Consider the following 57,671-nt stretch of genomic DNA (forward strand, 5'->3'; position numbering starts at 1 on the left):
GTTGGGGACGTTCTTAAACGACTAGTCATTCAAGAACGTCCCCAACGACTACGACAACTGTTGACATCATATACTATGTGTCATATAGTAGGTGTTACACAGTATACTACGAAAGGAGGTGTGCGGATGGAGGCACAGATGAAGCGCGGCTTCCTCGAGGCCTGCGTACTCGCGGCCGTCTCGGGCGAGGAATCCTACGGCTATCAGATCGTAAAGGACGTGCCCGCGAGCATGGGGCTCACGGAGTCCACGCTCCATCCGTTGCTCAAGCGCCTGGAGAAGGCGGGGTGCATCACGGCGCGCTCCGCCGAGCACAACGGGCGGCTGCGAAGGTACTACCGCATCACGGACACCGGGCATGAGCGTATCGCCGAGTTCCTCGCCGAATGGCCATCCGTGCAGGAGATCTACCGTTACGTGAAGGGAGCGCACCATGACGCGCGATGAGTTCTTGAACCGGCTGGGCGAGCTTCTGGCCTGCCTGCCGGCAGATCAGGTAAAGGAAACGCAGGAGTTCTACGCGGAGGTCATCGCCGACCGTATGGAGGACGGCATGACGGAGGCCGAGGCTGTGGCCGCCATGGGCACGCTCGGTGAGGTCGCCGAGGCAACGCTCGACGAACTGCCCGCCGTGCCGCGCGCAATTGCGAGGACCAAGCGCAAGAGCACGGCGCTTCTATGGGCGCTCGCCATCGTGGGCTCTCCGGTATGGATTCCGCTGCTGCTCGCGTTCGTCGCCGTTGCCGCTACGGTCTACATCTGCATTTGGGTTCTTGCGCTCTGCGTGTGGATCGTGGCCGCGGCATTCGGGGGCGCGGGCGTGGTGGGGCTCCTGTTCGCCGTGGACGGCATCATTATCGTGCATGTTCCGTACGTTTTAACCTCGATGGGAATGGGATTCGCTTCCATCGGTGTGGCGCTTCTCGCGGGAGCCGGCGCCTGGACGGCGTCCAAGCAAATCGCGCGCCTCTCTGCCCTTTGGGCGAAGAAAGCCGTTTCGCCCTTCTGGAAAGATCGAGGCAATAAGAGCCGCAGGGTCGCTGAAGCGGCGCCGCTCACGGCATAGGAAGGAGTGCAAACATGTCCAGCGTAAAAAAGATTTACCTTGCCGTAGCGGGTGGGCTTGTTGCCACGGGGCTCGTCCTGGCTGCTATCGGATTTGTAGCCTCTGGCTTTAACCTCGCTGTGTTCAACACACAGATCGACCTGCGCGATGACACCATCATTCTGAGTGGTGTTGAAATAGACGACCCGACAGGACTTCCACTCATCGAGCAGCTTGCCGAGGTTGGCGAGATCCATATTGGATCTGCAACGACCGGTTCGTCTTCTCCTCGCACATGATCGAGCTCGTAGCAGCCATCCCCCTTCGGGCGCACCACGACGGGCGTGAGCACGCCGCGCTCGGAGCCTTTTTGCGAGACCTTCCGTCACGCTCTTCCTGCGTGGTGAACCGGTCATCGACCGACGGGAAGCTGATGGAAATTTCTCGACTTCGGGCCAATCCCGAAAGGCTGAGGAGATGTCGAGCATGACCTCATGACGGGGATGGCCCGGCGGCAATGCCGGGCCGCCCTCGGCAGCCGAGACTCCCCGCCCCGGCCCCGGGCAAGGGGCCGTCCCTTGCATCTCCATCCCGGTTGCGAAAGAGCCGAGAAGTGGCCGCGCCTACGAGGGGATCTCCCTCGGGATGAACCGCGACGCGACCAGGCCGGCGACGGCCGCCACGCACACCGCGCCGAACACCCCAGCCGTACCCGCGGCGGTCGCGGCGGGGGCAAGCATGCCGCACGCCGCAGTCGAGACGGTGCCGCCGAAGCCCCTGAAGAACATGGCCATGGAGGTGGCGCGCCCGGCGTCCGCCGGATCGGCGCCCGTCTGGGCGGCAAGGTTGGACACGGGCATGCCGATGCCGACGCCGAGACCCAGCACCGCCGCGACGGCGGTGCAGGAGGCGACCGCTAGCATCGGGGACATCGCAGAGAACGTCACCGACGCCGCAAGGACGACGGCGGATGACGCCGCCGCGATGGCGCGGAGCCGCCCGGTCGCGCGGAACGCCGCGCCGGATGTATTGCTGCCGACCATGAGGGCAAGCGTCATGGGAATGAGCACCGCGCCGGACGAGGCAGCGGCCATGCCCAGCCCCTCCTGGAGGAGCCTAGGCAGGTAGGAGACGCCCGCCATGAGGGCGAATTGGACGCAGAAGCCGGAGACGAACCCCGCTACGACCTGCCCGCGGCGAAACAGCCCCATGGGGACGGTCGGGGCGGCCTTGCCCCTCTCCACGCGGGAAAGGAGCGCGGCGCAGGCAACGGACAGCACGACGAGGGCGACGAACTGCGGCGAGGCCATGGGAAAGACGCTGCCCGCCAAGCTGAAGGCGAGGACGAGGCTCAGAACGCACAGCGAGGCGGCGACGCTCCCCGAGACGTCGAAGCCAACTACAGGGGCCCCGGGAGCCCTGCCGGGCAGGCAGCGCCCCGACAGGAACAGGGCGACGATCGAGATGGGGAGGTTGACGACGAAGATGACGTGCCAGGATAACCCCTGGGCGACGGCCCCGCCGATGACGGGCCCTACGACGCTCGCAATCCCGTACATGGCCGAAGCCGCCCCGAGGTACGGTCCCCTGTCCCTCGGGGCGAGCATCATCGCCGCGGCAATGAACACACCCGCCTCGAGAACGCCGCCGCCCACGCCCTGAAGCAGGCGGAACGCCGCCAGCGCCTCTATCGTCGGTGCGAGGGCGCACAGGACGGACGATGCGGCGAAGAGCGCGAGCCCCGCCACGTACACCCTCCAGAGGCCGAACGAGAACGCCAGCCCTCCGCACAGGAGGGTGGATACGGTGCTCGCCACGAGGTAGGCGGTAATCGGCCAGGCATAGTGGGCCTCCCCTCCGAGCGCCGCGGCGACGGTGGGCATGGCAGTGGCCACCACGGTCGAGTCGAGCGCCGCGACGAACAAGGCGAGCATGAGGCCCGCCACGGTCGACTTACCGACCGCCCCCGTCGCGGGGATGGACATCGGTTTTTCCTGCATGTTTCTTCCTCTCTACTCAGCGCCCGCCCGCGCGGGCACCGCGGGGCATCCCCCGCGTCAGACAAAAGGAAGGACGGGTCACCCCCTGGGCCTCCTCGCCACGGGCATCCAGATCTCGCTGCGATACCCTCTCGACGCGAAGTCGCCATGCGGGTACACCTCGAGGCTGACGTCGCCGGCGAGCTCGTAGCCCGAGGACGGGAGCCACTCGGAGAAGATTCTGCGGTAGTGCTCGGCGGTCGCGACGTCGCACGGCCCGGTGCAGCCGAACACGGCCCACGTGCCGGCGGGGACGTAAATCTCGTCCGCCCAGCCGGGGGCCTCCCCCGAGGACGCCACCGCTATCCGGTAGCTCGACTCCCCGCCCTCGGACACGTTGACCCCGAGAACCCCCTCGGGTCCCGAGCCATCGGCGAGGGCGAGCAGGGCCTCGATGCTCCCGGAGCGCGAGGCGCCACCCCAGAACCTCCCGAGCTCCTCTCTCCCCTCCTCCCCCATCTGGGCGAGGAGGCCCGCCTCGGACGGCCCGCACGGAAGCGACACCCCGACGAGGCGCATCCCGCCCCATGGGACGATCCTCCACGGCAGGGGCTCGGCGCCCGTGACGGTGAGGGAGAACGAAAGCCTCGGAAAGACCGAGAGCGGGGCGCCCGGGCGCTTCGCCTCGCTGGGCGAGATCCCGAGGGCGTCCCTGAACGCTCGGTTGAACGCGGTCGGGGAGCAGTAGCCGTACCGGACCGCGACGTCGACGACCCGCTCCCCGCGGGACAGGTCGAGCGCGGCGCGGGAGATGCGGCGCCGGCGCACGTACTCCCCGAGACCGATGCCGGCGATATAGGAGAACATCCTCCGGAACTGTCCCTCGGTGCAGGCGGCGAGCCGCGCCGCATGGGCGAGGTCGAGGTCCCCCTCGAGGTTCGCCTCTATGTAGTCCATCGCGTCGTTGAGGCCCTCTATCCAGCCCATCGGGTCACCATCCTTCCGAGAAGAGAGCATGGGGCAACAAGGCAGCGCAGTCCTCGCGTCCAAGGGGCGAATAATGAGAGTTTTTGATGACTGGCTCGTCGCCGACGGCCCGTCTCGATGATAGACCGTCGGCACGAGGATCCGACCCGCGAATGCCCGTTTTGCATTGTCAGGAACCTCGCTCAGGAGCACGCCATGAAGGAGGATGCCCGCCGCGCCGTGATGCGCGCGGCACACCAACGACGCGACAGCCGCGATCGAAAGCTGAGGAGGGACGTTAGCCACTGGGTTAGCAAGTAGCCCATTCCGTGCGCACAGCGCCAGGAACAGCGGCCCGCCCATCGATCATCTTGGACCATGGTACAGTCGCAGTAAGAGGACGGACAGCGGGCGTGCGCCAGGGCGAACAAATTGGCATGAAAAGAAGACGGCATAGACCTTCTGGTCATGCCGTCTTCTTTGAATGACTAGTTGTCGCTCTGGTGCCCGCGCAGCGTCGGCCGATTCGCCGTTCGGTAGAACGGCGGAACCGCCTAACCGCCCAGATAGGCTTTGCGCACGTTGTCGTCGTGCAGGAGCTCCTGGCCGGTGCCGGTCATGGTGATCTTGCCGGTCTCGAGCACGTAGCCGCGCGTGGCGATGGAAAGCGCCATCTGCGCGTTCTGCTCGACCAGAAGCACCGTGGTGCCGGCCTTGTGCAGGTCCTCGACAATCTGGAAGATCTGCTCGATCAGAATCGGCGCCAGGCCCATGGAGGGCTCGTCGAGCATAAGCAGCTTGGGGTTGCTCATAAGTGCGCGGCCCATAACGAGCATCTGCTGCTCGCCGCCCGAAAGGGTGCCGGCGACCTGACGGCGGCGCTCCTTAAGGCGCGGGAACTGCTCGTAGACGCGCTCAAGGCCCGGAGCAACCGTGGACTTGGGCTGCGTGTAGGCGCCCATCTCCAGGTTCTCCTCGACCGTCATCTGCAAAAAGGCGCGACGGCCCTCGGGGACCTGAGCCAAGCCCTTACCCACCAGCTTGTCGGCAGGCGTATGGGTAATGTCCTCGCCCATAAACTTGATGGAGCCGGTCTTGGAACGCAGCAGGCCCGAGACGGTCTTGAGCGTCGTGGACTTGCCGGCGCCGTTTGCGCCGATCAGGGCCACGATCTCGCCCTCGTTGACGTTAAAGGAGATGTCCTTGATGGCGTGGATAGCGCCGTACCAGACGTTGATGTTGTAGACGGAAAGCATCGGCTCTGCCATTTAGTTCTCCCCCTTATCCTGCTTGCCCAGATATGCCTCGATAACAGCGTCGTTGTTCTGGATTTCCTCCGCCGTACCCTTGGCGATAACCTTGCCAAAGTTAAGCACGCAGATGCCCTCGCAAATGTTCATAACGAGCGACATATCATGCTCGATAAGCATGATGGCAATGCCAAAGGTGTCGCGAATCTTGACGATGTTCTCCATGAGCTCCGCGGTCTCGGACGGGTTCATGCCGGCAGCAGGCTCGTCGAGCAGCAGTAGCTTGGGGTTGGTGGCAAGCGCGCGGACGATCTCCAGACGACGCTGAGCGCCGTAAGGCAGCGATCCGGCCTGCTCGTTTGCCAGATGCTCCATATCAAAGATGGACAGCAGCTCCATGGCGCGCTCGTGAGCAGCCTTCTCGTGCTTCCAATACGTCGGCAGGCGCAGCACGCCCTCAAAGCCGGAGTAACGCTCCTGGTTATGCAGGCCGACCTTGACGTTATCCTCCACCGTCATGGTGTTGAATAGGCGAATGTTCTGGAAGGTACGGGCAATACCCATGCGGTTGACCTGGTAGACCGACTTGCCCGAGGTGTCCTCGCCGTCGAGCAGGATGGTGCCATGCGTGGGCTGGTACACCTTGGTGAGCAGGTTGAAGACCGTGGTCTTGCCGGCGCCGTTGGGACCGATCAGACCGGCGATCTCGGTCTTGCCGATAGTCAGGCTAAAGTCGTCGACTGCCTTAAGGCCACCGAACTCAATGCCCAGGTGGATGCACTCGAGTGCAGGGCGCTCGCCCAGGTCACGATCGGGAACGATGGCGCCAGAAGGATACGGGACCATCTTGCCCTTCTTGAACTCAAATTTACTGGGCATCGGCTGCCACCTCCTTCTTGGAAGCAAAGCGGTCCTTGACGCGACCGAAGAACGCCTTGAGCTGCGGGTTGTTGGTAAAAATCATGACCAGGATCAGCACGATGGCATAGATGAGCATGCGGTAGTCCGAGAACTGACGGAGCAGCTCGGGAAGCACCGTAAGCAGCGCCGCCGCGATGACGGAGCCGCGCATATTGCCCAGGCCGCCCAGGACCACGAACACCAGGATGAGAATGGACGTGTTGAAGTCGAACTTGGTGGCGGAGAGCTGCGAGAAGTTACCGCCGAAGAGGGCTCCGGCAGCACCGGCGAGGGCAGCGGAAACCACGAAGGCGATCATGCGGTACTCGGTGACGGAGATGCCTACGGACTCGGCTGCAATCTTGTTATCGCGCACGGCCATAATGGCACGGCCGGTACGGCTGCGAACCAGGTTGAGCACGATCACGAGTGCGACCATGACCAGGATGGCACCGGCGAGGAAGGTCGAGTACGTCGACACGCCCGAGGCGCCCTGGGCTCCCTTAATGATGGCGGTGCCGTCCTCGAGCAGGTGCAGGTCGTCGATCGTAGAGTTGCCCGTGATGTTAAAGATCACGTGCAGGCCGCGGGAGTCGACGCCCACAATGAGGCAGGTGACGATCTCCTTGATGATCTCGCCAAAAGCCAGGGTCACGATAGCCAGGTAATCGCCGCTCAGGCGAAGGACCGGGATGCCGATCAAGAAGCCCAGGATAGCGGCAGCGATGGCGCCGACCACGATGCTGATGATAAGGCGCACCGGATCGGAGGGAACGGCGCTCTCGAGGGCGACCGCGGTGACGATGCCCGTGTAGGCGCCGACACTCATAAAGCCCGCATGGCCCAGCGACAAATCGCCCGCGATGCCGACGACAAGGTTGAGGGAAATGGCCATGACGATGTAGGCCGTGATGGGAACCAGCTGACCGGCGATCATGCGCGGAATCATGTGGTTGGACTGCATAAAGAACACGATGGCGAAGGCCACGATGCACATGGCGTACGTGACAAAGTCGTGACGCGTCTGCTTGTCTTTAAGAAACTTCATAACGCTCACCTACACCTTCTCGGGGACGTACTTGCCCAAGAGGCCGGCAGGCTTGACGAGCAGGACGATGATCAAAACACCAAAGACGATGGAGTTGGCAAGGCTCGTGGAAATGTAAGCCTGCGCCATCGCCTCGATGATGCCGATGAGAATGCCACCGACAAAGGCACCGGGGATGGAGCCGATGCCGCCGAAAACGGCAGCGTCGAAGGCCTTGATGCCAGGCATGGCGCCCGTGGTGGGCTGCAGGACCGGCGAGTAGGAGCACAGCAGCACGCCGGCGATGGCGGCAAGGGCGGAGCCGATGGCAAACGTCATCGAGATGGTGCGGTTGACGTTGATGCCCATGAGCTGAGCGGCGGCTTTGTCCTCGGACACGGCGCGCATGGCTTTGCCCATCTTGGTCTTACCTGTAAAGAACATCAGGCCGGCCATGATAACCAGGCAGGCGACGATGGTGACGAGCGAGACGGCGCTTACGTTGAACTTGGCCAAGAACTCCGGTACCTGGAAGGTGACGAGCGAAGTGAAGTTCTTGGGCGTGGCGCCCCACAGAAGCTGCGCGGCGTTCTGCAGGAAGTAAGACACGCCGATGGCCGTGATCAGAACGGCCAGAGGGCCTGCTTGGCGCAGCGGCTTATAGGCCAGACCCTCGATGAGAACACCGAGAACCGTGCAGACCACACAAGAGAGAACTACAGATGCCCAGCCCGGGAGGCCGAGATACGACGTGGCACAGAACGAGACATAGGCACCGACCATGATGACGTCGCCGTGAGCGAAGTTGAGCATCTTGGCGATACCGTAGACCATGGTGTAGCCCAACGCGATGATGGCGTAGACGCTGCCCATGGACAGGCCGTTGACCAGGTATTGGATAAAGACCGTCATGTTCCACATCCCCCTTTCGAATAGGTTTCCAGTTGATGTATGAAACAGGGACGTTACATCGTCCCTAGATACCAAGCAAGCAGGGAAGGCCAAAACCTCCCCTGCTTGGGATCAAAACCGCTCTATGTAAGGCGGCCTATTAGGCCTGTACGTACTTGCCGTCGGTAATGACGTACGCCGTCGGGTCCTTCTGGACCTGGCCCTTGTCGTTCCAGGAGAGCTTGCCAGTCAGACCGTCAACAGTAATGTTGCGCATAGCCTCGGGAAGCTTCTCGGCAACCTCGGTGGGGTCGGCGTCGACACCCAGGCCGGCCTCCTTGAGGGCCTCGACCACCGCATGCACGCCGTCGTAGGCGTCGGCGGCAAACTGGTCGGGGGTATCGCCGTACTTATCTTTGTAAGCGTTGACGAAGTCGGCGTTCTTCTCGTCGTCGGCGGAGAACGGGGTCATGAGCAGCAGACCCTCGGCAAGAGAGGTGTCGAAGCCCTCAACGCCCAGGATGCCGTCCATGCCGTCGCAGCCCATCATCTTGACGTCGTAGCCCATGTCCTTGGCGTTCTTGAGCAGGACGGACGCCGGCGTGTAGTAGATCGGCGCAAAGATCATGGTGGCGCCTGCCTGCTTGGCCTTGGTCAGCTGGTTGGTAAAGCTCGTGGCGGAGTCGTCCTTAAAGGTCTCCTCGTCGACAATCTCGAGCTTGGACTTAGCGGCCTGGGCCTTAAAGGAATCTGCGATGCCCGAAGAATAGGCGTCGCCGGAGTTATAGAACAGCACGAACTTCTCGTCCGCATACTTCTGCGCCAGGAACTTGGCAGCGTTGACACCCTGGTTGGGGTCGGTAAAGCAAACCTGGAAGACGCAATCCTTGCCCTTGGTAACGTCCTCGGAAGACGCGGACGGGGTGATCATGAACGTCTCGGGGTCGTTACCGCACTCTGCGGCAACGGCGACCGACGCACCCGTGGTGGTCGGACCGACGAGGGCCTGCATGCCCCAGTCGAGCAGGGTGTTGAAGGCGTTGACGGCCTTCTCGCCATCGGCCTGGTCGTCCTCGGCCTTGCTGACAAGCGGCAGCTCCTTAGTCGAGAAATCCTTGCAGCCAAGCTCGACAGCCTGTGTAACGGACTTGCCGTAGGACGCGTTGGCGCCGGTCAGCGGGCCGATGGTGCCGATCTTAAACGAAGCGTCGCCCGACGCGGAACCGCTGTCGCCGCCGTTGGAGGAGCAGCCAGCTAGAATGGACATCGCCCCCAGACCTGCTGCGCTCGCGATAACGCTCCTGCGATTCATAACAGGGTTCAATGACTTACCGGTGAGGCTCGACATGCGGCTCTCCTCTCAAATCTCGTCGGGTTTCGGTTACCCGACAGGCCATCCTTCGCCGTGTTCGGCGTTCGCAAAATAGTAGACGCTTTAGTTGAGAAAAGTGGCGATTATTTCAACTTTTCTTTTGTTTTGTCCATTTATCCATATTTGTGCGTATTTCTATCAGTTTATGCAGTTTAGTCACTTTATTGTGTGAAAGTAATGTTTCTGTTCTGTTACAAGCGTCCTCGCCCTGAATAAAACGGCCCCACCGGTCTCGTTATATGCACTTAGGCGGCGATGTACTTGCCGTCCTGAATCACATAGGCCGTAGTGGGCTTTTCGACCTGGCCCTTGTCATTCCACGCCGACGAGCGCCTGCATGCCCCAGTCGCACAGGGCAAACCTTATGGTACAAACGTTGACAGTTTGTTACGGAGTTTCGTTTGTAGCGAGCATGTTTCCAATGTTTCCGCAGCGTTTCGGGGGTGCCGTTTTGTGCGGCTCCTGTTGCCTGGCGAGCACGCGCCCTCGGTTCACGCTAGAATGCACTCAACCTTTAAGCGGTTAATCCATCCATAAGATGCACGAAGGAGCTATCTATGAGCGAACCCCTGCGCACCGTGAACGTCGGCCTCATCGGTCTGGGAACCGTCGGCGGTGGCGTGGCCCGTCTGATCAAGAGCCACCACGATGAGTACCTGGCAGCCTACGGCATCGACCTTAAGCTGACCCGCGCCTGCGCGCTTGCTTGGGAGCAGGCCGAGGCAGCCGGTATTGAGCGTGAGGCCTTTACGAGCGACTGGCACGACGTCGTCACCGACCCCGCCGTCGACATCGTCGTCGAGCTGATCGGCGGCGAGCATCCCGCAACCGAGATCTTTACCACCGCCTTCGAGAACGGCAAGCACGTCGTCTCTGCCAACAAGGCCCTGCTGGGCCGTCATGTCGAGACGCTCGCCGAGAAGGCGCGCGCATGCGGCGTGCAGATTAAGTGCGAGGCCAGCTGCGGCGGCGGCATCCCCATCGTGAGCACGCTCGAGCACGACTTGGTGGGCAACAAGGTCCTGACCATCGCCGGCATTCTCAACGGCACCACCAACTACATCCTGTCGCGCATGGACGCCGAGGGCGCCGATTACGCCGACGTGCTCGCCGACGCCCAGGCCAAGGGCTACGCCGAGGCCGACCCGTCCGCCGACGTCGACGGCTTCGACGCCGCCAGCAAGACGGCCATCCTCGCCTCCATCGGCTTTGGCACCCGCGTGACCACCGATGATGTGTACCAGCAGGGTATCCGTACCATCGGCGCCGAGGACATCGCCCAGGCCCGCGAGCTCGGCTACACCATTAAGCTGCTCGGCATCGCCCGCAACACCGACGCCGGCGTCGACGTTCGCGTGCACCCCACGCTGATCCCCGCCGACCACATGCTTGCCAAGGTCAACGGCGCCATGAACGCTGTCTACGTGGTAGGCGACGCCGTGGGCGAGACCATGTTCTACGGTGCCGGCGCAGGCTCCTTCCCCACCGCGAGCGCCGTCGTTGGCGATATCTTGTCGCTCTCCGAGCAGATCAGCCGCGGCGTGGCTCCGCTGCCCGAGATTGAGCCCTATGGTCACAACCTCGCCTTTAAGCCCATGGACGAGCTCCAAACTAAGTACTATGTGCGCCTGAAGGTCGCCGACCGCGTGGGCGCCCTGTCCGAAACGGTCGACATCTTTGCCAAGCACAACATCTCGATCTCGCTCATCAACCAGGTCGAGGACGGCAAGTCGGGCGTCAGCGATACCTGCTCGGTCATCTTCCTGACGCACTGCGCGCTCGAGAAGGACGTCCAGGCTGCCGCCGCCGAGCTTGCCAGCGTCGACTGCGTGGCCGAAGTCGCCAACGTCCTGCGCATCGAGGACGTCGAGGCCTGGACCGAAGGCGTCATGGCGAACTAGCCCGATTCTCGGCAAATCAAATAACGCATGAGGGGCTCCTATCCGATTGGATGGGAGCCCCTTTTTGCTACATCCTTTGAGCGAACTGGTCGACTAACGTTTGAACAACTTGACCGTTCGTCAACAACCGTGGATACCGTTTGCCGATATGCGACGGCAGCTGTATTTTGCCGCCGCTATGCTGTGCGGTGTATGTCCGCCCGCGATGAGAGGAAGCACCATGTTGCTCGAGGGCAAGAAAGCGATCATCACCGGAGGCACGCGCGGTATCGGCTATGCGATCGCCTGCCGTTTTATCGAGGAAGGCGCTGCCGTCACCGTCTTTGGCTCGCGCCAGGAGACTGCCGACGCGGCCGTTGAGAAGCTGACAGCCGCCTATCCCGACGCCAAGGTCTGGGGCCGTTCCTGCGACCTCACCTCACTCGAGGCCGTGACCGAGGCCTTTACGCAGGCCGCAGCCGACATGGGCGGTCTCGATACGGTCGTCAACAATGCCGGAATCTCCCAGCGCTCGCCCCTTTTGGACTACACGGCCGAGGAGTTCGCCAAAGTCATGGACCTCAACGTTGTCGCTGTCTTTAACGGTCACCAGGCGGCCGCCAAGATTATGACCGAGGCCGGCCACGGCGGCACCATCACCACCACGAGCTCGATGGTCGCCAAGTACGGCCAGCCCTCCGGCGTCGGTTACCCCACGTCCAAGTTTGCCGTCAACGGCATGGTCCAGTCGCTCTCGCGCGAGCTCGCCCCCGTGGGCATCCGCGTCAACGCCGTTGCCCCCGGCGTGACCAAGACCGATATGGTCGCCAACCTGCCCGAAGATGTTATTAAGCCCATCATCGCCACTATTCCGCTCGGCCGCATGGGCGAGCCCGAGGATGTCGCCAACGCCTTCGTTTTCCTAGCGAGCGACATGTCATCCTATGTCACGGGCGCCGTGCTCCCCGTCGACGGAGCCGCCCGCTCCTAAAGGTCGCAAGCCACGACTTCGAACCTCAACGAGGCCCAACGCAAAAGGCGCGCTGCCTGCATCAACCGCAGGCAGCGCGCCTTCTTCTGTTTTACCGGAAATCGTATCCCAGTATTCTGGCTCAGAACGGGACGCGGTTTCCCCCAGGACCTCCTTGCGGAAACTGTGTCCCGTTTTAGATGCCGATTCTGGGATGCAGTTTCCCCCAGAGCCCCTTGCGGAAACCGCATCCCACTCTGAGTGTCCATTCCGGGACACAGTTTCCCAACGGCCCCTGTTTCGGAAACCACATCCCGTTTCGCGCTTTCAGACCGGGATGCGCTTTCCCGCAGAACGTCGATGCGGAAAATGCATCCCACCCTGAGCGTTCATCCTGGGACGCAGTTTCCCAACGAAGATTGGCGCGAAGAAGGCGCGCTGCTATCGACTACTTACCGTCGTCGTCCTGGGCTTCATCGCGCGCGTAGAGCTCCAGCATGCGGCGGCGGTATTCGTGCACGGCGAGCTTGGCGCGCTCCAGGCGGCGGCGCTCACGCGGAGTCAGCTTGGACGGGTCGATCTCGTCGCCATAGGTCTTCTCGGCCAGCAAATGAGCGGCGTCCACGATACGGGCATCGATGTGCCCGCTTGCCGCCTCGGTCGAGAGGCGGTCGGCAATGGAATCAAGGGTAGGTATGCCGTCGAGCGAACGCCCATGTCCATGCGAGGTCAGCAGCTCGTGCTCGCGTGCGAGCAGGCTCGCCAAATCGTGATGGGCGCGCAAGATGTCGAGCGCATCGGATGGATGCTCGGCAACCTCTGCCACGGCAGCGACCGGTGCGGCGTCGACCACGCGGTAGAAGAGCTGCGCGAGCAGCGGCATCAAGAACACCGTGATGGCACCGGCGGCAACCATGACCGACGCAATATCTTGCGACAGCGCGCCCGCGTTGACGGCAACGCTCGTCACGGCAACGATGATCGGAAGCGCCGTGGTGCAGTACAGGGCCACGGTAATGCGGCCATACGCCGACACATCGCGCGTCGCAGGACAAATGCCCATAGAGACGAGGATGGGCACGGCACGAATAATCAGCAACGCCACGATAAAGCCCGCGAGCAAGCCCGGGCGCGACGCCACGGCCGTCAGGTCGATCTTTGCGCCCGATACGGTAAAGAACACCGGAATCAAAAAGCCGTAGGCCAGGCCGTCGAGCTTGGTCTCGAGCGTATGGTTGCCCTCGGGGATGATATAGCGCAGGACAAAGCCGGCGGCAAAAGAACCCAACACGATGTCGAGGTCAAAGATGGCCGAGAACGCCACGAGCGTGACCAGGATGAGCACCGTCAGACGCACGAAGGTCTGCGACGTGGTATCGGCGCGTTCCTCGACAAACGAAAAGAAGCGGCTGCCGACGCGCCTGGAACGACTTGGGACCACGGCCAGCAGCACGCAGACCACAGCAAACAGGCCAAGAATCACGAGCGTCTGGATGCCGGTGCGGGCAGACAGCAGCACCGACATGGCGAGCACGGGACCGAGCTCGCCCCAAGTGCCATACGCGAGAATCGAGTCGCCAACGCGCGTGCCGGTGAGCGAGCGCTCGCGCATGATGGGCACAAGCGTGCCGAGCGCCGTCGAAGTGAGGGCGAGCGTCACGGCAATACCGTCGAAATGGCTGACCGAGAACCACGGCGTAAAGCGCACGGCAAGCCAGGCGATGCCAAACGTAACGGCCCACGTCGCCAAGCCGTAGCGCCCCTCCACACCCGTAATGTTCTTAGGGTCGATCTCAAAGCCGGCAAGCAGGAACAAAAAGGCCAGACCCAGCTCGGACACCAGCGAGACCTCGGCATCCACATGGATAAGACCGAGCATATGCGGGCCCAGCACCGCGCCGAGCACGAGCAAAAAGACCGTCTCGGGAACGGGCTTTCCGGGAATCGCCGAAGCGATGAAGGGGCTTGCAAAGGCCACGAGTGCGATGATGGCGAGCGAAACAAATGCCATGTGATGCCTTTCTCTTGTTTGCGCTTCACTGTAGCACCCTCGCCGTCCTCAACGCGCCACGAGCTGTCGTATCATAGTGAGGTTTACAAACATGTGGCTCAAGGCGACCGCGGGGCAGGCCCCGCAAACCGACCGCTGCCGCATACCGTACCGTACGCCCAACCGATCAGGAAGGCAGGAACCAATGGTCTCTCGTATCTACGTGGAGAAGAAACCCGGGTTCGACGTCGAGGCTCAGCAGCTCAAGGGTGAGCTGACCGAAATTCTCGGCATCAAGGGCATCGAGGCCCTGAGGATCATCAACCGCTACGACGTCGAGGGCATCGACGAGGAGCTTTTCCGCTCCTGCGTGCCGACCGTCTTTAGCGAGCCCCAGGTCGATGTGACCTACGACGAGCTCCCCGCAAGCGATGGCGCCGTCTTTGCCGTCGAATTCCTGCCTGGCCAGTTTGACCAGCGCGCCGACTCCGCCAGCGAGTGCGTGCAGCTCATCAGCCAGGGCGAGCGCCCCGCCGTGCGCTCCGCCAAGGTCTATATGATCTCGGGCGCTCTGGACGAAGCCGCCATCGAGGCCATCAAGCACTACGTGGTGAACCCCGTCGAGGCGCGCATCGCCTCGCTCGACCTGCCCGAGACGCTGTACATGGAGACCCCCGAACCCCAGCCCGTCGAGGTGCTCGACGGCTTCCGCGAGCTCGACGAGGCCGGCCTTGCCGCCTTTATCGCCGATCGCGGCCTTGCCATGGACGAAGCGGATATCGCCTTCTGCCAGCAGTACTTCCGCGATGAGGACCGCGACCCCACCATCACCGAGATCCGCGTGATCGACACCTATTGGTCCGATCACTGCCGCCACACCACCTTCGGCACCGTCCTGGACGACGTGACGATCGACGACGCCGTGGTGCAGCAGGCCTTCGACCGCTACATGGAGATGCGCCACGAGCTCGGTCGCGACGCCAAGCCCGTCTGCCTCATGGACATGGGCACCATCGGCGCCAAGTACCTCAAGAAGACCGGCGTCATGACCGATGTCGACGAGTCCGAGGAGATCAACGCCTGCACCGTCAAGGTGAAGGTCGATGTCGACGGCGAGGACCAGGACTGGCTGTTCCTGTTTAAGAACGAGACCCACAACCACCCGACCGAGATCGAGCCCTTCGGCGGTGCCGCCACCTGCGTGGGCGGCGCCATCCGCGACCCGCTCTCGGGCCGCAGCTACGTGTACCAGGCCATGCGTGTCACCGGCGCCGGCGACCCCACCGTCCCCGTGTCCGAGACGCTCGAGGGCAAGCTGCCGCAGCGCAAGCTCGTAACCACCGCCGCCGCCGGCTACTCCAGCTACGGCAACCAGATCGGCCTTGCCACCGGCCAGGTCAACGAGCTCTATCACCCCGGTTACGTGGCCAAGCGCATGGAAGTTGGCGCCGTCGTGGGCGCCACCCCGGCAAACCACGTTCGTCGCGAGTGCCCCGCCCCCACCGACAAGATCATCCTGCTGGGCGGCCGCACCGGCCGCGATGGCATCGGTGGCGCCACCGGCTCCTCCAAGACCCAGAACACCGAGTCCATCGAGACCTCGGGTGCCGAGGTCCAGAAGGGCAACGCCCCGGTCGAGCGCAAGCTGCAGCGTCTGTTCCGCCGCGGCGACGCCTGCCGTCTGATCAAGCGCTGCAACGACTTTGGCGCCGGCGGCGTCTCGGTCGCCGTGGGTGAGCTTGCCGACGGCCTGTATGTCGACCTGGACACCGTGACCAAGAAGTACGACGGCCTGGACGGCACCGAGCTCGCCATCTCCGAGTCCCAGGAGCGTATGGCCTGCGCCGTCGCCGACGGTGACGTCGAGGAGTTCATGGGCTACGCCGCCGAGGAGAACCTGGAGGCGACCGTTATCGCCGAGGTTACCGCTGAGCCGCGCATGCGCATGGCCTGGAACGGCGTCGCTATCGTCGACCTGTCCCGCGAGTTCCTCAACTCCAACGGCGCACCCAAGCACCAGGTCGCCCACGTGTGCGCCCGTAGCGTGTGGCAGCCCAGCTGGGCCGGCACCACGCTCGCCGAGCGCATGACCTCGCTCGTCACCGACCTCAACGTCGCTTCCAACAAGGGCCTTTCCGAGCGCTTCGACTCCACCATCGGCGCCGCGACCGTGCTCATGCCCTTTGGCGGCAAGACGCAGCTCACCCCCAGCTCGGCCATGGTCGCCAAGTTCCCCGTGGACGGCGAGACCACCACGGCGAGTGCCATGGCATGGGGCTTCAACCCCTATCTGATAGAGGCCGACCAGTTTGCGGGCGCCTACCTGTCCGTGGTCGAGTCCATCGCCAAGCTCGTGGCTGCCGGCTTTGAGCACAAGCGCGCCTATCTCTCCTTCCAGGAGTACTTCGAGCGTCTGCGCACCGAGGCCGAGCGCTGGGGCAAGCCCACGGCAGCCGTCTTGGGCGCCCTTATGGCCCAAGTCGACCTGGGTGCCGGCGCCATCGGCGGCAAGGACTCCATGAGCGGTTCGTTTGAGGACGAGACCGGCGAGCTCAACGTTCCGCCGACCCTGATCAGCTTCGCCGTCGCCGTGGGCAAGGCCGCCCGCGCCGTCTCGCCCGAGTTCAAGGGCCTCACGCACCGAGTCGTCCGCATCGCCCCCGCCACCTATGGCGAGGACTACCGTCCCGACGCCCAGCAGCTGCTCGCCGCGTTTGACGCCGTCGAGGCGCTCACTGCTACCGGCGACGCCCTGGCCGTCTCCACGCCCGGCTACGGCTGCGGCGCCGAGAGCCTCTTTAAGATGTGCGTCGGTAACCAGATCGGTATCGAGCTTGCCGAGGATGTAGACGTAGAGAGCCTCTTCACCCCGCTCTACGGCAGCTTTATCGTCGAGCTCGCCGAGGACGCCGAGCTGCCCGAGGTCGCCGACGGCGTTGTCGTCGAGCCCCTGGGCACCACCGTCGAGGGCTATGTCATCGATACCGGCTCCGAGGTCATCGAGCTCTCCGAGCTCCAGGAGGCCTGGGAGAGCGGCATCGAGGGCGTCTTTGCCTACCGCAGCGCCGGCGAGACTGCCAAGGTCGAGACCATCGACTTCCGTGCCAAGGATATCCACGTGTACAGCGGCGCCAAGATCGCCCGCCCGCGCGTGGTAATCCCCGTGTTCCCCGGCAACAACTGCGAGTACGATAGCGCCCGCGCTTTCCGCGCCGCCGGCGCCGAGGCCGACACCTTCGTGATCAACAACCTCACGCCCGAGGCCGTCGCCGAAAGCACCCACGAGCTTGCCCGCCGCATCCGTGCAAGCCAGATCGTCATGATCCCCGGCGGCTTCTCGGGCGGCGACGAGCCCGATGGCTCCGCCAAGTTCATCACGGCGTTCTTCCGCGCTCCCGAGGTCACCGAGGCAGTCCGCGACCTGCTCAAGGCCCGCGACGGCCTGATGCTGGGCATCTGCAACGGCTTCCAGGCCCTGATCAAGCTCGGTCTGGTGCCCTACGGCGACATCGTCGACGCCACGCCCGATGCGCCCACGCTGACGTTCAACACCATCGGTCGCCATCAGAGCCGTCTGGTGCGCACCCGTATCTCGTCCAACCTGTCCCCGTGGCTATCGCAGTGCAGCCTGGACGACCCCTACACCGTCGCCATCAGCCACGGCGAGGGCCGCTTTGTCGCCAACGACGAGGTGCTCGCCCAGCTCATCGCCAACGGCCAGGTCACCACGCAGTACGTGGGCGAGGACGGCAAGCCCAGCATAGATCTTTCCGTCAACCCCAACGGCTCCGCACTCGCCATCGAGGGCATCACGAGCCCCGACGGCCGCGTCCTGGGCAAGATGGGCCATGCCGAGCGTCGTGGCGACAACCTGTACCGCAACGTGCCCGAGCATGTCCCCGGCGATAAGTTCATGCCGATCTTTGAGAGCGGCGTGGCCTACTTCGCTTAATGCGTCCCATCGGGTACAATCCCCTCGGGTAACAACACCCGCCACCGGCACACCCGGTGGCGGGTTCTTTTTTGCTTCGCGCATACAGGAAGGACATCATGGAAAGCCGCAAGCCGTATCTCGCCACCCTACCCGGACTCATCCTGGGCTGCCTCGTCTGCTGTGCGCTCTGGGGGTCGGCTTTCCCCTGCATCAAGATCGGTTACGGGCTCTTTGGCATCCCCGCGCACGATAGCGCCTCACAGCTGCTCTTTGCGGGCTTGCGCTTCACGCTTGCCGGCGCCCTGGTTATCGTTGGGATGAGTGCGGCCCAACGCCGTCCCCTCATTCCGCAGGCTCGTGACATCAAGCCCATCTTTGTCTTGTCACTCTTCCAGACTATCGGGCAGTACTTCTTTTTCTACCTAGGACTCTCGCGCGCCAGCGCCATGTCGAGTTCCATCATCGAGGCCAGCGCCAACTTCCTCGCAATTCTCTTTGCCGCCTTGGCATTTCACACCGAGAGGCTCAATACGCCCAAGGTGCTTGGCTGTGTGCTGGGCTTTGCAGGCGTCGCGCTCGTCAACCTTTCGGGCGCGGATGGCACCTTTGGCTTTACGCTCGACGGCGAGGGATTTATCTTGGCTTCCACTGTTGCGGGCGCCCTGTCGACCTGCCTCATTGGCATCTTCTCGCGCGAGCATGACGGCGTCTTGCTCGCCGGCTGGCAGTTTTTAGTCGGTGGCGTGGTCCTTACCGCAATCGGGTTTTTGATGGGCGGCACGTTTTTCCCCACCGAAATCGCCCCCGCCATCGCGCTCATCATTTATATGGCGCTCATTTCCGCCGTCGCGTACTCGCTGTGGTCCCGCCTGCTCGCCGTCAACCCCGTCAGCCGCGTTTCGGTCTTTGGCTTTATGAACCCGGTCTTTGGCGTGCTGTTGAGCGCACTGCTGCTCGGCGAGGGCGCTGGCACGAGCCCCGTTACCGTACTTGTTGCCCTGCTGTTGGTCTGCGGCGGCATCATCATCGTCAACAAACCCAAAAAAGCCTAGCGAACCGCCCTTATTTAGTAGAGGAGATTCGCATGCTTTAGCTTAATGGAGTACATCGGTGAGCTGAGGGCCGCAACGCACGCCAGCGTTCGCCCTTTTTTTCTAGCGTATCTGGACGCCGGCTTTCTTCTTCTCGCGCTTTACGCGGTAGAGCTCCGCGTCGGCAGCGCGAAGTAAGTCTTGCCAGGTATCGACACCGTCACCAACCCGTGCGTAGCCGATGGACATCCGCAACAGATACGGGACCTCGGCGCGCGCGAGCTCGTCGCTGATTGCCGCGCACAGACACATGATGTCCTGCTCCGCCGTCGCCTTTTGAAGCACCACAAACTCATCGCCGCCATAACGTGCGATAAAGCCACCAGACGCCGAGCAGACCTCTTTGAGCGTAGCAGATATGACCTGGAGGGCATGATCGCCCTCAACATGTCCATACCGGTCGTTAATCTGCTTAAAGCCGTCAGCGTCCATCATAAGCAGATATACATCTTCGGCCTGATCCACATTTGAAAAGAGCGACAGCATATAGGTCTCAAAACGGTTGCGATTGTTGAGGCCAGTCAACGGGTCGGTCGAGATCAGCTGCTCCTGGTAGATGATGTAGAGCAGCAGGATGCTCAGCGTTATACCGACACAAAGGCCCGGTACCGAAAACAAAACCTGGAAGGTACCGCCCACCAGAGCGGGAACCGCAAAAAAGGCGAGGGTGCGATAAATGGCCTTCTTTTGCAGACTTTCGACTTTTCGAGTCTGAATAAAGGCATGCAAAGACGTATATATGATGTAGCAGTAGCTAACGATAGGCTGAATCATATAAAGCGCTCCGCGACGATATACGCCCTGTGCATCGATATAGAACATAGTGTGCGTCCAGTAGCTGGTAAATGCCAGCACGACCACCAATACGGTTGGCAACGTCACGAGCGCCACCCTATAGCGCGCGGTCAAAAGGCGTGAGCCCTGCACTGTCTCGGAATAGAAAAACCAAATGAGGCACGCGATGGCGAACAGCGAAAACGAGACCGCGTTGGAAATCCAGTTGGCCGTGATGCCTACAGGAGTGCTCACGCCGTCCGAGAGCGTCCAGATCATATCGAAGAAAATGTAGGCTGCAGACGTGTAGCCCAGCATGCTAAACAGAAGCTGCTGGGTGCTCGAGAACAAGGAGCGGCGGCTTCGTGCGGCAAGCCCGATAAGAACAATCATGCATAGCAGGAATATCTCAATCTTGAGTGCCTTAACCACTAGACGCCATCCCTTCAATATTCAAGTGGTCAGAATCGCCCGATTCTGGTCTGGGCAACAAACACCCCCTACCCGCAGGGGTAAGGGGAATCATAGCAGAGCGCCCGAACGTCACTGCAAAACAGTCATCGTTCGGGCGCTCAAACGGCGCGAATTGCACTCCGGCATCATTGATTGGTAGCGATTGCTATTCGCCATCGATGTCGGTCGCGACGGCCTCCTCGATGGCCTCGACACCGGCAGGCGACAGGTCCTCCTTGCCCTGGCAGAACTTCTTGTCGACCCAGCCGGTCAGAATCGGAGCCATGATTGCCGTGATGATAACGGCAGTGGCGATCTGGGCGTACGCGGTGGGCGCAAGCTCGGCGTAGCGCGGCGCGACCTCGGCGAGAGCAACCGGCGTGGTCATAGCCGTGCCGGCGATGGTGGAACAAGCCACGGCAGCCTTGCCGTTACCACCGCACAGGCGCTCGAACGCAAAGGTGATGGGACCGACGACAAACAGCGTGACAAGGCCCAGCAAGATGCCGGAAATACCGCCGGTGATAAAGCTCGACAGGCTCATGGACGCGCCAAGCTGAAATCCGATGACGGCAATCGCAGGGTTGGAACCGGGAACCAGCAGGTTCTTGATAAACGGGAACAGGTTGCCCAGAACCATGCCGATAACGAGCGGCAAAATGGAGCCGATGATAGTACCGACAGGGATGTTGGCAAGACCCGAAACACCAAGGATGATCATCGTGACGGCGGGGCCGGCCGTAAAGAACAGGATACCGACGGCGCCCTGCTCGGACTCATCGCCGAACTCGCCCATGATGCCCGTATAGAGCGCCATGTTGCAAAACGTAATGCCGCCGATGATAGACACGGAGCTCAGACCCAGGAAGTTGTCGTTAAAGAAATATGCCACGCCTAGGCCGAGAGCCGCTGCGACGACCAGCTTGGGAATCAGCACGACGATACCGGTCTTGATGGCGCCCGGCGTGGACTTAAAGCTGATGCCGGCGCCCACGAACAGCAGGATCGCGGCGACGATGGTATTGGAGCCACCGCGGCAGGCAGCCGTAAAGAAGCCGCCGATCTCAAAAACCTGCGGGCAGAAGGTGTTGAGCAAAAGACCGACGATCATCGGATAGATCATGATGTCGCCCGGGATGCGCGGAACCTTGAATTTCTTTTGCTCGTTGGCAGTCGCTTCCTGTGCCATGAAACCCCCATTTCCGCTGACGCGGAACAAAAGCCCACGTCATGCTTTGCTACAGTAAAGTTTGACCATGGTACCAGAAGAAATAGACCAGCTCGGTGAAAAATTCGACAAGTTGGGATGGAACGAGATTCGGCGCCCGCGACGCCACCCCTATATAAGGCTCAAGACGATATAGAGTACGATGCCCGAGACGCAGCACCACAGCATCGATTTTGTCTTGACCGCCACGACCACGACGCCGGCGGCCGCAATCCAGGGAACCAAGGCAGGCCAGAGTCCCGCGTCGAACGCGCCGGGGCTCACCAAGTCGTTGGCGACCAGCGCGGCAAAGGCAGCGGGCGGGATATAGCCCAGGGCCTCGGTAATACGGGGCGACAGGGTCCGCCCGCGCAAGGCGAACGCCGGCGCGATGCGAAAGAACGCGATAGCAGCCCACGACGACAGCCACAGAACCAAGAACTCGTTAACGGGCATCGCGGGCACCTCTTCCGTCAAATACAGCATCGCACGCCAACGCAATGGCAATGCCGGCCACGACGCTTGCCGGCACGGCAATATTCGTGAGGCCCAAGAACTTGCATATGGCGACAGACACCGCAGCCATAACAGCAGCCACGACATTGCCGCGCGACAGCCGCTGCGAAAAGAGCAGGCAGATAAAGAGTGAGGTGCAGACAAAGGCTGCAATGGCGGTGGGAACATCGACAACGGCGCCGACGATGGCGCCCGTCGTACACGAAACGCCCCATGTTGCGATAAGGATCACGTTGAGCACGAAGGACTCACGCGGGCCCCAATCCTCCCCTTCAACCAACTTGGCAAGCGAGATGCCGTATGCCTCCTCGGTAAGTGTCGCGGCAACAGCCAGCGTCTGACACTTCGAGGCACCCGTCAGATGCGGCGCGATCGATGCCGAGTAAAGCGCAAAACGCGAGGAGACGGCGGCGACGCTCGCGACGATCGATGCTGCAGGCACACCCGCCAGCCACAGGTTGCAGATCATAAACTGCCCGCTGCCCGTCACAAACGTGCTGCTCAGAGCAAAGACCATCCAGGGCTCCATTCCCGTCTGCCCCATGATCATTCCGCACGGCGCGCCTATTGCAACATAGGTAAGCATCACCGGCCAGACGGTTCTAACGATTTTGAGCACCATACGCTTCTCACCCTGACAAGGTCTCCGAGCCGCATGTAGCGATACGGCAGAATCATCATCCGACAGCAACCGAGTTCACCTACAATTGCCACCGGATCGAAAGACACAACTTTTTAGGAAGTCATTATGACAGCTATCGATCGAGACCGGGCGCGCGCGGCCTTCAAAAGCTACACCGATGCCTACGACGCCACCAACCCACGCATCGCGCTCAAAATCGAGCATACGTACCACGTGGCCGAGGCATGCGATGCCGTAGCGCGCGAGCAGGGCTGGTCGTCAGAAGATATTGACCTGGCATGGCTTTGCGGCCTGCTACACGATATGGGCCGCTTTGAGCAGCTGCGACGCTGGGACACCTTTAAGGACGCCGAGAGCATGAGCCATGCGGCGCTGGGCATCGAGGTCCTCTTTGGCGAGAATCCCGCCGATGCACCCGCCACGACAAACATCCGTGACTTTATCGAAACCGGTGCGCATGACGAGCTCATCCGAGCGAGCATCGCCTATCACAGCGACTTTCGCCTGCCGGCACAACTCGACGAGCGTACACGGTGCTTCTGCGATATCGTGCGCGATGGTGACAAGATCGACATTATGCGCACCATCGCCGACAGCACCGTCGACACCATCCTCAAAGTGGATGAGGACGCGTTTCTAGCAAGTCGCTTTTCGGTACCGACGCTTGCCGCCTTTGACGAGCATCGGTGCGTCGCGCGCGACGAGCGCAACGAGCCGGCGGACTACCTGGTGGGGCTCATCTGCTTTATGTTTGAGCTCGTCTATCCAGCAAGCCGCGCGCTGGCGCGCGAACAGGGCGATATCTACCGCCTGCTCGACGCACCCTTTGGCATTATGCGCCCCTTTACCAATCCCACCACGCAAGCGACCTGGGAGTGCCTAAAGGACGAGATGCGCGACTGGCTGGCGCGCGCCTAGCGCTCAAGCTGGGCCAGCAGCTCCTCGACGACCTCGGCGGCGTCCCCAACAACCTTGTACTGGGCAGCACCAAAAATGGGGGCATCCGGGTCCTCGTTGATGGCGATAATGCACTCTGCCCCACCGATGCCGGCAAGATGCTGGATGGCGCCCGAAACACCGATACTCACGAGAAGCTTGGGCGAAACCGATACGCCGGTCTGGCCAATCTGATGGCGATACTCCAACCAGCCGGCCTCCACGACAGGTCGCGTGCAACCAAGCTCGGCTCCCAGAGCCTCGGCGAGCCTTCGCATCAGGGGCAGATTCTTCTTGGAGCCAATGCCGCGGCCCACCACGACCAAGCGCTCGGCATCGGCGATCGAGGCCTGCTGCCCCCACTCCTCGGCGGGAATCGAGATCTCGACACGAGCCTTAGCATCATCCGCAAGCGATATCTGGGTAATCGTGCCGGAGCGGCCGTAGTCAAAGTCGGGCGCCTTAAAGATGCCGGGACGAACTGTTGCCATCTGGGGACGATGATTGGGGCAGACGATGGTGGCCATCAGGTTGCCGCCAAACGCCGGACGCGTCTGTTGCAGCAGTCCCGTCTCCGTATCCATCGAAAGTACGGTGCAGTCAGCCGTAAGGCCCGTCTGCAAGCGCACAGCAACGCCGGGTGCCAGTTCGCGGCCAAAAGCGGTCGCACCGTATAGGATGGCCTCGGGTTTGCGTTCGGCTACCAAATCGCAGATCAAGCGGGCGTAGACCTCCGCATCGTTTTGGCGCAGGCGCTCGTCGCGACAGGCCAGGACTTCGTCGGCGCCCGCGCAAACCAGATGCTCCAGGTCGCCGAGAGAACCCTCGGGACCCATACCGATCAGTGCCACCAGACGGCAGTCGCGAGCATCGGCAAGCTCGCGGCCCTTGCCCATAAGCTCATAGGCAACGGGAGTCACCGTATTGTGCTCGTCGGTCTGCGCGAATACCCAAATGTCTCGATATGCATCAAGGTCCACCGCACCAGCGGCCTCGTCACGCTCGATCGAGATAGCGTTGACAGGGCAGGCGTCGACGCACCCACCGCATAGGATGCAGCCGTCGGTTACGCGGGCGCATCGGCTGGGTCGCTCGCCTTCCACTACGATGCCGCCCGAGGCACAGGCGCGAACGCAGCGACCGCAGCCGATACAGGCTTCGCTATCGATAATCAGTCCGCTCATCTATGCCATCCCCTCGATAATCTTGGCAAGCTTTGCCGCCTGCTCGGACGCCGTCCCCTCAACGGCCTCGCACGTTTGGTCACGGTCGGGCACAAACGAGCGCACGACCTGTGTCGGCGACCCGGCAAGACCGCAACGCGCGGGGTCGGCGTTCACGTCGGCGGCACTGACCACGCGCACGTCCGCCTCCTCCGCCGCGCGAATACCGGCAATACTCGGCATACGCAACTGGCCAATCTCCTTGGTAGTCGTCATCGCGCACGGCATCTCAAGATAGACCGTCTCCTCGCCGGCATCGCAACCGTGAACGAGCGAAAGCGCACCGCACGTCGTAAAATCTGCGCTCTGCACGCAGCTCACATCGGTCACGCAGGGAATCTCAAAGGCGCCGGCAAGCTCGGGGCCAATCTGGGCCGTATCGCCATCCACCGCCATCTTGCCGCAGATGAGCAGGTCGAAGTCCTCGTCGAGCGCTTCGATGCCGCACTTGAGGGCATAGGTGGTTGCCAGGGTATCGGCGCCCGCAAAGGCTCGGTCGGTCAGCAGCAGCGCGTCGTCGGCGCCTCGAGCGATGCAGTCGCGCAGCAGCGATTCGGTCGCGGGGATGCCCATCGACACCACCGTCACGCGCACGTCCATGCCAAAGCCGATAAAGTCGTCCTTCAGCGCCAGCGCGCATTCCAAAGCGCTCGCATCAAAGGGATTAATGACCGCCTGCTTGCCATCGCGCACGATGGTATTGGTCTTGGGGTCCATCTTGACCTCGGTGCTGCCCGGCACGGCCTTGACGCACACCACCATATGGAAATCGCTCATCTTCACGCGCCCCCTTTCTGGACGAGCTCATCCAAGAGCTTCTCCGAAAACAGGTTACCGCGACCCAGCTGCCCGGCAGGATCGAGCTGGAGCTTGAGCCGCGCCGACTCGACCATGGCCTCGTGACCGTACATCGTCTCCAAGAAGCCCGCCTTGATCTTGCCGACGCCGTGTTCTGCGGAGACGGCACCGCCCATGGCCGTGACCTCGGAAGCCCACTGGGCAAAGAGTTCTCCGCCGCGGCGATAATCCTGTGCATCGCGCGGCAGAATGTTCACATGCAGATGGTTGTTACCGATATGCCCCCAGGCGGCAGATTCAAGCCCACTTTCCGCCAGCGTGCGGCGATAGAGGGCGATAACATCGGCCAAGTGCGCGTTGGGCACCGACATGTCCGAACCCAGTTTGGTGATGGTGGGATCCATGCGGCGGCGCTCGTCGATGAGCATGTTGACGCTCTCGGGCACCGCATGGCGGAAGAATCGCTGACACTCGCGATCGACCTCGGTGCGCGCGACCCATGTCGCATCGTCACTGCCGCCCGCAAGCTCCAGTACCCACCCCAAGTGATACAGCTCCTCAGTCGCCTGGGCTTCGTCGTCGCAGTCGAGCTCCACGTAGACACAGACCTTGGCGTCTTTGTCGAGCGCAGGCAGCGAGGCAAACGCCGTCGACTGCTCGCGCTGGCGACGTAGAATATCCAGGGCGCCAGCATCGAAGTACTCGATGGCAGCCGCATGGGACAGGACGGGACGCACAGAATCGGTGAAGGACACGGCCTTGTCTTCGCTGTCGAAGAAGCAGCTCACGCCCCAAACGACCGCGGGTGCCACCTGCAGGGCAATCTCGAGTTCGGTGATGACGCCGATTGTGCCACACGCACCGATAAACAGATCGATGGCATCCATATCGTCAGCAACGAAATAGCCCGAAGCATTTTTTGTCTTGGGCATGGTATATCCGGGAAGATCGAGCTCGAGCGTACGGCCCGCTGCCGTCACGAGCGACAGGTGGCGGCCCTGGGCAAAAGCCTCGCCGCGCTGAAGCTCAAGCAAATCGCCATCAGCCAGCGCGACGTGGAGTCCCGTGATATGTGGGCGCATGGGGCCGTAGGCGTAGCTGCGGGCGCCGGAGGCGTTACATGCCGCCATGCCGCCCAGACAGGCAGACGTCTCGGTGGGATCGGTGGGAAAGAACTGCTCGGGGGCCTCTTGGAATTCCTCGTAGACCTCAAGCGATGCATGGTCCCAACCAGCAGTCGGCAGCACCTTCTTACTCAGCTGCTTGCGCAGCTCCGAGAGCACAACGCCCGGCTCCACGCGCAGCAGAAATTGGCCTTGTTCATCGCGGCGAAGGCCCAAGTAGCGATTCATACGGGAAGTATTGAGGATATGCCCGCCGTGGGGCACGGCACCGGCGGCAAGGCCGGTTCGGGCGCCCTGAACCGTTACCGGGACACGCTCGGCATGGAGCTTTTCCAAAATGGCACGGACCTCGTCTTCCGTTGTCGGAAACGAGATGCTCGAGGCCTCGCCCGATGCGCGAGATTCATCGCGGCCATACTCTTCGAACTCGTCGGTGAAGGGTTTGATGGTTGCAGACACGCGAACTCCCCCTTTAGCTAACTACAGTGTTTGCAGGGAGATGTTACCGCATCGTTTCGTCGACGTGTTCGAGACCGTCTCCATAATTGGCGATTTTTACGTTCGTGCAATTCGGCGAGCGGCTTGATTTCCTCGGCAGACGATGCTTTTGACACATATGGCCCCGCCGTCGCCGACCGCGCGATTGTCGCTCGAAAAAAGTTGGAGTATTTTTTGCCGCCTTTTACCTGCGGAGACGCCAATCCGTCAAGCATTTGGTCAGAAATTGGTCAAGTAGCGGCTGATACCGTCGGCATCGACAGCCAAAACCGATAGAAGTTTTGGCCCAGAAGCAGGGAGGTTCCCATGGCATATTACTGGCCCCAGTACGGCATCGCCATCGAAGTCGACGACGATCCCCATCTCCTGCCTTTCGACGAAGAGGCATTCCCCGATACGACGGTCTACCACGTTACCACCGATGTGATCTGCGACCCCGAGTCGTTCTCGGCGCTCGCCCACCACATCGCGCATATCCACGACATCGAGCTCCCTCCCGACTTCGACGAGCTCGTCTACTCGCGCCGTCTGATGCTTCACATGCTCTTTGGAGCGGACCCGTCCACCTTTGCGCGCATCTATACCGCCAAGGATGCCGCATGAGCGCGAAGAAGCCACCCCACTTTGCAGGCCTGGGTCGTCGCAAGAAGCTCATCGTTGCCTGCTTGGCCATCGTCTGTGCCCTTGTCGCCGTAGGACTATACGTTTGGCAGTCGCAGCCCGTACCCGAGGCGGGCGCTTCGGTTACGACGGCCGAGGGCAAAACGCGCCAGGAAATCCAAGATGAGCTCGACGCCATCGTCCGCGACAACATGATGACGATTTCGGTCGCGCCGGTCGCTCAGCTGCAGGAGGACGGCAAACTGCGCGTCAACGTGCAAAACGTCCAAGACAATAAATTTCCCCAGCGATTCCGCGTCATCCAAAACGACGAGACCATGTACGAATCCGGCGTGGTCGAGACCGGCAAGACAATCGAGACGTGCCCCGCCGGCGACATCAAAGAAGGCGAGGCGTACATCGAGATTCAGGCACTCGATGCAAAGACCCTCGACAGCCACGGCAATCCGACACGTGTCAAGGTACGGGTTGAGCAAACCGAGAACTAGCCTTCCGGCCGACACGGCACCGCATGCAATTCACCAGCATTCGTCCAATCATCGCGGGGACGGCCCGCGGCGAATAGAAAGGAACGACCATGGACATCACCAGGAACATGAACGGAGTCAGAGCGCTCGTCGTGGGCACAGGGCTCGCGCTCGCGCTCGCAATGGGCGCCGCCCCGACGCCAGCTATGGCAGCCGGGCGCGTTGGAACCACGAAGGTAATGGTCAGGACCGAGATCGACAACGTTGAGTTCAAAGTTCCGACGGTTATTCCCTTCGTCGCCAAGGCCGACGGCACGCTTCAGGGCCCCTCAGAAGACGCGACCACCATCGACAATCATTCGGCCTACGGCATCCATGTCACCAACATGAAGATCGACGCCATGAACACCTGGACCATTGCCGCCGACGCCAAGGCCGGAACCGCGCAGAACTCCATCGACTTTAAGGTCGGCCCCGACGGCGCGCTCCAGAACGCCAGCGCCGCCGCGCAAGGGACGGGCCTCGATCTTTCCAAGAATGCAGCCTTCGACATGGGCTACCAGGGCATTGCCGGCGGCACGGACAAAATCAAGCTCAAGACAAGCGGAAACGTCGCCCGCGTCACGCGCGACATCTTCCGCGTAACCGGCGAAGGCGATCAGGTTGCGACGATCACCTGGACGGTCGAGCCCGGTGCGCACACGGCATAAGGCCGTCGCCCTGGCCGCCGCCGTCAGCATCCTAGCGTTTGGGCCAGCCATGGCCTTTGCCCAGCAAGAACAGGCGCAGGCCGCCACGCAAGTGACGGTCGACCTCTCGGAGCTCGACCGCGGCGACCGCGAGGAACCGTTGGCGCAGACAGGCGACAGACGATGGCTCTTGGCAGCAGGCGCCACAGCAGCAGGCGCGGGAACCGCCGGCCTCGGTCTGCACATCAAACGCAGCCAGAAACAAAACACGGACAGGCCGCACTAAATTAGCTAAGGAGACCCCATGGCATCGAAGAACCTTTTGCCCGTCGTCGCACTCTGCGGCGCGCTCGCAACCGGAACGCCTGTCGCCGCTTGGGCGACTCCCGTCATGGCAGACTCCTTACCAGTAGCCCTAAGTTCCGCACCAAATCCGTCGAGCGCCATTGCGTGCGAGCGTTTTTCGATCGCACAGGCCGTGATCTCAACCTCGGGATGCCTTCGTCGTAATACGGACGGCTCGATAGTCGTGGATATCAAGCGTTCGAACAAGGCAAACGGCTCCCAGGCGGGGTGCGCCGTCTGCACGTGGCGCTCGGTTGTGCTCGATGCGGATGGCGATCCATGCAATTTAGAGCTGCGCATCGACATCGCTTCGGTCGATGACTCGGCGAACGGAGCGAAGGTCGCCTTCGACGGTGCGTTTTTCGAGAAAGGAGGCGGTATATGTCTGGGCTGCGCCGCCGCGAATGCAGACGATGCGCAGCCCACCCTCTCATTCACGGCATCGTTGCGGCTGACCAAAGCCGGTACCGATGTTATCGCGGCGGGAGAAGCGTCCCTGCTGTTCTACGCCGTCAGCACCAAAGACACAGACGCTCATTTCGAGAAGCCAGCCGGATCACTCAGCCTTACACGAGGGATAGAGGCAGGTCCTTTTGAAATCGATTCCCACGCGCAAAGCAGGCAACGCATTCTTGCCGACCCGGCGCTTCTCGAAATGGAGTGGAACGGATCCGGAGCTATCGGAATTCTCCCCTCCGCGTTTGACGCCAAGACGCTCCCCCCAAACGACGAACCCATCAACGCAACCATACAAGAAGAGAGCGCGGACAAAGAAGCAGGTGCGGGCGACACGCCGTCGCCGACAAACAGCGTCCCAGCTTCTCTCGAAGCACCGAATGAACCCGCTACCGATCCAAACGATTCCGAACTCGCGGACAGTCTGGGGCTTGCTGATCCTCAAGAGATCGATGAAGGTAACTGCTGCGTGCTTGCCGCGCTCGACCACACAGAGGTCATCGACGCTGCGAACATCGAAGTTGCCGCCGCCAATCAACCCGTCCGCAAGTCGGCCATCATCGCATTTCCCGAATCCATCGAAGTCGTCTTTTTGCCATCGGGCGAGGTCGTGGCCCCAACACTGCTCACCTTGTTGGGCGCCAAGAATACTCGAAACGAAATTAAAAAGGTCACGGTTGTCGACCCTGCAACCACCGCCAAGCTGCGTCTATACGCCGTTGCTCCAGATGGAGGCAAGACCTTGGAATTCGATGGCGACACACTCCTAGCCTGGCGGCGTCTGGACATTATGCAAGACGTCTCGTATCAGATCGAACTCGAAGGGTTTGATCGTGCCCGCGATGCCAATATCATCGCCGCGGCTATTGAATTCCCGCAGCGGCTTATGACACTGCGCTTTGAATACTATCCCTATGTCCCGACAACCACCTGAGGCTTAAATGCTGCGCATCATTCCTAACACCACTTATATAACGTATTAGATGAGTCGCGATGTGCCTCGCATTTCGTTCTGCTACGATTGCCACGTTGGCATCAATACAGGAGGGCTCATGCCGGGCTTGGGAACAATCATCAACGTTGTGCTTTTAGTTGCGGGCGGTCTTTTGGGATTAGCGGGCGGCCGCTTCATTACACCGCGCATCCAAGACACGCTCATGAAAGCATCGGGGCTGTGCGTCCTGTTTATCGGCCTGGGCGGCACCATGCAAAAGATGCTCATCATCGATGGAAAGGCGCTAGCGACCACCGGTACCACCATGCTCATCGTCTCATTTGCGCTCGGTTCGCTCATCGGCGAGGCCATCAACTTGGAGGCCGCCATCGAGAACCTTGGCGAATGGCTCAAGCGCAAGACTGGCAGTGAGGGCGATAACGAGTTCACCAACGCTTTTGTCTCGACATCGCTGACCGTCTGCATCGGTGCCATGGCTATCGTGGGATCGATCCAGGACGGTCTGCTCGGTGACTGGTCAACGCTTGCCTTGAAAGGCGCATTGGACTGCATCATCGTCTGCACCATGACGGCGTCGCTTGGCCGCGGCTGCATTTTCTCCGCCCTGCCCGTCGCCGTGTTCCAGGGGACGATCACGTTGTTTGCCGGCGCGCTCTCCCCCATCATGACCGCGGCAGCCCTCGACAGCCTTTCGCTCGTAGGCTCCATGCTCATCTTCTGCGTCGGCGTCAACCTCATCCGTCCTCAGACCTTCCGCACGGCCAATATGCTCCCCTCCGTCGTCATCGCCGTCATCTACGCCCTCCTGTTCTAAATCTATCAACGCAGCGGTATCTCGAACATCTGTTTGATGCTGTGCTATGATATGAGGTCACCGTAGCTGCGTTAGGAGAGGAGAAGCGGTGGCCGACCAGGACATCAAGATGCTCATCGAGCGCATTATGGCCGAGGCCCGGACCCATCAGTCCACCCGCTTCTCAAACGAAATCTACGCAGACGAGCCGATTCTCAAAACCGGCCGACAGATGCAGAATTTCCTCCCCGACCAGTACCGTAAAATGCGCGAGATATCGCGCTGGCAGGATGACCCCAAGGGCGGTGCGGGCCGCTGGCTTTCGGAAGCCGAGCTTTTTTACCGCCAGGGCCTGCTGATGGCCGACTTTGAGGACGACTGTCCCTACAACGGCACCTTTAAATCGTACTTTCCCACCTACAACGCCATGAGCGACCGGCAGCTGCGCGGCTACTTTACCTGGCGTGCCCAAGTGCGCCGCGGAACCGTCGAGGAAACGTCTACGTCCTTTGCCTTTCTGTATCTCTATGAGCTGATTTGCGGCATTGGCGTAGATGACCCGCTCGACGGTTTTAACAAGATCAAGGCCTTTTGGGATGTCTATCGCGCCTTCGAGCCCGGCATTGATCGGTTTGCACGCGTGTGGTTGCAGGATTACGCCGTATTCCATGGGCTCGACCCCAAGCTGCTCCGCGACTCTAAAACCGTCATGTTCGATAACGCCCTTATCGAGCTGCGGCGCGCGGCACGAGACCTTGTACCGGCACCGGCACCGTCCGACCAGACCCCCAAACGTCGCAAAACCTCCGAGCCCACGCTCCCCCTTCCGCCCGATGAGGTGCGCGAGGAGCGACTCATGGCCGCCATCAACGCCCTCTCCACGTACAACCTAAGTAACTCGCGGCTCGACCGCAGCCACCACCGCGATCTGCGCCACGTGGCATGCGCCGCGTATGTCCGCATGGCGCGCTACTACGACACGCATCGAAAGACCGGCATCGTAGCGAGCTTGTTTGGGGAGGAGACGGCCATGCCCTACACCATGTTTGCCTCGGCCGTATTCTTTGCGCCCGAGCGCCACGAGAACTGCGAATACCGCCTGGATCCCATCCATATCTACCGTTGCCAAAACGGCTTTTGGGAATGTATGCGTATCCATGGTAGTAGGCAAAAGAGCAGCAAGCTCGGTGAAATGATGCGCGCCTGCGACCAACGCCTGCGCCTGGCGCTGGACCCCGCCCATCCCCTTAAGGAAGAAAAGGTCCCCAAATATCTGGCCAAGATTATCGATGACGAGATTGTGGCATGGCTTTCGTGGGACGCCGCACACCAGCCCGTCAAGATCGATATCGACCTGACTCAGCTGGGGCACATTCGGAGCGCCGCTGCGCAAACGCGCGAAGCACTTTTAATCGACGAAGAGCGCGAGGACGGCACGCTTGCGGATGCCGAGGCGGCAGTTGCCGAGCGACGGGAAGCCGAGCCCGTGGCCGACACGATCGCCGAGCCAGTCGCGACGACCATGCAGCAGGACGAGGCTAGCGAGCCGACCATCTCCACCGAGCAGTTTGGCGTCGTAGCCCCGCTCCTCGCACCAGCGCCCACGCCCGCCGACACTGCGTCCGCACTCAATCCTGCAGCAAACGCCTATCTTCGAGCACTACTCGAGCAAAACGCAGCGCAGACGGCATCGGCGGTGGCAAAGTCGGGCAAGAGTGAAGACATGCTCGTCGACAGCATCAACGAAGCGCTCTTTGACCTGGTGGGTGACACCGTAATTGAATTTGGCGCGGCAGGACCGCGCATTATCGAGGACTACGAAGCAGACGTGAGAGGATACTTAGACCATGAGTGATACCGCATCCGCAGCACCCCGCGTGCCCAAGCGCGTCGCCGCCGTCATTCTCAACTCGCTCAAGGGCGGCGTTGTCCCGCGCATCGGCCTTCCCTATATCACCGTGGGGCGAGAGGTCGAGATTCGCGCTCTGCTCACCGACCTGAGCCTCATCGCCGATGGCGGCGCAAGCTTCCGTTTCCTAGTCGGTCGCTACGGCGCCGGCAAGAGCTTTTTGCTCCAGACGATCCGCACGCACGCCATGGGCGAGGGATTCGTCGTGGCCGATGCCGACCTATCCCCTGAGCGCCGTCTGCAGGGCGGCCAGGGACAGGGCCTTGCCACCTACCGTGAGCTCATCCGCAACATATCGACCAAGACGCGCCCTGAGGGCGGTGCGCTCAACCTTATTCTGGATCGCTGGGTCGCCTCGTGTGCCGACGTCGACGAGTCGGCCGTCAATGCCCAACTGGCCCCGCTCGAGGAAATGGTCCACGGCTTCGACTTCACCCGCATGCTCCGCCGCTACCGCGCGGCCGTATCCGAGGACGACGAAGAAGCTATGAGCCGCGTGACCAAATGGATCCGCGGCGAATACCGCACCAAGAGCGAGGCTCGCGCCGAGCTGGGCTCCTCGACCATCATCAGCGATGACGACTGGTACGACTACGTTAAGCTCATTGCGCGCTTTTTGGTCTGCAGCGGCTACAAGGGCATGCTGGTGCTCATCGACGAGCTCGTGAATCTGTATAAGATTCCCAACGCCATCACACGCCAATACAACTACGAGAAGATCCTGACCATGTACAACGACACGCTCCAGGGCAAGGCGCAGTACCTGGGCATGATCATGGGCGGCACGCCAACCTCCATCGAAGACCGCCGCCGTGGCGTGTTCTCCTACGAGGCCCTGCGCAGCCGACTCGCTCAAGGCCGCTTTGCACGCGAGGATCTTAAGGACATGCTCGCGCCCATCATCCGCCTGCAGCCACTCACCTACGAGGAGTTGCTGGTGCTGATCGAAAAACTCATGCAGATCCATGCCGGCTACTTTGGCTGGACGCCCACGCTTACCGAGAACGACTTGGTGGACTTCCTCAAGATTGAGTTTGGCCGCGTGGGAGCCGATACGCACCTGACGCCCCGTGAGGTCATTCGTGACTTTATCGAGCTGCTCGATATCCTGTGTCAGAACCCCGATGCAAATGTGGCCGAGTTGCTGCAAAGCGTCGGCGGCGACGCGCTGGCGCCGGCAGCCGCAACAGGCGACACCGACACCGCAGGCGGCGACCGTAATTTCGCCGAATTCACCATCTAACCTGCCAAAAAAGGGACAGGTTTATTTTGGCAGGTTTTATCTGGGCAAACGTTGAAGCAGCAATGCAGCAAACCACCGCCCACCGCGTTGAGAGATTAGCTTTTGAAAGGAGGCCCCGTGAACGCCTTTGACCGATATGCTCCGTTTATCCAAGACTTCATCTACTCCCACGATTGGGAGAGCCTGCGCTCCATTCAGGTTGCGGCGGCAGATGCCATCTTTAACACACAAGACAATGTGCTCCTAACGGCATCCACGGCTTCCGGCAAAACCGAGGCAGCCTTCTTTCCCATCCTGACCGAGTTTTGGGAGAACCCGCCCGCGAGCGTGGGCGCCCTCTACATCGGCCCCCTCAAAGCGCTCATCAATGATCAGTTCGTCCGTCTCAACGACCTCTGCGAAGAGGCCGATATCCCCGTCTGGCACTGGCATGGCGATGTCTCGCAGTCGCACAAGGCTAAGCTCATCAAAAAGCCGAGCGGCATCTTGCAGATTACGCCCGAGTCGCTCGAGGCGCTCCTGATCCATAAGCACATGGCGATTCCGCGCATGTTCTGCGACCTGCGCTATGTGGTCATCGACGAGGTCCATTCGCTCATGCGCGGCGACCGTGGCGGGCAAACGCTCTGCCTTATCGAGCGACTCTCACGCATGGCCGGCGTACAGCCTCGCCGCATTGGCCTTTCCGCTACCATCGGCGACCCCGGACGCACGGGCGCCTTTCTCTCGCAGGGAACGGGACGCGACTGCGTTATCCCCCGTTTTGAGGAACCGCGCCGCGTGTGGCGCATCTCCATGGAGCACTTCTACAACTCGGGCCCCCAGGCACAGCAGCGGGGATTCATGGGCACAGATCCTCAAGAGGCCGAAGTACTCGCGTGCGAGCGCATCGAGGCAGCGGCGCCCGCGGCGCTGCCCGCATCCGAACAAGACATGCGCCACAGCGGACAGCTCACACAGGAGGAGCGCCGTCAACGTCGTGAGCGGGCACGGGGCAAGGCCGCTCCCAAGGACCGCCGAACTTCCTCAGCCCCCGAGGGCGAAGTCGACATCCCCCGAGCACCCGAACAGGCACTCCTCAACCCCACCGACACCGCGCCCGAAAACGCCGATCCCGGCATGGGCTATATCTTTGAACACACCCGCGGGCGCAAGTGCCTGGTCTTTGCCAACTCGCGCGAAGAAGCAGAGGCCGTATGCTCCATGCTGCGCAGCTACTGCGAGAGCCGGCACGAGCCCGACCGTTTCCTCATCCATCACGGCAATCTTTCGGCATCGTTGCGCGAGACGGCCGAGGAACTCATGCGCGACGAGGAGCAGGCACAGACAACCGTCACCACCTCCACGCTGGAACTCGGTATCGATATCGGCCGTCTGGAGCGTGCGTTTCAGATCGACGCGCCGTTTACCGTCAGCTCCTTTTTGCAGCGAATGGGCCGCACGGGGCGCCGCGATCTTCCGCCCGAGATGTGGTTTGTCATGCGCGAGGAGGAACCCGAGCCGCGCACGATGATGCCCGAGACCATTCCGTGGAAGCTCCTGCAGGGCATCGCGCTCGTACAACTCTATCGCGAGGAAAAGTGGGTCGAGCCGCCCGAGCTCGATCGACTCCCCTACAGCCTGCTCTACCACCAGACTATGTCGACGCTTGCCAGCACCGGCGAACTCACGCCGGCAGAGCTTGCCCAGCGCGTGCTCACACTCAGCTATTTCCATCGCATCTCGGCCGATGACTATCGCGTGTTGCTGCGTCACCTCATTAAGATCGACCATATCCAAGTCACCGAGGGCGGCGGGCTCATCATGGGTCTCGCGGGCGAGCGCATCATCAACAACTTTAAGTTCTACGCCGTGTTCCAGGAAAACGAGGAGTTCACCGTTCGCAGCGAATCGGCCGAGCTGGGCACGATTGTCAACCCGCCCCCGCCCGGTAAGCGCATTGCCATCGCCGGCCATTGCTGGATTGTCGAGGAAGTGGACTGGAAGCGTCACACCGTCTTTGCCACGCAGGTCAAGGGCCGGGTGCCGGCCTACTTTGGCGACTGCCCCGGCGACATCAATACACACGTACTCGAGCGTATGCGCAAGGCGCTCAACGAGCACGCGGCGTATCCGTACCTGATGGGTAACGCGCGGGCCCGTCTGGCGCAGGCTCGCCATACGGCCGAGATTTCGGGCGCAGGAACTAAGCCGCTCATCAACCTGGGTGGCGACACCTGGGTGCTCTTCCCCTGGCTGGGCAGCTACGCTTTTTTGGCACTCGAGCGCATGCTCAAGATTAAATGTGCCGCGGAGCTGGGCCTTCGCGGACTCGACCCGTCGCGCCCGTACTTTATGCAATTTAAGATGAAGGCCGACGAGGAGACATTCTTTGAGGTGCTCGCCGCCGAGGCCGAGAAGGACTTCGACCCCATCGAGCTCGTCTATCCCGGCGAGGTGCCTTACTTTGACCGCTACGACGAGTTTGTTCCCGAAGAGCTCGTGCGCAAGGGCTTTGCCGAAGGCGTGCTCGACATCGAAGGCATGAAGCAGCGCGTTCTCGACTGGCGCGACCACGCCTAAGACCAATCTTTTTGGCACGGGGTTTGTTAACCAGTCTTTTTGGAACGGGGCTATTTTAGCTACTTAATGTCGTCCAACGATTTCGATGGACCGCAAATAAGATCAATCTCGTATGTAGTAGCCGTCAAAATGGCCCCTCCCCTGCAAAAACAAAAGGTAACCGGAAGAAGACCCCCTGTCTTTACGGGCAAAAAGGGATAGAACAGTAAAGTACACCTGTCGCGTAATGTGCTTAATATTCAGGGATTAGATTTGCTAAGCAGAGCTGCAACCACCAATCGTTGTAATTTTAACGTTACAGGAAAAGCCTAATTCCTTCATAGTGCCAAACCCGCAGAGTAAATTGCCGACTGCAGTACCAAAAAAAACTAAAACCCATCGCGTTCCACGACCTGAGTTTTCAACATATTGTGAATTGCATTAAGGGGAAGTTTCCCGCATCCACGTCTAGTGCAGACGTAGACGGGAAGCCGCAATTATAAGTCACTAGTCTGGGGCAGGATTAAACGGTTCATCCCTGGTAAGATATAGCAATCTTCGCCCGAGACCATTACTATTCCGCAAGCATCGATAAAACGCTGATATTCCTCGGCATTAAGGCCCACCGATTCAAAGCTAACGCGTACACCCGTAGCCATCAAGAAGGCTCGAAACTTCTGGCAGCTCGTCAATCGATACATCAATTCTTGAAGGCATGTATTCCACCAATTTTTAATGAAACAACGGCGGTAATCGCTATCGCCATCGCGCCAATAACACCGAGCGCTATCTGAATGGGATATAACCCCAACACATATCCAAATATGGAGAAAAACATTGCAGAAAAGAGGGCCCTTACCAGAGACGCGGCGGAAAGGATCGTCGCACGGAGATCGTCCGCTATCCCGTCTTGGATTAAGTTTTCCGAAGTGATGTACACCACTTCTGGGAGGAAACAAAGCACCATGCTAAGGCCAAACAAACACAAAGGATTTGAAGCGAACCACGGAAGAATCAAGAAAAGGCCCGCCTCGATTAGCATCGAGCCGAGCATGGTATTTCTTTTCCCAAAACGCGATGAGAAGAAATCTGCCGCAATGTAGGCCGTCGCATTTACTGCATAGGATGCACCGAAAAAGATTCCTATTATGGAGACGGGAGCATGAAACGCGTCGAATACCAACTGATTCAAGTTGTAATAACTCCCGTAGAATCCGTCGAGCATGCTTGTGCCGATTAGGAGAAGCAATATAGCAAAAGCGGATTCTCCAACGCACCAGGTTTCGCGTCTGAAGATCTTGGCTACGTCAAACCTTTCCTCCCCAGAGCTTTCAGAACGGGTCGTTTCCGTCCTCTCAATGGGATACAGAAGGGAAAGCTGCAGAAGATAGAAAACGGAAACGCATACGTAGAGGGCACTCCAAGATACTTGGGCAATGAATGATCCAAGTACGATTGCCACTCCCGTCGCGATTGATTGCGCGGCAAGCAGCCGAGCGTTGATGGTGAGGAAGCGCTCTCCTTGACCGGCATTTCGGGCAATTTCATATAAAAGTGCTTGTTCGGATCCCGATTGAAGGGAGTAGGCGAGTGCCTCAACAAGGGAAAGCGCGACGAGAAAGGGGCCTGAGAGCAACAGCACGCCAGCCGTATGGAAGAAAAGCAGCAGCACGCCCACTTGAATCGAGAACTTCTTTCCAAAGAAATCGCCTATCAGCCCTGTTGGCAGCTCGAGGACGACCGTCGCAATGTTAAACAGGGCTTGATAAAGCGCGATTTCCGTGACAGACATTCCTTTCTCCGCAAGGAAAAGTAGAAACACTCCCCGATTTAAAACAAATCCCGCGAGAACGAAAAAGGCGGAATAGATGTGCAGTTGCGTAGTGGCTTGCTTGTTCATTTGGCACTTCCAATGACATTTTTGGCCTAGCGGGCGGAATCAACCGAAGAAGAAGCGAGTTGGCACCGGGCGTCCAGATGCGTCATGCTGAAAATAGATGAAGCGCATGGTTGACAAAACCATAGAGCCCGTCACAAATTGACTACTCCCAATGCTAGTCGTGGAGTGCAGTGCCGAGGAAGTCGGTGTCGAAGGGCACGGCTTCGGCAAAGGCGTAGTCGCCGTCGCTGGCAATGAGCAGGTAGTTTTCCTCGCCGCCGAACTCCGCGTCGCCGCAGGGAATCACCCAAGCGTGGTCGAACACCTCGAGCGCCGTGGCAGCACAATCGCGCAGAAACGTCACATCGCTCCCCTCGTTCGCGCTCACGATATTGGCCACATAGATGCCGTCCGGGTTCAAGCTGCCCCGCACCAGACGTAGCGCCTCAACGGTTGCCAGCTCGCGCACGGGCTCGGCACCGCCAAAGCAATCGCTCACGACCACGTCGTAGCGGCGATGCCCCACACTCGTCACGCCCAGATACGATCGCGCCTCGGCGGTAATCACCCGCAGGCGATCACCAACCGTGCGCTCCAGCTCGTCTAGGTAGAACCAGCGGCGCGCCAGGCGCGTAATCTCTCCGTCATACTCGATGACGTCCATGCGCAAGCCCTCGTGCGACATCAGAGCGAACTTAGGATAGGCAAACCCGCCGCCGCCCAGCATGAGCATACGGTCGATACCATGCCCGTAAGCATCACGCATTGCGTCTTCGGCCTCGAACACATCGTCAAATGCGCGATAGTACGCAAAGACGGGCTCCGCCCAACGCTCGCCAACGTAGCTTGCGCTTTGGTAGACGCCGCCTTGCACCAACACGCGAATCTCATCGCCGCCCTCATCGTGCACGCGTTTCACACGCGCCAGCCCATTGCGGGTTCGCGCGACCTGCAGACAGGCAGCACGAACAGCGACAGCGGCCGCACCAAGCGCCGCGGCTCCCAGAGCAACGCCGGCAACGACGCCGGCAGAAACACTCGGCTTGTTCATCTAGAGCTCCTTTTGCAGATAAAGGCCATGGTCATAAAATCCAAGATGGCGATAGTACTCGCGTGTGCCAATCGCGCTAATCACGTTGATACGCGCATAACCCGCATCCCGGGCAATCTCGCACGCACGCTCTACGAGCGAACGTCCCAATCCATGGTGCTGCGCCGCCTGCCCCTGATCACCCACGCGCGCCGCCATGCCGTATACGTGGACCTCGCGAATCATTGCCTCGTCCGGCGTCGTCGGCAACTCATTCGTATGTGCGGCAACAAACGCGTGGTCGGGCAGCGACAAGCGCAAAAACCCCGCGATCTTGCCCTCGGGCGTCACCCACTGCAAAAAGCGTTCACTCGTCACCGGCGTCTCATACGCTACGCTTTCGTCGAGGGTCAGCTCATCTAAGTTCGCGCCCGCGGTACTGATCTCGCGGAAGCGAATCTCGCGCACCGTCGCGCCTTCCCCACGAGCCGCCAAGCGGTTCTCAACGAGCTGGCGCAGGTTGGGTTTCTTGTTGCCCACCATGATGTCGTCGGAGCTAAAGTCACGGATCATACGGCTAATACGACAGAACGCCGGCGTCACCACGATGTCGTCGGCCAATACGTCAAGCAACTCCTCCTCGGTATAGGGACGCCACTCGCCACGCTCGTAGCAGCCCACCAAACGCGAGCCCTCGATGAGCGCACACGGATAGACCTTGGCCTCGTCGGGCATAAAGGCCCCCTCGGTCATAAAGCGTTCGTAGTCGCGCTTATCCCCCTCCGGCGTGGCGCCCAGCAGGTTAAGCATAAAATGCGCATGGATCTTAAAGCCAAACAGGCGCGCAAGCGAAAACGCCCGTTCAATCTGCGCCACCGAAATGCGACGCTCGTTGATATCGAGCAGGTGCTGGTCGAGGCTCTGGATACCCATCTGGATCTTGGTGCAGCCCAGGCGGCGGATGAGCGTAAGCGCCTGCGGCGTTACGGCATCGGGGCGCGTCTCGATAACGAGTCCCACCACGCGATGCTTCGCCGTCTCGTTGATGCGCTGCTGACGCTCGAGCTCCTCCATCGTTGCCGTCTGCCACTCAGTGACCTTGTCCCACGGCGTACCGGGACCGTACAGACGACGCACCGCACGGTTATAGCCGCCCACGGCAGCATCCACACGCCCCTGCTCGTCGGCAACGCCGGCAGCAAGCTCGACCTCGTCTGTCGCAATGCCGGCGGCCCGATAGCGCTCACGGCGCTCTGCTACCACAGGCGGCAGGGCATCGGCGGGAGCGTCATCGAGCAGACGCCCCGCCTCGGCACGACTGATGCCCGGACGCGCCAACATGGGGTTAGCCGCCACACCAGCCACGGCATCGTCATTGAGCGCGCGGAAGAGCTCCGACATAAACCACGTCTGATACCCTTGCGGATAGTCGCTCCAGGTACCGCCGAGCACAATGAGCTCAATCTTATCGGTCGCATGCCCCATCTGCGAAAGCGCGGTCAGACGAGCGCTTACCTGCAGATACGGATCGAAGCAATTTTGCTCCGCACGGGCGCACGCCGGCTCGGCGTGCAGATAGCTTTTGGGCATGCGCAGATCGTTGGGGCAAAATAGGCAATCGCCCGAGCATGGCCAGGGCTTGGTGATGACGGTAATGGTCGCCACGCCCGAAGCCGTGCGACGAGGCTTCATGCGTAGCACCTGCAGCAGTCGACGTTCCAGCTCGGCATCGACATTCCACCCAGCCCAACGAGCCGGCTCCTCACGTTTTACCCGCTGGTAAAACGGCAGCAGACGGCGCTTGGCCAAATCGCGTTTGTCGGCACCCTCACAACGCGCCTCGGCATGTATCAGTTTGACGAGCGCTTTGTCGTCCACGGTCTCGCCGCGACGCAGAGCCTCGAGTATGTTCAAGATAATCTGTTCCATGCCCCCATTGTAAAGGCAAAGGCGCCGGAGCCGATCTCGGCTTCGGCGCCTTCATCAAACAGCGCGTCTATGTCTTCGCCTAGGCTTTCGTCTGCCTCACTACTCCGAATCAAACGACATGTCGCCCGAATCGACTTCAAAACGATACGTGGCAGACTTATCGCCGTTATCGAATTCAAGATTCAAAATGGTCTCGCCGTCGTAGCCAAGCGGAAGGAAATCGCTCTCGAAGTCGCCACTGCCCAAGGTGAGGCTCGCCTTAAAGCCCGTAGAGCTCGGAACCGTCATCTCCACATCGCCCGAGCCCACGCTCACGTCCATCGACTTCGCGGGGGCCTGGTAGAGCTCGAATGTCACATCGCCCGAACCGACCTCAGCGCTGAGCGCATCAGTCACGCTGCCCGTAAACTCTACATCTCCCGCACCCAGGAAAAGGTCGAAACCATCACAGGTGACACCGGCAATCTGCAGATCGCCCGAGCCCACGTGCGCGTTGACTCCCTTCAGATGTTCGGCAACACGGCGCGGCAGCTCGACCGTAACCGAGCGATCGATTGCCTTACCGTCATCACTTCCAAACTGGGAAACCTTGAGCGTCGAGTCCTCGACGGATGCGATGTTTTGCGTCGCGGCCTTGGAGGCATCCATACCATTGGCAACGCGTCCCCGCTCGATAACGCGAGCCTTGTTGCCATCAACAACCTTGACGTCCACCGTAGCCGCAGCGATATCGAAATCGAGGTAGCGGAACTCATCGGCATCAAAAGTCGTGCTCGAAAGCTGCTGAGGCCGAGCAGAATAGTTACCGCTATTCAAGGAATCGTCCTCGTCAAACATATTGTCAAAATCAGACAAATGGCCAGATAGAATACCGGTCGTACGCACCATATCGGAATGAGCCAATAGCCGCGAAGTGCCAAAGACAAGCCCGATGATGAGCACAAACGCTCCGATGCCAACGCCCAAGCGTACCTTGGATTCATGCGAAAGCTTCATCATTCATCACCCTCTTTGGCGATCGGGTCAGCGGTAGTCACGGTAGCCACGTCAGTATCAACCGGAGCGGAAACATCCTGAGCCCTAGCGACCACCGGCGTCGAACCAACCTGAATATCTCCGCGCGCCCAATCGCCATCGAGCGCACGCGCCACCCAGTGATAGATGGGAATCGTAAAGAAGATCAGCGCAGCAAAGGGGCCGGCACCAAACAGGAACATCAGCAAAAAGAACAGCAGCCAACACACGGCCCAATACGGGAACGACTGGAACGGGCCCTTCACCGGAGTCGAGCCAACTGCGCCGCCACTCGTCGCCTGCGCCGTAGCGGCATTAGCGGCCTGTGCACTCCAGCTTGCCGCTTGCGCCGCCTTGGCGGCGGCGTCACTCGCCTGTGTTGCCGCCTCGGTAGCTCGTGCCGCCGCCTCATGGGTGCGTGCGCGCTCTGCCGCCTCGGCCTCGCGCTGACGAGCGCGGTCCTCATTCTCAAACTCGATATCGTCCTCAATCTCATCGCTCGGATTGAGCAGCTCGTCCAGGCTCACGCCATAGAGCTTGGCGAGCGAGATCAGGTTCTCGGTATCGGGCGAGCTCTCCGCACGCTCCCATTTACTGACCGCCTGGCGCGACAGCCCTAGCTTTCGCGCCAGCCCTTCTTGGCTAAAACCCTTGCTGCGACGAAGGTCGGCGAGCCGCTGCGCAGTTTCTACATTCATGGTTCCTCCTATGTGATGCCGGCCGTGCCGCCGGACCGTTTTTGTTCTTAAGGCGCCTTGCACAGTTAAAAATCTATCCGCCACCGCCAAAAGCATGCCACCTATTCTAGTGAGATTTTTGACAACCGGCGGTTGCGGGCACATATGAGCTGCGGAAATGTGTCCAAACAAAGCAATGACCCACGGCTCGGTTGTCCCCGTTGCGGCGTTAACGGTAGTATGGTCGTACTGTTTATTCCGCACCGCCAACGGAGGGAGTTCCGCGCCGTGAACCGCGATTTCGCCTCATCGCTCATCCAGCTCAACAACACGTTCTATCGCGAGCACTCCGCCTCCTTCTCCGATACGCGCCAGGCCCCGTGGCCCGGCTGGGTGCGCACCATGGACATCGCGCTCGGGCAGCTCGACGTCGCCACGATCGAGCATCCCGTCCGCGTCTTCGATCTTGCCTGCGGCAATATGCGATTCGAGAATTTTGCCGCCGGCGGCGCACTTGCCGCCAAGGGCGTCGACGGCGCAAACCCCTCGGCAGATGCCAGCTGCCCGTTTGAGTTCTATGGTGTCGACTCGTGTCAAGATTTGGCTATCGATGCACATGGCCACGCCCTGCGCATTCCCAACCTGCACTTCCAGGAGCTCGACGTGCTCGACGCCCTCATGAAGCTCAACCCCGCCGAGACGCCCGACGTGCTTTTCGACGCCCCGCTCGCCGACATCTCGGTCTGCTTTGGCTTTATGCACCACGTGCCGTCGTGCGAGTACCGCGTACGCGTACTCGACGCCCTGGTGCGGCAGACGCGCCCGGGCGGCATCATCGCCATCAGCTTTTGGGAGTTTATGAACGACGAGCGCATGGCGCGCAAGGCCGTTCGAGCCGAAGCCCGCGCCGAGCTCACCCCGCCGTTTGAGGGTTACGATTCCGCACAGTTTGAAGCCGGCGACCACCTCATCGGCTGGCAAAACGACCGCCACGCCTACCGCTATTGCCATCACTTTGACGATCAGCAGATCACCGACCTGGTGCGCGGCGTCCGTACGTTCTACAAGAGCGGCGAGGTCCCCGTGCGCGAGCTTGAGCGCTTCCATGCCGACGGTCGTAGCGGCGAGCTCAACCGCTATGTGATTCTCAAGCGCCTGTAGGCACCGACGACTCGCCGCCGAGCCGCACCACATCTTTCGGGCAATCTATGCCCGCCCTTTTCAACCCATTGACGGAACGCGCGGCCATGCGTTTCGCATTTATGACCAAGGAGCCTCATGGGAGCCGTCCACGTTCGCACGCCTAAGAACTTTGTGCTCGAGGAGCGCCTGGAGCGCTACGCCGATGCGATCGAGACGAACCCCGAGGCTTATGCCGGAGATTGGCGCGAGGCTTGCGCGCCAGCTGGCAGCAAGCCCTTCGAACACCTTCACCTGGATCTTGGCTGTGGCAAGGGAACCTATCTGGTCGAGCGCGCCCACCGCGAGCCCGACACCCTCTTTATCGGCATGGACCAGGAGCCCATCTGCATCGCCTATGCCGCGCAGAAAATCTGCGAACAGGGGCTATCCAACGCACTCGTCCTGCCCCGAGGCGCCGCATCGCTGCCACAGCTGTTTGCCGCAGGCGAGCTCGATGCCATCACCATTAACTTTCCCACGCCGCAGCCCAAGGCCAAGTACGCTAAAAAACGACTCGTCCATGTCGACCATCTGATGCTCTACCGCCCGCTCTTTTCAGCCGGCGCTACCGTCACACTGCGCACCGATAGCAAGCCGTTGCGCGATTACGCCCTGGGACAGTTTGCCGCGGCCGGCTACGATACGCTTTGGGTAAGCGACGACGTCCGCCGCGACCATCCCGAGCATCCCGAGACCGAGTACGAGCGCCGCACGCGCGAGATGGGTGCCGCCGTCTATGGCATTTGCGCCACACCTGGAGCGCAGCCCAGCGATGAACAGCTCGCGGCGGGCCGCGCGCAGGAGCAAAGCCTAGCCTGCTACCTGCCCGATAACCTCGATGAGCTCGCCTATGTGCCTCTGGGCATGGAAGAGGCCGTCGAGAACTTTAGAAACCGTGCCCGCAAGGGCAAGAAGCGTCTACCGCAAGAGTCCTAGGGGCTTCTGATGGTCGCGGCGTTGGCAAACAAGCGCAAATAGGCGCCAGCGAACGGCCCTCAAACCTAAGTGAGTAGACTATTTTGCAATAGCCAAGCACAGCCCGCATAGCGAAACATAAAACCGCAGGTAGAACCCTTGCGCAAAAGCCATGTGCTCGCAATATCGCAAAAAGTCTACTCACTTAGCTAGCGACTACACTAAACGGCTGGGCAGAACGCCCATTTCCTGCATTTTCTCGCGCGCTGGCACCCCGCGCCGCCGCTACGCCATAATAGTTGGCGGACAAACGCGAGAGAAAGCAACCACATGGCACAGACCACGACAGACACCACCGCCAGCACCGTTTCCGGCGCCGGAGCCGCCAGCTCATTCTCGGGCGGCACGGGAACCGAAGCCGAGTTCGGTTCGCTCGGCGCGCTCTCCCCCACCTGGTGGGAGCCCGAGGATGGCAGTGAGCCCGAACCGTGGCTCACGCCCGATCAGGCCTTCGAACGTTTCTTTGAATGGACGAGCGATCGCGGTATTGAGCTGTGGGACCACCAGGAAGAGGCCCTCATGGATCTAGCCGCCGGTGACCATGTCATTTTGGGAACACCGACCGGATCGGGTAAATCGCTCGTCGCGCTGGGAATGCTCTTTATGGGCATGGCGCAGGGCAAGCGCTGCTACTACACGGCTCCTATCAAGGCTCTGGTCAGTGAGAAGTTTTTCGACCTTGTGCAGGTGCTCGGCCGCGATAACGTCGGCATGATCACCGGCGACACGCACATCAACACCAAGGCGCCCGTCATCTGCTGCACGGCAGAAATCCTTGCCAACGACGCACTGCGCGAGGGCGAAGATGCCGATGTTGGCTGCGTCGCCATGGACGAGTTCCACTACTTTGCCGACCCCGATCGCGGTTGGGCCTGGCAGGTGCCACTGCTCGCCCTGCCTCACACGCAATTCATGCTCATGAGCGCCACGCTCGGCGATGTCACCGCGATCGCCGCCTCGCTCGAGGAACACACCGGCGCTACCTGCGACTTGGTCGTCGATGCCCCACGCCCCGTGCCGCTGAGCTACGACTACGTGACGACCTCGCTCGAGGGCACCGTCGAGCTCGCCATGCGCCGCGGCGAGGCCCCGCTCTACATCGTGCACTTTAGCCAGGACGCCGCACTTGCGACGGCGCAATCCCTCGCCAACTTTGGCATTGTCAGCAAGGAGCAGCGCGAGGCTATCAAGGAGGCGGCCAAGGGCACGAGCTTCTCGACGGCCTTCGGCAAGATCCTCAAGCGCTTGCTTGGCTGCGGCGTCGGCGTGCACCACGCCGGTATGCTGCCGCGCTATCGCCTACTGGTCGAGCGCCTGGCACAGCAGGGCCTACTGCCCGTCATTTGCGGCACCGATACGCTCGGCGTCGGCATCAACGTGCCCATCCACACTGTGGTGCTCACCGCGCTCACCAAGTTCGATGGCTACAAGATGCGTCGTCTGCGCGCCCGCGAGTTCCATCAGATCGCCGGTCGCGCCGGACGCTCGGGCTTCGATACCGAGGGCATGGTGATCGCCGAGGCACCCGAGCACGAGATCGAGAATGCCAAGCTTATGGCCAAAGCGGGCGATGACCCCAAAAAACTCCGTAAGATTAAAAAGAAAAAGGCCCCCGAGGGCTTTGTCACTTGGAACAAGCAGACCTTCGAGCGCTTAATCGAGACGCAGCCCGAGACGCTCAAGCCGCGCCTGCGCATCACACACTCCATGGTGATCAGCGTGGTCGAGCAGGGCGGCGATGCCCGAGCCCGCGTACACGACCTCATCGAGACGAGCCTGCAGACTCCCGAGGAAAAGGCTAAGCTCGAGGTTCGCGCCGACGAGATCTTCGCCACGCTCATCGATTCCGGCGTCGTCGTCCGCACCGAGGTGCCACCCGCGCCTGACGCCCCAGCTGACGCCGCACCAGACATCGACTATGCGCTGACGGTCGACCTGCCCGAGGACTTTGCGCTCGACCAGCCGCTCTCACCGTTTTTGCTTGCTGCGTTGGAGCTACTCGATCCCGAGAGCGAGACCTATACCATGGATCTGATCTCGATGGTCGAGGCAACGCTCGAGGATCCCAAGCAGGTGCTGCGCGCACAGGAGCGCGCCGCGCGCGACCGCGCGATAGCCGAAATGAAGGCTGACGGCGTCGACTATGAGGAGCGTCTGGAGCGCATTCAGGACGTCACCTACGAAAAGCCGCTCGAGGATTTGCTCGATGCCGCCTTTGACAAGTACTGCCAGGAAGTGCCTTGGGCAAACGACTACCAGCTCTCTCCCAAGAGTGTCCTGCGCGATATGCTGGAAAGCGCGAGCGATTTTAAGGGTTACATTCAAAAGCTCGGCATCGCCCGCTCCGAGGGCATTTTACTGCGCTACCTGGCAGAGGCCTACCGTTCACTCGACCGTACCGTGCCCATCGAGAAGCGCGACGAGCGCCTGCGCGACATTATCTCGTGGCTGGGCTTTGTGGTGCGCTCGGTGGACTCGAGCCTGGTGGACGAGTGGGAAAACGCCGGCAACCCGGCAGCCCTCGATGCTGCGCCGCCGCAGGGCATCGACGAGGTCGTGGCGGACCGTCGCGGCTGCACGCTATTGGTGCGCAACGCGCTCTTCCGCCGCGTGACCCTTGCCGCCCGCGAGCACGTTCGCGACCTGGGCGAGCTCGACGACGACTGGGGCATGAGCGAGATCCGCTGGCAAAAAGCACTCGACGCTTACCACGAGCAGCACGAGGAAATCCTCACCGACGGAGATGCCCGCAGCGCCGCGATGTTTTCCATTGACGAGTCCGACGAGAAGACCGCGCACGTATGGCACGTGCACCAGATCTTTGCCGACGAGGATGGCGACCACGATTTTGGCATCATGGGCGATGTCGATCTGGACGCCACGCAAGACGGCGGCGAGGTCATCTTCAAAAACTACCGCGTCGGCTTTATCGAGGACCTGCTCGAGGACTAGCCGGGCACAATGGAACGAAACGAAGCGGGGTCGCTGGCAACATCGCCAGCGGCCCCGCTTTTGCGCGATACGCTATCCCCTACTCGGTATCCTCGACCTCATACGAATCCGCCTCGGCTGGCTCATCGTTTGTCTCTGGCGCAGCCCCGCGTGCCTCGTCAAACGCCGCCTTCATGGTCTTGTTGCCCCAGGTGAGCTTGCGAATAGTAAGATCGTCGGCCTTCTTGTTGGCTAGGCGCAGATTGTTCTCGGAGGACAGCAACGCCTCCTTGGTTTTCTGCAGATGGCTAATCGTCTTGTCAATCTCATCGATTGCCGTTTGGAACTTGCGGCTCGCGATCTCGTAGTTGCGGCCGAAATCGTTCTTGAACTTTTCCATCTTGGCTTCGAAGTTCGTGACGTCGATGTTCTGCTGCTTGTACTCCGCCAGCTCCTGCTTATAGCGCAGCGAGCCCATGGCGGCGTTGCGCAGAAGCGTAATCATGGGAATGAAAAACTGCGGACGGATCACGTACATCTTCTCGTAGCGATAGCTCACGTCCACGATGCCGGCATTGTAAAGCTCGCTCTCAGGCTCGAGCAGCGTGCAGAGCACCGCGTACTCACAGCCTTTCTGGCGGCGATCGTGATCGAGTTTCTTAAAGAAGTCCTCGTTTTTATGCTTGGTCGCGGTCTCGTCGTTCTCGTTTTTCATCTCGAACATAATCGAAATGACCTCGTTGCCGCTTGCGTCGCACTCGCGGAAGATAAAGTCGCCCTTGGTACCCTCGGACGCATCGTTATCCTTCTCGAAGTACGCGTTAGGAAATGCCGTCATGCGCAGACGGTTGAACTCGGTCTCGCAGTGCTGCTCGAGCGACTCGCCCACCATCTTGGTGGACAGGCGGACCTTCATGTCCTTAAGGCGCTCAATCTCTTCATCCTTGTAGCGAATCAGGTCATCGCTCGCACGCTTGGCCTGCGCAAGCTCGAGCTCGTGTGCCGCCTTGGCCTGCTCCTCGCGAGAATCGCGCACCGCCAACTCGCTCGTCAGCTTGGCACGTGCCTCATCGCGCTCTCGCTCTGCCGCGGCGACCGCCTCCGACAGGTTCATTTTTGCCATCAGCTCCTGCTCGCGCAGCTGGGCACGCAGACCCTCGGCCTCTTGCTCGGACTGAGCCTTTGCGGCGGAAAACTTCTCTTGTACCTGCGCGCGGTAGTCAGCAAGCGCGCGCTCGGCCTCGCCGCGAGCGGCATCAAGCTCACGCTGCGACTCTGCCGCGGCGGCGGCAAGCGCCATCTCCTGGGCCTTGTCCGCCGCGGCAAGCCTAGCCTGCAGCTCGGCAATCTGAGCGTCACGTGCAGCTAAATCGTTTTGGGCAGCGTTGCGCGCGGCCGACTCGACAAGCTTGGCTTCGTCATCTTTGCGTCCCAGCTGCGCACGCAAATTGTCGATCTCGCGCTGAAGCTCGGCGTTTTCCTTTTGAGCGTCGGCACGGGCCTCAACCGCTGCGCGCTGACTTGCGCTCTCGCGCTCTGCGGCAGCGCCCTCGAGCTTGGCGCGCAGCTCGGCAAGCTCAGCATCGCGCTTGGCAACCTCTTGTGCCATCTTCTGCTCCGCAGTGTTCTTCTGCTCGGCAAGCTGAGCATTGCGCTGAGACTCTGCCTTTTGCAAGGCAGCCGTCGAACGCGAGCGCTCAAGCTCCAGCGCCTGCTCGCCCTCGCGCTGGACTGCCCTCACACGCTCATCCAGGTCGCGCGAAAACTCGGCATTGCGCACCTGCTTGACGATATCCGCATAGCCGGATGCGTCGACCTTAAAGACTTCGCCACAATGCGGGCACTTGATCTCGTTCATAGCAGCTCCTCAATGGACGTAAATTTCAACCGCCTACACTCTACCGCGCCGCACGGACAAAAAAGACGCCGCTGCCATAATGGCAACGGCGCCAGGACCACCACAAAGGTACCTATCCTTTGTGGTGGTTCGAGAATTACAGTCCAAAGAAGCCAAGGATTTGATCTCGGCTTACGGGCTTGTACTCGTTGGCGTCGAGGCCCACATCGTAGCGGTAAATGGGGCGCTCGCGATCGCGGTTGCGCGCGTTGGTGCGGTCCCCCCTGCTGTGGATATGCCCGTGCAGCATGATGGCACCACGCGCCTTGCCATTCCAGCTGAGCATGGGGTAGTGGCTCATAACCAGGCGATGTCCCTTGGCATAGCCGGGAGCAATCTCCAGGTAATCGCGCACGTCTTCCCAAATCTGCGGTACGTCGGAATCTTCCCAGTCGCTGTCATGGTTACCGCGGATGAGCGTCACATTCTTGCATTCGATACGCTCGCGCAGGCGCACCGCCTCAGCCAAGGGCAAACGATAGGTAAAATCTCCCAGGATGTAGAGACGGTCATCCGCAGCCACGCACTCATTGATGGCATCGATGACCTTGCGGTTCATCTCCTCGACCGAGCCAAACGGCCGATCCATATCGTGCAAGATATTCGTATCGCCCAGGTGCAAGTCGGCGGTAAACCACATCATCGTCTGTGTCCTCATTTCGCAACGCGTCTAACACGTGCCTAGTATACAGACGCTTTGGCGCGTCGGTTAGCCAAAGAGCCCGCCGAACAGTCCGCGGCGGCGTTTGTCTTTCTTTTTCGACGCATCACCCTGGGCGTTCTTGTCCTGCCGCTTCTTACGGTCCTGCTCCAGCTCATCATCGTCGAGCAGCATATCCCACTCAAACGGGTCATCCGTCAGATCAAACAGATCATTGTCATCAAACATGGCCGCCTCCCTTACCGATTAACGGGCATCCACCACATAGAGGCCAACGCGCACCTGATGCCACGGGCTACGCTCGGGGGCAACCTGTTGCACGCGGGCCTCAAATACGTCCTCGTGGCCGTAATACATCATCACGGATAGCGAGCCGACCTCGTTTCCCGGAACATAGCCGAGCTTGGTCTTGCCGTAATAGATCGCAACCGCCTCGGGATCATGGGGGTTATCGCGCTCGGCACACAGCGTCAGCTTATCGCCCACTTTTAGATCACCCAGGACCAATGCGCCATCGGCATACTGAAATCCTGCAATGTGAAATGACAGAAGAACACGCGAAGGCTCGTACATAGCAGCTCCTCTAACGGCCGGATAAACCGGTGTGTAACCTTATTGAGAAGTCTACGAACTCGCGCGGACACAAATTCGCCCCACCCGCGCCTTTTCGACCGTTTGTCGCTACACCATCTGATTCTAATGCACAAACATGCGCACGAACTTGTGCTTCCAGCTTGCGTAGGGCGCATACCGAAACGGCACGTCCGGCCACGTTGCCTTGTTCACGACGCTCTTCTTGTGGCTAAACGTATCGAAGCTCTCACGTCCATGGTACTGTCCCATACCGCTCGCCCCCATGCCGCCAAAGCCCATATGGCTCGTGGCCAAATGCATAATGGTGTCATTAACACAGCCACCACCAAAGGGCACGTAACGCACAAAGCGCTGCTGAACTGCGCGATCCTGACTAAAGATATACAGGGCCAGCGGCGTCGGACGATCCGCAATAAACGTCTCGGCCTCGTCTAGGCTCTCAAACGTCAGCACCGGCAAGATGGGGCCGAAAATCTCCTCCTGCATCACGGCGTCATCGGGGGACACGCCGTCCAAAATCGTCGGCTCAATCTTGAGCGATGCCTCACGCGCGGCACCTCCAAGCACGACCCTATCGGGATTGATCAGCCCGCGCACGCGCGCAAAATGCTTGGCGTTGACGATATGTCCGTAATCCTCATTGTCGAGTGGATGTTCGCCAAACATGCGGCGGACCTCCTCCTTGATAAGGCCCAACAGCTCATCGTGCACGCGCACGTCGACCAGCAGATAGTCGGGCGCTACACAGGTCTGGCCCACGTTGAGCCATTTACCAAAGGCGATACGCCGTGCCGCGACCTTCAAATTTGCCGTCGCATCCACGATGCAGGGGCTCTTTCCGCCCAGCTCAAGCGTCACAGGCGTGAGGTTTTTGCTCGCGCGCTCCATGACGAGCTTGCCGACCGGAACGCTACCGGTAAAGAAGATTTTGTCCCAGCACTCATCGAGCAACGCTTCGTTCTCGGCGCGCCCGCCCTCGACAACCGTCACCAGGCACGGATCAAATGCCTCTTCACAGATTTGCTTGAGCACCGCGCTCGATGCCGGAGCATAGGCACTCGGCTTGATAACCACAGTATTGCCCGCGGCAAGGGCGCCGGCGAGCGGCTCGAGTGTTAGCAAAAACGGGTAGTTCCACGGAGCCATGATGAGCGTGACGCCATAGGGCACGGCTTGCGTTTTGCACACGCTCACGGCGTTAGCGAGATCGCACGGACGCAGGCGCGGACGACTCCATCGAGCCACGTGAGCGATCTGATGTCGAATCTCGGAAAGCGACGTGCCGATCTCGCACATATAGGCCTCGTCATGCGACTTCCCCAAATCGGTCTTGAGCGCATGGGCGATATCAGCCTCGTGGGCCCGTACTGCATCGCGTAAACCCACGAGCGCGCGACGTCGAGCATCGACATCAAACGTGGCGCGCGTCTTAAAGTAGGTGCGCTGATCGCCGACGATGCGCGCAATTTCCTCGGTGTTCATGGCAACCTCCTAGTTCTCGTCCTCAAACATACCACCTGCAACAACTTCGTACATATGCTCGAGCTCCAGGCGGTCCATCAAAAGCGGAACGGGGTACAGGGGATTGGCCTCGGCATCGGCATGCGCCGCCATCTGCGGAATGTCGCAGCGGCGAATACCCGAGACATATTTGGGGATTCCCAGGGCCTCGTTCATGCGGTCGACCCAATCGATAAAGGCCTCGGCCGCAAGACTGTCCTGCGCGGTAGCCGGCGCAATGCCCGCCATGCGAGCAAGATCGGCAAGCTTGGGGGCGGCGGCGTCACCATAAGCGCGAAGCATGTGCGGCAGGATGATAGCGTTGGCCAAACCGTGCGGAATTCCGTATCGGCCGCCCAGACTGTGCGCGATGGCATGCACATATCCGACATAGGAGCGGGTAAACGCAACGCCCGCCTTATACGCCGCCGAAAGCATATTGCGACGCGCACGCATGTCGTCGCCATGCTCATAGGCCTCGAGCAAATTGTCGTGGATGAGCTGCACCGCCTGTCGCGCCATCTTGCGCGTATAGGGCGTGGTGCTTCGCCCGATAAACGCCTCGACGGCATGCGTCAGGGCGTCCATGCCCGTCTGCCCCGTAATGGAGGCGGGCAGACCGCGCGTAAACTCGGGGTCGTGCGCCGCAAAGCGCGGGATAAGCACAAAGTCGTTAATGGGATACTTGTAGTGCGTCTCGTCATCGGTAATTACCGCCGCAAGCGTGACCTCGCTTCCCGTGCCCGCCGTGGTGGGAACGGCGATGAGCAGCGGCAGGCGACGATGAATCCGCAGCAGGCCACGCATTTTGTTGATGGGTTTGTTTGGCTGCGCAATGCGCGCTCCCACACCCTTGGCGCAATCCATGGCCGAGCCACCGCCAAAGCCGATAATGGCCTGGCAGGCGCGCTCTCGATACAGGGACGCCGCCTCCTCCACATTCGAGACCGTGGGGTTCGCACGCGTTTCGGCATAGACCGTAACGCCAATCCCCCTGGATGCGAGCGCCGCCTCGAGCGGTGCCGTGAGCCCCAGACGGGCAATGCCGGGATCCGTCACGATAAGGACCTTCTGGATCGAGCGCTTTTGAAGCACCGCGGGCACATCCTCGGCATGCTCTAAAATGCGCGGCTCGGTATAGGGCAGGATCGGCAATGCAATGCGAAAAACCGTCTGATATGTTCGGCACCAGGCACGACGGGCTAGATGCATAAAGGAAACTCCTTCATTTGTTGATAGGTCAACATTTGCTCGCCCGATTGTACTCAGCAAAAATCGCAGACGGCCTCCCAATCGTTAATCAATCAACATCTTCATATCTCGAAATTGTTTTATTAAAAATCATTCCTAATAGGCTTCACATTTGGTTGCATTTATGGATAATAGAACTCGTCAAGACGCACGTCCGGAGAGGGCCCTTACGGGACCGGACGAGCGCACAATCGCCATCGATCGAAAGGATCGAATCATGAAGTTTGTTTGCCCCGTTTGCGGTTATGTGGAAGAGTTCGACGGCGACCAGCTGCCCGAGGACTTCAAGTGCCCCCAGTGCGGCGTTCCCGGTTCTCGTTTCCTGAAGCAGGAGGAGGGCCAGCTCGAGTGGGCTGCCGAGCACGTCGTGGGCGTCGCCAAGATGGAGGGCGTCTCCGAGGACATCGTTGCCGACCTGCGCGCCAACTTTGAGGGCGAGTGCTCCGAGGTCGGTATGTACCTGGCCATGGCTCGCGTCGCCCATCGCGAGGGTTATCCCGAGATCGGCCTGTACTGGGAGAAGGCTGCCCACGAGGAGGCCGAGCACGCCGCCAAGTTCGCTGAGCTCCTGGGCGAGGTCGTAACCGACTCCACCAAGAAGAACCTCGAGATGCGCGTTGAGGCCGAGAACGGCGCCACCGCCGGCAAGACCGATCTTGCTAAGCGCGCCAAGGCCGCTGGCCTCGATGCCATCCACGACACCGTGCACGAGATGGCTCGCGACGAGGCTCGCCACGGCAAGGCTTTCGCCGGCCTGCTCAAGCGCTACTTCGGCTAAGCCAGCAACCTGAGACATAACCTCTAGCTCGATGAGGCCCGGACCGCATGGTTCGGGCCTTTTTCGTGCCTCACGAACTTGTTAACTACCTGAAATAGGGCCGCCTTCGGCATCGGCTTCTCGTCAAAAACTAAGTGAGTAGACTTTTTGGAACTTGCCGAGCAGACCATCCATATCACTTTATAAAGCCGCAGGTAAATGCCTTGTTGCAAAACGACCTAGTCGCCAAAGTGCCAAAAGTCTACTCACTTAGATTCGCAGCCGTCCACAATCGAGCCATTTTGTGTCTAACGGGCATCTTTCCGTCGATTACTCCCAATTTTGTCCAGTCAACGAATAGTTCAGACCTGAGTAATGTCTCAGCCCTTTGCTCATCTGAGCTTTTATCACGATATTCAGCATCGAGCATCCTGCATACGGCCTTAACGATCGCGCGGAATCTATCCTCATCCGATATCTGTCTGTGTGTCAGGAGAAGCACATCGTAGCCCATGGCCTGAAGGGCCGTCATGCGGTCAGCGTCACGCAAGCCATCCCCTGCGCGTCCGTGCGAGGCCTTTCCCTGACATTCAATGGCCACCTGTCGCCTGCCGTCCGGCGAAGACAGAAGTATGTCGATATATACACGGGACTTTCCCACAATCGCTCGAGCACTTGTGCTTAGCATCACTTCAACATTAAGCTCTATGTCGCAAAAACCTTCGCCTCCCAGTGATCGCGGCAGTGCAAGTAGCAAATACGCCTCGACCTCAAAAGGCGACGCGGCACCCAATGGAACGAGTTGCGACACCGTCCTAAATCTATTGCCGTAACGTATCCCGCAAACATCTGAACAAAAACGGTCAAGGTCTCCGCCCAAAACCAAAGCGTCTCGACGCCATAAATTTGAGGCGGTGCCGTCCTCGGACGGGCAGCGCACCCAACCGAACGTTGTCGAGATCGCGCCCGAATCAATTGCACGCGAAAACTCCGCCTCAAGTGCCGCAGGCAGAGCGCACACCGCAAACAAGCCACACATCTCCGCCAATACCAAAAGAAGCTGAAGATCCGTCAGATGCCGCGACATGATGAATACCGTCAGTAGAGGAGACGTAATCAAAAACCCATGCTCCGTTTCCAGTACGGATTCCCTGGGAAGCTCACCAAGAAACAGCCGCTGCCTAATGCTGGCAGGACAAGTCCGTTTGTTTCTCGTCTGAACCAATGTATACAACGGAAAACCGAGCGCGACCGCAGCCGTCGGGTTGCGGGCGAGATCATATCGCTGCCGGTCTTCTTCCGGTCGTGGAAGCGGCGGACACAGAGCGCGGACCTGAGGGGGCAAACGCCAGTACCTAAAAGCCGATATGTCACAAAGTAGATCTTTCATAGGCACAGGAAAACACGAATTTCAACCCAGTCAGTCACGCATTGGCGCGAACGCGCCAAAAATGGTGCCGAACGGACTGCCAAGTTTTCAACAGCCCTCCCCAACTGGCCAAAAGCTTGCCGAGAGCTGGACGAAGTTCTGTTGAAAACCCCATTTTTTTCTCATGCAGAAGCTTTGCGCGACAAGTGAGTAGACTTTTTTTGAACATCCCGAGCAGCCCGGTCATCCTGCTTTTCAAAACCGCAGGTAGATAGCTTGTTACAAAACTGCCTGGTCGCCAAAGTTCCAAAAGCCTACTCACTTAGATTGCAGAGCGCTCCCATTAGCTGCGATTCCAAGGTATTTAGCGCTTTTGGACTCAAATCGTCATACTGAACAAGAATTTGACTTGAGTTTTCAGGGACAGATGCGCCATCGGCACACCAAAAACAGTCACCGATATCGATAAAAGAGATGCTCGAGCGCGTGAGGGCCCGTGCAAAAGTGCTTCCGCCCGTTCCACGCTCCGCAACCACGGT

At 60.5% G+C, this 57,671-nt stretch carries 49 protein-coding genes (1 of these 49 running past the window's edge); 21 read left to right on the forward strand and 28 right to left on the reverse strand.

The window, feature by feature from the left end:
• Positions 1-126: 126 nt before the first annotated feature.
• The 3 genes from PMX21_RS00005 to PMX21_RS00015 are packed head-to-tail and all read left to right on the forward strand — an operon-like array spanning position 127 to position 1,344.
• The gene (locus PMX21_RS00005) at positions 127-447 is read left to right on the forward strand and encodes a PadR family transcriptional regulator (RefSeq protein ID WP_271756960.1); all 321 of its coding nucleotides are present in this window, start codon (positions 127-129) and stop codon (positions 445-447) included.
• The gene (locus PMX21_RS00010) at positions 434-1,066 is read left to right on the forward strand and encodes a DUF1700 domain-containing protein (protein ID WP_195445899.1); all 633 of its coding nucleotides are present in this window, start codon (positions 434-436) and stop codon (positions 1,064-1,066) included. The genes PMX21_RS00005 and PMX21_RS00010 overlap by 14 nt, the downstream gene beginning before the upstream one ends.
• A gap of 14 nt (positions 1,067-1,080) precedes the next feature.
• The gene (locus PMX21_RS00015) at positions 1,081-1,344 is read left to right on the forward strand and encodes a hypothetical protein (protein ID WP_271756961.1); all 264 of its coding nucleotides are present in this window, start codon (positions 1,081-1,083) and stop codon (positions 1,342-1,344) included.
• A 324-nt stretch (positions 1,345-1,668) separates the two neighbouring features.
• Here the strand turns inward: PMX21_RS00015 and PMX21_RS00020 are convergent, their stop codons facing one another.
• From PMX21_RS00020 to PMX21_RS00050, 7 genes are all read right to left on the reverse strand, one after another.
• A complete protein-coding gene (locus PMX21_RS00020; RefSeq protein WP_271756962.1) occupies positions 1,669-3,045 on the reverse strand; it encodes an MFS transporter in 1,377 nt (458 codons plus the stop codon).
• 78 nt (positions 3,046-3,123) lie between these two features.
• Complete coding sequence (locus tag PMX21_RS00025; RefSeq protein WP_271742241.1) at positions 3,124-4,011, reverse strand: AraC family transcriptional regulator; 888 nt, start codon at positions 4,009-4,011, stop codon at positions 3,124-3,126.
• A gap of 533 nt (positions 4,012-4,544) precedes the next feature.
• Positions 4,545-5,258 (reverse strand): ABC transporter ATP-binding protein, encoded by a 714-nt coding sequence (locus tag PMX21_RS00030; RefSeq protein WP_006234438.1) that lies wholly within the window; start codon positions 5,256-5,258, stop codon positions 4,545-4,547.
• Positions 5,259-6,119, reverse strand: a complete 861-nt coding sequence (locus PMX21_RS00035) for an ABC transporter ATP-binding protein (protein WP_055310550.1) — start codon at positions 6,117-6,119, stop codon at positions 5,259-5,261.
• Positions 6,109-7,188, reverse strand: coding sequence for a branched-chain amino acid ABC transporter permease (locus tag PMX21_RS00040; RefSeq protein ID WP_117758808.1), 1,080 nt, complete (start codon positions 7,186-7,188; stop codon positions 6,109-6,111). Before PMX21_RS00040 ends, PMX21_RS00035 begins: the two co-directional genes overlap by 11 nt.
• Before the next feature lie 9 nt (positions 7,189-7,197).
• A complete protein-coding gene (locus PMX21_RS00045) occupies positions 7,198-8,079 on the reverse strand; it encodes a branched-chain amino acid ABC transporter permease (protein WP_099432746.1) in 882 nt (293 codons plus the stop codon).
• Between the two features lie 139 nt (positions 8,080-8,218).
• Entirely contained in the window at positions 8,219-9,406 is a 1,188-nt protein-coding gene (locus PMX21_RS00050) for an ABC transporter substrate-binding protein (protein ID WP_253056501.1), read from the reverse strand.
• Positions 9,407-9,987: 581 nt separating this feature from the next.
• On the opposite strand from PMX21_RS00050, the gene PMX21_RS00055 reads away from it, so the two are divergent.
• Both PMX21_RS00055 and PMX21_RS00060 read left to right on the forward strand, forming a co-directional pair.
• The gene (locus tag PMX21_RS00055) at positions 9,988-11,331 is read left to right on the forward strand and encodes a homoserine dehydrogenase (RefSeq protein WP_271756963.1); all 1,344 of its coding nucleotides are present in this window, start codon (positions 9,988-9,990) and stop codon (positions 11,329-11,331) included.
• Positions 11,332-11,551: 220 nt separating this feature from the next.
• Positions 11,552-12,301 carry an SDR family NAD(P)-dependent oxidoreductase gene (locus PMX21_RS00060; protein WP_271756964.1) on the forward strand — a complete coding sequence of 250 codons (750 nt, stop codon included), beginning with the start codon at positions 11,552-11,554 and terminating at the stop codon, positions 12,299-12,301.
• 427 nt (positions 12,302-12,728) lie between these two features.
• Here PMX21_RS00060 and PMX21_RS00065 read toward each other — a convergent pair whose 3' ends face one another.
• Positions 12,729-14,291: a cation:proton antiporter gene (locus tag PMX21_RS00065; RefSeq protein WP_271756965.1), complete on the reverse strand. Its 1,563-nt coding sequence runs from the start codon at positions 14,289-14,291 to the stop codon at positions 12,729-12,731.
• A gap of 184 nt (positions 14,292-14,475) precedes the next feature.
• Here PMX21_RS00065 and PMX21_RS00070 point away from each other — a divergent pair, with 184 nt between their 5' ends.
• Both PMX21_RS00070 and PMX21_RS00075 read left to right on the forward strand, forming a co-directional pair.
• Positions 14,476-18,222, forward strand: coding sequence for a phosphoribosylformylglycinamidine synthase (locus PMX21_RS00070; RefSeq protein WP_271756966.1), 3,747 nt, complete (start codon positions 14,476-14,478; stop codon positions 18,220-18,222).
• A gap of 98 nt (positions 18,223-18,320) precedes the next feature.
• The gene (locus tag PMX21_RS00075; RefSeq protein WP_271756967.1) at positions 18,321-19,256 is read left to right on the forward strand and encodes a DMT family transporter; all 936 of its coding nucleotides are present in this window, start codon (positions 18,321-18,323) and stop codon (positions 19,254-19,256) included.
• A 102-nt stretch (positions 19,257-19,358) separates the two neighbouring features.
• Here PMX21_RS00075 and PMX21_RS00080 read toward each other — a convergent pair whose 3' ends face one another.
• The 4 genes from PMX21_RS00080 to PMX21_RS00095 all read right to left on the reverse strand — a co-directional run bounded on the left by PMX21_RS00080 (position 19,359) and on the right by PMX21_RS00095 (position 22,867).
• The gene (locus tag PMX21_RS00080; protein WP_118081261.1) at positions 19,359-20,501 is read right to left on the reverse strand and encodes a GGDEF domain-containing protein; all 1,143 of its coding nucleotides are present in this window, start codon (positions 20,499-20,501) and stop codon (positions 19,359-19,361) included.
• Between the two features lie 187 nt (positions 20,502-20,688).
• Entirely contained in the window at positions 20,689-21,711 is a 1,023-nt protein-coding gene (locus tag PMX21_RS00085) for a 2-keto-3-deoxygluconate permease (RefSeq protein WP_195544283.1), read from the reverse strand.
• Between the two features lie 150 nt (positions 21,712-21,861).
• Positions 21,862-22,185: an AzlD domain-containing protein gene (locus PMX21_RS00090; protein ID WP_035137063.1), complete on the reverse strand. Its 324-nt coding sequence runs from the start codon at positions 22,183-22,185 to the stop codon at positions 21,862-21,864.
• Complete coding sequence (locus PMX21_RS00095; protein WP_195544282.1) at positions 22,175-22,867, reverse strand: AzlC family ABC transporter permease; 693 nt, start codon at positions 22,865-22,867, stop codon at positions 22,175-22,177. Before PMX21_RS00095 ends, PMX21_RS00090 begins: the two co-directional genes overlap by 11 nt.
• Before the next feature lie 126 nt (positions 22,868-22,993).
• Between PMX21_RS00095 and PMX21_RS00100 the strand changes: the two genes are divergently transcribed.
• Complete coding sequence (locus tag PMX21_RS00100; protein ID WP_195544281.1) at positions 22,994-23,806, forward strand: HD domain-containing protein; 813 nt, start codon at positions 22,994-22,996, stop codon at positions 23,804-23,806.
• Here the strand turns inward: PMX21_RS00100 and PMX21_RS00105 are convergent.
• From PMX21_RS00105 to PMX21_RS00115, 3 genes are read right to left on the reverse strand one after another with little or no spacing between them, the layout of a single operon-like run.
• Positions 23,803-25,008 carry an electron transfer flavoprotein subunit alpha gene (locus PMX21_RS00105; protein WP_271756968.1) on the reverse strand — a complete coding sequence of 402 codons (1,206 nt, stop codon included), beginning with the start codon at positions 25,006-25,008 and terminating at the stop codon, positions 23,803-23,805. The genes PMX21_RS00100 and PMX21_RS00105 overlap by 4 nt on opposite strands.
• Positions 25,009-25,824, reverse strand: coding sequence for an electron transfer flavoprotein subunit beta/FixA family protein (locus PMX21_RS00110; RefSeq protein WP_271756969.1), 816 nt, complete (start codon positions 25,822-25,824; stop codon positions 25,009-25,011).
• A gap of 2 nt (positions 25,825-25,826) precedes the next feature.
• Positions 25,827-27,428: an FAD-binding oxidoreductase gene (locus tag PMX21_RS00115; protein ID WP_271756970.1), complete on the reverse strand. Its 1,602-nt coding sequence runs from the start codon at positions 27,426-27,428 to the stop codon at positions 25,827-25,829.
• A 345-nt stretch (positions 27,429-27,773) separates the two neighbouring features.
• Here PMX21_RS00115 and PMX21_RS00120 point away from each other — a divergent pair, with 345 nt between their 5' ends.
• The 9 genes from PMX21_RS00120 (at position 27,774) to PMX21_RS00160 (ending at position 37,507) form a co-directional block, all read left to right on the forward strand.
• Positions 27,774-28,070: a hypothetical protein gene (locus PMX21_RS00120; protein WP_055287150.1), complete on the forward strand. Its 297-nt coding sequence runs from the start codon at positions 27,774-27,776 to the stop codon at positions 28,068-28,070.
• Positions 28,067-28,576, forward strand: a complete 510-nt coding sequence (locus PMX21_RS00125; protein WP_035137057.1) for a hypothetical protein — start codon at positions 28,067-28,069, stop codon at positions 28,574-28,576. The genes PMX21_RS00120 and PMX21_RS00125 overlap by 4 nt, the downstream gene beginning before the upstream one ends.
• A gap of 89 nt (positions 28,577-28,665) precedes the next feature.
• Positions 28,666-29,265: a hypothetical protein gene (locus tag PMX21_RS00130; protein WP_035137056.1), complete on the forward strand. Its 600-nt coding sequence runs from the start codon at positions 28,666-28,668 to the stop codon at positions 29,263-29,265.
• The gene (locus PMX21_RS00135; protein WP_035137055.1) at positions 29,249-29,530 is read left to right on the forward strand and encodes a hypothetical protein; all 282 of its coding nucleotides are present in this window, start codon (positions 29,249-29,251) and stop codon (positions 29,528-29,530) included. Before PMX21_RS00130 ends, PMX21_RS00135 begins: the two co-directional genes overlap by 17 nt.
• An 18-nt stretch (positions 29,531-29,548) precedes the next feature.
• Complete coding sequence (locus PMX21_RS00140; RefSeq protein WP_271756971.1) at positions 29,549-30,979, forward strand: hypothetical protein; 1,431 nt, start codon at positions 29,549-29,551, stop codon at positions 30,977-30,979.
• Positions 30,980-31,097: 118 nt separating this feature from the next.
• Entirely contained in the window at positions 31,098-31,814 is a 717-nt protein-coding gene (locus PMX21_RS00145; protein WP_271756972.1) for a DUF554 domain-containing protein, read from the forward strand.
• 88 nt (positions 31,815-31,902) lie between these two features.
• Entirely contained in the window at positions 31,903-33,648 is a 1,746-nt protein-coding gene (locus tag PMX21_RS00150; protein ID WP_271756973.1) for a TerB N-terminal domain-containing protein, read from the forward strand.
• On the forward strand, positions 33,641-34,945 hold the full coding sequence (locus PMX21_RS00155) for an ATP-binding protein (RefSeq protein WP_055287138.1): 1,305 nt from the start codon (positions 33,641-33,643) through the stop codon (positions 34,943-34,945). The genes PMX21_RS00150 and PMX21_RS00155 overlap by 8 nt, the downstream gene beginning before the upstream one ends.
• A 117-nt stretch (positions 34,946-35,062) precedes the next feature.
• Positions 35,063-37,507, forward strand: a complete 2,445-nt coding sequence (locus PMX21_RS00160) for a DEAD/DEAH box helicase (protein ID WP_271756974.1) — start codon at positions 35,063-35,065, stop codon at positions 37,505-37,507.
• A gap of 679 nt (positions 37,508-38,186) precedes the next feature.
• Here the strand turns inward: PMX21_RS00160 and PMX21_RS00165 are convergent.
• From PMX21_RS00165 to PMX21_RS00185, 5 genes are all read right to left on the reverse strand, one after another.
• On the reverse strand, positions 38,187-39,386 hold the full coding sequence (locus tag PMX21_RS00165) for an MFS transporter (RefSeq protein WP_055287134.1): 1,200 nt from the start codon (positions 39,384-39,386) through the stop codon (positions 38,187-38,189).
• Between the two features lie 154 nt (positions 39,387-39,540).
• Complete coding sequence (locus PMX21_RS00170; protein ID WP_271756975.1) at positions 39,541-40,416, reverse strand: spermidine synthase; 876 nt, start codon at positions 40,414-40,416, stop codon at positions 39,541-39,543.
• Complete coding sequence (locus tag PMX21_RS00175; RefSeq protein WP_271756977.1) at positions 40,417-42,324, reverse strand: elongator complex protein 3; 1,908 nt, start codon at positions 42,322-42,324, stop codon at positions 40,417-40,419.
• Positions 42,325-42,423: 99 nt separating this feature from the next.
• On the reverse strand, positions 42,424-43,320 hold the full coding sequence (locus PMX21_RS00180; protein WP_271756978.1) for a DUF4097 family beta strand repeat-containing protein: 897 nt from the start codon (positions 43,318-43,320) through the stop codon (positions 42,424-42,426).
• Positions 43,320-44,036 carry a helix-turn-helix domain-containing protein gene (locus PMX21_RS00185; RefSeq protein ID WP_271756980.1) on the reverse strand — a complete coding sequence of 239 codons (717 nt, stop codon included), beginning with the start codon at positions 44,034-44,036 and terminating at the stop codon, positions 43,320-43,322. Before PMX21_RS00185 ends, PMX21_RS00180 begins: the two co-directional genes overlap by 1 nt.
• A gap of 267 nt (positions 44,037-44,303) precedes the next feature.
• Between PMX21_RS00185 and PMX21_RS00190 the strand changes: the two genes are divergently transcribed.
• The 3 genes from PMX21_RS00190 to PMX21_RS00200 all read left to right on the forward strand — a co-directional run bounded on the left by PMX21_RS00190 (position 44,304) and on the right by PMX21_RS00200 (position 49,124).
• The gene (locus tag PMX21_RS00190; RefSeq protein WP_055250686.1) at positions 44,304-45,176 is read left to right on the forward strand and encodes a methyltransferase domain-containing protein; all 873 of its coding nucleotides are present in this window, start codon (positions 44,304-44,306) and stop codon (positions 45,174-45,176) included.
• A gap of 117 nt (positions 45,177-45,293) precedes the next feature.
• Positions 45,294-46,133 carry a tRNA (guanine(46)-N(7))-methyltransferase TrmB gene (trmB, locus tag PMX21_RS00195; protein ID WP_006234478.1) on the forward strand — a complete coding sequence of 280 codons (840 nt, stop codon included), beginning with the start codon at positions 45,294-45,296 and terminating at the stop codon, positions 46,131-46,133.
• Positions 46,134-46,442: 309 nt separating this feature from the next.
• A complete protein-coding gene (locus tag PMX21_RS00200) occupies positions 46,443-49,124 on the forward strand; it encodes a DEAD/DEAH box helicase (RefSeq protein WP_271756981.1) in 2,682 nt (893 codons plus the stop codon).
• Positions 49,125-49,203: 79 nt separating this feature from the next.
• Here the strand turns inward: PMX21_RS00200 and PMX21_RS00205 are convergent, their stop codons facing one another.
• The 6 genes from PMX21_RS00205 to PMX21_RS00230 form a co-directional block, all read right to left on the reverse strand.
• On the reverse strand, positions 49,204-50,961 hold the full coding sequence (locus PMX21_RS00205) for a DUF2130 domain-containing protein (RefSeq protein WP_271756983.1): 1,758 nt from the start codon (positions 50,959-50,961) through the stop codon (positions 49,204-49,206).
• Between the two features lie 136 nt (positions 50,962-51,097).
• Positions 51,098-51,643, reverse strand: a complete 546-nt coding sequence (locus tag PMX21_RS00210; RefSeq protein WP_271756985.1) for a metallophosphoesterase — start codon at positions 51,641-51,643, stop codon at positions 51,098-51,100.
• 66 nt (positions 51,644-51,709) lie between these two features.
• Positions 51,710-51,889, reverse strand: coding sequence for a hypothetical protein (locus PMX21_RS00215; protein ID WP_271756988.1), 180 nt, complete (start codon positions 51,887-51,889; stop codon positions 51,710-51,712).
• Between the two features lie 18 nt (positions 51,890-51,907).
• The gene (locus PMX21_RS00220; protein WP_271756991.1) at positions 51,908-52,234 is read right to left on the reverse strand and encodes an HIRAN domain-containing protein; all 327 of its coding nucleotides are present in this window, start codon (positions 52,232-52,234) and stop codon (positions 51,908-51,910) included.
• A 123-nt stretch (positions 52,235-52,357) separates the two neighbouring features.
• Positions 52,358-53,737: an aldehyde dehydrogenase gene (locus PMX21_RS00225; protein WP_271756993.1), complete on the reverse strand. Its 1,380-nt coding sequence runs from the start codon at positions 53,735-53,737 to the stop codon at positions 52,358-52,360.
• 9 nt (positions 53,738-53,746) lie between these two features.
• Positions 53,747-54,967 carry an iron-containing alcohol dehydrogenase gene (locus PMX21_RS00230; protein ID WP_271756995.1) on the reverse strand — a complete coding sequence of 407 codons (1,221 nt, stop codon included), beginning with the start codon at positions 54,965-54,967 and terminating at the stop codon, positions 53,747-53,749.
• Positions 54,968-55,223: 256 nt separating this feature from the next.
• On the opposite strand from PMX21_RS00230, the gene PMX21_RS00235 reads away from it, so the two are divergent.
• Positions 55,224-55,784, forward strand: coding sequence for a ferritin family protein (locus PMX21_RS00235; RefSeq protein WP_022094328.1), 561 nt, complete (start codon positions 55,224-55,226; stop codon positions 55,782-55,784).
• Between the two features lie 241 nt (positions 55,785-56,025).
• On the opposite strand, the gene PMX21_RS00240 is transcribed toward PMX21_RS00235, so the two are convergent.
• Both PMX21_RS00240 and pdxR read right to left on the reverse strand, forming a co-directional pair.
• Positions 56,026-56,883 (reverse strand): hypothetical protein, encoded by an 858-nt coding sequence (locus PMX21_RS00240; protein WP_271756997.1) that lies wholly within the window; start codon positions 56,881-56,883, stop codon positions 56,026-56,028.
• Positions 56,884-57,446: 563 nt separating this feature from the next.
• Positions 57,447-57,671 carry the 3' end of a MocR-like pyridoxine biosynthesis transcription factor PdxR gene (gene pdxR / locus PMX21_RS00245; protein ID WP_271757000.1) on the reverse strand. The gene runs 1,215 nt beyond the window's last position, so 225 of the gene's 1,440 nt are visible here — the last part of the coding sequence; the start codon falls outside the window, past its right edge — the gene reads right to left on this strand; it ends in the stop codon at positions 57,447-57,449.

It is taken from the genome of Collinsella aerofaciens, assembly GCF_028209885.1.
GTDB classification, from domain to species: Bacteria; Actinomycetota; Coriobacteriia; order Coriobacteriales; family Coriobacteriaceae; genus Collinsella; species Collinsella aerofaciens_BA.

Bases quoted from the DNA above. Each gene is read 5' to 3' on its own strand.
- PMX21_RS00005 (WP_271756960.1), top strand. From the start codon at position 127: ATGGAGGCACAGATGAAGCGCGGCTTCCTCGAGGCCTGCGTACTCGCG.
- PMX21_RS00010 (WP_195445899.1), top strand. From the start codon at position 434: ATGACGCGCGATGAGTTCTTGAACCGGCTGGGCGAGCTTCTGGCCTGC.
- PMX21_RS00015 (WP_271756961.1), top strand. From the start codon at position 1,081: ATGTCCAGCGTAAAAAAGATTTACCTTGCCGTAGCGGGTGGGCTTGTT.
- PMX21_RS00020 (WP_271756962.1), bottom strand. From the start codon at position 3,045: ATGCAGGAAAAACCGATGTCCATCCCCGCGACGGGGGCGGTCGGTAAG.
- PMX21_RS00025 (WP_271742241.1), bottom strand. From the start codon at position 4,011: ATGGGCTGGATAGAGGGCCTCAACGACGCGATGGACTACATAGAGGCG.
- PMX21_RS00030 (WP_006234438.1), bottom strand. From the start codon at position 5,258: ATGGCAGAGCCGATGCTTTCCGTCTACAACATCAACGTCTGGTACGGC.
- PMX21_RS00035 (WP_055310550.1), bottom strand. From the start codon at position 6,119: ATGCCCAGTAAATTTGAGTTCAAGAAGGGCAAGATGGTCCCGTATCCT.
- PMX21_RS00040 (WP_117758808.1), bottom strand. From the start codon at position 7,188: ATGAAGTTTCTTAAAGACAAGCAGACGCGTCACGACTTTGTCACGTAC.
- PMX21_RS00045 (WP_099432746.1), bottom strand. From the start codon at position 8,079: ATGACGGTCTTTATCCAATACCTGGTCAACGGCCTGTCCATGGGCAGC.
- PMX21_RS00050 (WP_253056501.1), bottom strand. From the start codon at position 9,406: ATGTCGAGCCTCACCGGTAAGTCATTGAACCCTGTTATGAATCGCAGG.
- PMX21_RS00055 (WP_271756963.1), top strand. From the start codon at position 9,988: ATGAGCGAACCCCTGCGCACCGTGAACGTCGGCCTCATCGGTCTGGGA.
- PMX21_RS00060 (WP_271756964.1), top strand. From the start codon at position 11,552: ATGTTGCTCGAGGGCAAGAAAGCGATCATCACCGGAGGCACGCGCGGT.
- PMX21_RS00065 (WP_271756965.1), bottom strand. From the start codon at position 14,291: ATGGCATTTGTTTCGCTCGCCATCATCGCACTCGTGGCCTTTGCAAGC.
- PMX21_RS00070 (WP_271756966.1), top strand. From the start codon at position 14,476: ATGGTCTCTCGTATCTACGTGGAGAAGAAACCCGGGTTCGACGTCGAG.
- PMX21_RS00075 (WP_271756967.1), top strand. From the start codon at position 18,321: ATGGAAAGCCGCAAGCCGTATCTCGCCACCCTACCCGGACTCATCCTG.
- PMX21_RS00085 (WP_195544283.1), bottom strand. From the start codon at position 21,711: ATGGCACAGGAAGCGACTGCCAACGAGCAAAAGAAATTCAAGGTTCCG.
- PMX21_RS00090 (WP_035137063.1), bottom strand. From the start codon at position 22,185: ATGCCCGTTAACGAGTTCTTGGTTCTGTGGCTGTCGTCGTGGGCTGCT.
- PMX21_RS00095 (WP_195544282.1), bottom strand. From the start codon at position 22,867: ATGGTGCTCAAAATCGTTAGAACCGTCTGGCCGGTGATGCTTACCTAT.
- PMX21_RS00100 (WP_195544281.1), top strand. From the start codon at position 22,994: ATGACAGCTATCGATCGAGACCGGGCGCGCGCGGCCTTCAAAAGCTAC.
- PMX21_RS00105 (WP_271756968.1), bottom strand. From the start codon at position 25,008: ATGAGCGGACTGATTATCGATAGCGAAGCCTGTATCGGCTGCGGTCGC.
- PMX21_RS00110 (WP_271756969.1), bottom strand. From the start codon at position 25,824: ATGAGCGATTTCCATATGGTGGTGTGCGTCAAGGCCGTGCCGGGCAGC.
- PMX21_RS00120 (WP_055287150.1), top strand. From the start codon at position 27,774: ATGGCATATTACTGGCCCCAGTACGGCATCGCCATCGAAGTCGACGAC.
- PMX21_RS00125 (WP_035137057.1), top strand. From the start codon at position 28,067: ATGAGCGCGAAGAAGCCACCCCACTTTGCAGGCCTGGGTCGTCGCAAG.
- PMX21_RS00130 (WP_035137056.1), top strand. From the start codon at position 28,666: ATGGACATCACCAGGAACATGAACGGAGTCAGAGCGCTCGTCGTGGGC.
- PMX21_RS00140 (WP_271756971.1), top strand. From the start codon at position 29,549: ATGGCATCGAAGAACCTTTTGCCCGTCGTCGCACTCTGCGGCGCGCTC.
- PMX21_RS00145 (WP_271756972.1), top strand. From the start codon at position 31,098: ATGCCGGGCTTGGGAACAATCATCAACGTTGTGCTTTTAGTTGCGGGC.
- PMX21_RS00155 (WP_055287138.1), top strand. From the start codon at position 33,641: ATGAGTGATACCGCATCCGCAGCACCCCGCGTGCCCAAGCGCGTCGCC.
- PMX21_RS00165 (WP_055287134.1), bottom strand. From the start codon at position 39,386: ATGAACAAGCAAGCCACTACGCAACTGCACATCTATTCCGCCTTTTTC.
- PMX21_RS00170 (WP_271756975.1), bottom strand. From the start codon at position 40,416: ATGAACAAGCCGAGTGTTTCTGCCGGCGTCGTTGCCGGCGTTGCTCTG.
- PMX21_RS00175 (WP_271756977.1), bottom strand. From the start codon at position 42,324: ATGGAACAGATTATCTTGAACATACTCGAGGCTCTGCGTCGCGGCGAG.
- PMX21_RS00180 (WP_271756978.1), bottom strand. From the start codon at position 43,320: ATGAAGCTTTCGCATGAATCCAAGGTACGCTTGGGCGTTGGCATCGGA.
- PMX21_RS00185 (WP_271756980.1), bottom strand. From the start codon at position 44,036: ATGAATGTAGAAACTGCGCAGCGGCTCGCCGACCTTCGTCGCAGCAAG.
- trmB (WP_006234478.1), top strand. From the start codon at position 45,294: ATGGGAGCCGTCCACGTTCGCACGCCTAAGAACTTTGTGCTCGAGGAG.
- PMX21_RS00200 (WP_271756981.1), top strand. From the start codon at position 46,443: ATGGCACAGACCACGACAGACACCACCGCCAGCACCGTTTCCGGCGCC.
- PMX21_RS00205 (WP_271756983.1), bottom strand. From the start codon at position 50,961: ATGAACGAGATCAAGTGCCCGCATTGTGGCGAAGTCTTTAAGGTCGAC.
- PMX21_RS00210 (WP_271756985.1), bottom strand. From the start codon at position 51,643: ATGATGTGGTTTACCGCCGACTTGCACCTGGGCGATACGAATATCTTG.
- PMX21_RS00215 (WP_271756988.1), bottom strand. From the start codon at position 51,889: ATGTTTGATGACAATGATCTGTTTGATCTGACGGATGACCCGTTTGAG.
- PMX21_RS00220 (WP_271756991.1), bottom strand. From the start codon at position 52,234: ATGTACGAGCCTTCGCGTGTTCTTCTGTCATTTCACATTGCAGGATTT.
- PMX21_RS00225 (WP_271756993.1), bottom strand. From the start codon at position 53,737: ATGAACACCGAGGAAATTGCGCGCATCGTCGGCGATCAGCGCACCTAC.
- PMX21_RS00230 (WP_271756995.1), bottom strand. From the start codon at position 54,967: ATGCATCTAGCCCGTCGTGCCTGGTGCCGAACATATCAGACGGTTTTT.
- PMX21_RS00235 (WP_022094328.1), top strand. From the start codon at position 55,224: ATGAAGTTTGTTTGCCCCGTTTGCGGTTATGTGGAAGAGTTCGACGGC.